The sequence below is a fragment of the Candidatus Nitrosocosmicus agrestis genome (assembly GCF_008389435.1).
GTDB lineage: Archaea > Thermoproteota > Nitrososphaeria > Nitrososphaerales > Nitrososphaeraceae > Nitrosocosmicus > Nitrosocosmicus agrestis.
Window position 1 is genome coordinate 115343 of sequence record NZ_VUYS01000008.1, and the last position, 42741, is coordinate 158083.

At 33.1% G+C, this 42741-nt stretch carries 55 protein-coding genes, 1 tRNA gene and 1 pseudogene (1 of these 57 running past the window's edge); 25 read left to right on the forward strand and 32 right to left on the reverse strand.

All coding sequences use genetic code 11. From position 1 onward, the window contains the following. From F1Z66_RS06880 to F1Z66_RS06895, 4 genes are all read right to left on the reverse strand, one after another. On the reverse strand, nucleotides 1–584 hold the 5' portion of the coding sequence (locus F1Z66_RS06880) for a phosphatase PAP2 family protein (protein ID WP_149862866.1). The gene continues 118 nt to the left of window position 1, outside the view; only the first 584 of its 702 coding nucleotides appear in the window; it begins with the start codon at nucleotides 582–584; its stop codon lies off the left edge, out of view. A gap of 81 nt (nucleotides 585–665) precedes the next feature. Continuing rightward, nucleotides 666–1094 carry a Fe-S cluster assembly sulfur transfer protein SufU gene (gene sufU, locus F1Z66_RS06885; RefSeq protein ID WP_149862867.1) on the reverse strand — a complete coding sequence of 143 codons (429 nt, stop codon included), beginning with the start codon at nucleotides 1092–1094 and terminating at the stop codon, nucleotides 666–668. Further along, nucleotides 1091–2341 (reverse strand): aminotransferase class V-fold PLP-dependent enzyme, encoded by a 1251-nt coding sequence (locus tag F1Z66_RS06890; protein WP_149862868.1) that lies wholly within the window; start codon nucleotides 2339–2341, stop codon nucleotides 1091–1093. Before F1Z66_RS06890 ends, sufU begins: the two co-directional genes overlap by 4 nt. A 115-nt stretch (nucleotides 2342–2456) precedes the next feature. Continuing rightward, on the reverse strand, nucleotides 2457–3455 hold the full coding sequence (locus tag F1Z66_RS06895; protein WP_230207479.1) for an ABC transporter ATP-binding protein: 999 nt from the start codon (nucleotides 3453–3455) through the stop codon (nucleotides 2457–2459). A gap of 186 nt (nucleotides 3456–3641) precedes the next feature. Between F1Z66_RS06895 and F1Z66_RS06900 the strand changes: the two genes are divergently transcribed. The 3 genes from F1Z66_RS06900 to aspS all read left to right on the forward strand — a co-directional run bounded on the left by F1Z66_RS06900 (nucleotide 3642) and on the right by aspS (nucleotide 5976). Continuing rightward, on the forward strand, nucleotides 3642–3905 hold the full coding sequence (locus F1Z66_RS06900; protein WP_149862869.1) for a DUF3892 domain-containing protein: 264 nt from the start codon (nucleotides 3642–3644) through the stop codon (nucleotides 3903–3905). A gap of 224 nt (nucleotides 3906–4129) precedes the next feature. Next, nucleotides 4130–4573, forward strand: a complete 444-nt coding sequence (locus F1Z66_RS06905) for a hypothetical protein (protein WP_149862870.1) — start codon at nucleotides 4130–4132, stop codon at nucleotides 4571–4573. Between the two features lie 74 nt (nucleotides 4574–4647). Continuing rightward, nucleotides 4648–5976 (forward strand): aspartate--tRNA(Asn) ligase, encoded by a 1329-nt coding sequence (aspS, locus tag F1Z66_RS06910; protein WP_149862871.1) that lies wholly within the window; start codon nucleotides 4648–4650, stop codon nucleotides 5974–5976. On the opposite strand, the gene F1Z66_RS06915 is transcribed toward aspS, so the two are convergent. Then, nucleotides 5966–6400, reverse strand: coding sequence for a M67 family metallopeptidase (locus tag F1Z66_RS06915; protein ID WP_149862872.1), 435 nt, complete (start codon nucleotides 6398–6400; stop codon nucleotides 5966–5968). The genes aspS and F1Z66_RS06915 overlap by 11 nt on opposite strands. A 109-nt stretch (nucleotides 6401–6509) precedes the next feature. Between F1Z66_RS06915 and F1Z66_RS06920 the strand changes: the two genes are divergently transcribed. Beyond that, nucleotides 6510–7304: a cupredoxin domain-containing protein gene (locus F1Z66_RS06920; protein ID WP_159357321.1), complete on the forward strand. Its 795-nt coding sequence runs from the start codon at nucleotides 6510–6512 to the stop codon at nucleotides 7302–7304. Nucleotides 7305–7403: 99 nt separating this feature from the next. Here the strand turns inward: F1Z66_RS06920 and F1Z66_RS06925 are convergent, their stop codons facing one another. Continuing rightward, nucleotides 7404–7739, reverse strand: coding sequence for an HNH endonuclease (locus tag F1Z66_RS06925; RefSeq protein ID WP_149862874.1), 336 nt, complete (start codon nucleotides 7737–7739; stop codon nucleotides 7404–7406). 39 nt (nucleotides 7740–7778) lie between these two features. Here F1Z66_RS06925 and F1Z66_RS06930 point away from each other — a divergent pair, with 39 nt between their 5' ends. After that, complete coding sequence (locus tag F1Z66_RS06930) at nucleotides 7779–7958, forward strand: hypothetical protein (protein ID WP_149862875.1); 180 nt, start codon at nucleotides 7779–7781, stop codon at nucleotides 7956–7958. Between the two features lie 164 nt (nucleotides 7959–8122). On the opposite strand, the gene F1Z66_RS15340 is transcribed toward F1Z66_RS06930, so the two are convergent. The 4 genes from F1Z66_RS15340 to F1Z66_RS15345 form a co-directional block, all read right to left on the reverse strand. Beyond that, a complete protein-coding gene (locus F1Z66_RS15340; RefSeq protein WP_154670501.1) occupies nucleotides 8123–8293 on the reverse strand; it encodes a hypothetical protein in 171 nt (56 codons plus the stop codon). 243 nt (nucleotides 8294–8536) lie between these two features. Beyond that, nucleotides 8537–8875 (reverse strand): hypothetical protein, encoded by a 339-nt coding sequence (locus F1Z66_RS06935; RefSeq protein ID WP_149862876.1) that lies wholly within the window; start codon nucleotides 8873–8875, stop codon nucleotides 8537–8539. A 785-nt stretch (nucleotides 8876–9660) separates the two neighbouring features. Continuing rightward, nucleotides 9661–11388: an outer membrane protein assembly factor BamB family protein gene (locus tag F1Z66_RS06940; RefSeq protein WP_149862877.1), complete on the reverse strand. Its 1728-nt coding sequence runs from the start codon at nucleotides 11386–11388 to the stop codon at nucleotides 9661–9663. 238 nt (nucleotides 11389–11626) lie between these two features. Then, complete coding sequence (locus tag F1Z66_RS15345; protein WP_154670502.1) at nucleotides 11627–11800, reverse strand: hypothetical protein; 174 nt, start codon at nucleotides 11798–11800, stop codon at nucleotides 11627–11629. Nucleotides 11801–12504: 704 nt separating this feature from the next. Between F1Z66_RS15345 and F1Z66_RS06945 the strand changes: the two genes are divergently transcribed. Beyond that, a complete protein-coding gene (locus F1Z66_RS06945; protein WP_149862878.1) occupies nucleotides 12505–12930 on the forward strand; it encodes a DoxX family protein in 426 nt (141 codons plus the stop codon). Between the two features lie 546 nt (nucleotides 12931–13476). Here F1Z66_RS06945 and F1Z66_RS06950 read toward each other — a convergent pair. Further along, a tRNA-Ala gene (locus tag F1Z66_RS06950) sits at nucleotides 13477–13568 on the reverse strand. A 114-nt stretch (nucleotides 13569–13682) separates the two neighbouring features. Between F1Z66_RS06950 and F1Z66_RS06955 the strand changes: the two genes are divergently transcribed. From F1Z66_RS06955 to F1Z66_RS06965, 3 genes are read left to right on the forward strand one after another with little or no spacing between them, the layout of a single operon-like run. Continuing rightward, nucleotides 13683–14531, forward strand: a complete 849-nt coding sequence (locus F1Z66_RS06955) for a sulfurtransferase (protein ID WP_149862879.1) — start codon at nucleotides 13683–13685, stop codon at nucleotides 14529–14531. Nucleotides 14532–14550: 19 nt separating this feature from the next. After that, on the forward strand, nucleotides 14551–14880 hold the full coding sequence (locus tag F1Z66_RS06960; RefSeq protein WP_230207480.1) for a hypothetical protein: 330 nt from the start codon (nucleotides 14551–14553) through the stop codon (nucleotides 14878–14880). 57 nt (nucleotides 14881–14937) lie between these two features. Then, nucleotides 14938–15972, forward strand: a complete 1035-nt coding sequence (locus F1Z66_RS06965; RefSeq protein WP_149862880.1) for a 4Fe-4S dicluster domain-containing protein — start codon at nucleotides 14938–14940, stop codon at nucleotides 15970–15972. Nucleotides 15973–15986: 14 nt separating this feature from the next. Here F1Z66_RS06965 and F1Z66_RS06970 read toward each other — a convergent pair whose 3' ends face one another. Then, entirely contained in the window at nucleotides 15987–16739 is a 753-nt protein-coding gene (locus F1Z66_RS06970; protein WP_159357319.1) for an adenylate/guanylate cyclase domain-containing protein, read from the reverse strand. Nucleotides 16740–17061: 322 nt separating this feature from the next. Continuing rightward, nucleotides 17062–17436, reverse strand: a complete 375-nt coding sequence (locus F1Z66_RS06975; protein WP_149862882.1) for a hypothetical protein — start codon at nucleotides 17434–17436, stop codon at nucleotides 17062–17064. Between the two features lie 451 nt (nucleotides 17437–17887). Here F1Z66_RS06975 and F1Z66_RS06980 point away from each other — a divergent pair, with 451 nt between their 5' ends. Next, nucleotides 17888–19165 carry a site-specific integrase gene (locus tag F1Z66_RS06980; protein ID WP_149862883.1) on the forward strand — a complete coding sequence of 426 codons (1278 nt, stop codon included), beginning with the start codon at nucleotides 17888–17890 and terminating at the stop codon, nucleotides 19163–19165. Nucleotides 19166–19182: 17 nt separating this feature from the next. On the opposite strand, the gene F1Z66_RS06985 is transcribed toward F1Z66_RS06980, so the two are convergent. Then, complete coding sequence (locus F1Z66_RS06985) at nucleotides 19183–20103, reverse strand: SDH family Clp fold serine proteinase (protein ID WP_149862884.1); 921 nt, start codon at nucleotides 20101–20103, stop codon at nucleotides 19183–19185. Nucleotides 20104–20108: 5 nt separating this feature from the next. Next, the gene (locus F1Z66_RS15350; RefSeq protein WP_154670503.1) at nucleotides 20109–20255 is read right to left on the reverse strand and encodes a hypothetical protein; all 147 of its coding nucleotides are present in this window, start codon (nucleotides 20253–20255) and stop codon (nucleotides 20109–20111) included. 134 nt (nucleotides 20256–20389) lie between these two features. On the opposite strand from F1Z66_RS15350, the gene F1Z66_RS06990 reads away from it, so the two are divergent. After that, nucleotides 20390–20884, forward strand: a complete 495-nt coding sequence (locus F1Z66_RS06990) for a DUF2321 domain-containing protein (RefSeq protein ID WP_149862885.1) — start codon at nucleotides 20390–20392, stop codon at nucleotides 20882–20884. A 44-nt stretch (nucleotides 20885–20928) separates the two neighbouring features. Here F1Z66_RS06990 and F1Z66_RS15355 read toward each other — a convergent pair whose 3' ends face one another. Further along, nucleotides 20929–21087, reverse strand: coding sequence for a hypothetical protein (locus F1Z66_RS15355; protein ID WP_154670504.1), 159 nt, complete (start codon nucleotides 21085–21087; stop codon nucleotides 20929–20931). A 23-nt stretch (nucleotides 21088–21110) separates the two neighbouring features. After that, on the reverse strand, nucleotides 21111–21263 hold the full coding sequence (locus F1Z66_RS06995) for an AbrB/MazE/SpoVT family DNA-binding domain-containing protein (protein WP_159357318.1): 153 nt from the start codon (nucleotides 21261–21263) through the stop codon (nucleotides 21111–21113). A gap of 129 nt (nucleotides 21264–21392) precedes the next feature. On the opposite strand from F1Z66_RS06995, the gene F1Z66_RS07000 reads away from it, so the two are divergent. Then, nucleotides 21393–22232, forward strand: a complete 840-nt coding sequence (locus tag F1Z66_RS07000) for a DDE-type integrase/transposase/recombinase (protein WP_149862887.1) — start codon at nucleotides 21393–21395, stop codon at nucleotides 22230–22232. A 10-nt stretch (nucleotides 22233–22242) separates the two neighbouring features. Then, entirely contained in the window at nucleotides 22243–22461 is a 219-nt protein-coding gene (locus F1Z66_RS07005) for a hypothetical protein (RefSeq protein WP_149862888.1), read from the forward strand. Here F1Z66_RS07005 and F1Z66_RS07010 read toward each other — a convergent pair. The 3 genes from F1Z66_RS07010 to F1Z66_RS15360 form a co-directional block, all read right to left on the reverse strand. Next, nucleotides 22458–22976: a hypothetical protein gene (locus F1Z66_RS07010; protein WP_149862889.1), complete on the reverse strand. Its 519-nt coding sequence runs from the start codon at nucleotides 22974–22976 to the stop codon at nucleotides 22458–22460. The two genes, F1Z66_RS07005 and F1Z66_RS07010, sit on opposite strands and share 4 nt — an antisense overlap. 1085 nt (nucleotides 22977–24061) lie before the next feature. After that, the gene (locus F1Z66_RS07015; RefSeq protein ID WP_149862890.1) at nucleotides 24062–24313 is read right to left on the reverse strand and encodes a hypothetical protein; all 252 of its coding nucleotides are present in this window, start codon (nucleotides 24311–24313) and stop codon (nucleotides 24062–24064) included. 122 nt (nucleotides 24314–24435) lie between these two features. Beyond that, complete coding sequence (locus tag F1Z66_RS15360) at nucleotides 24436–24585, reverse strand: hypothetical protein (RefSeq protein ID WP_154670505.1); 150 nt, start codon at nucleotides 24583–24585, stop codon at nucleotides 24436–24438. 356 nt (nucleotides 24586–24941) lie between these two features. On the opposite strand from F1Z66_RS15360, the gene F1Z66_RS07020 reads away from it, so the two are divergent. The 9 genes from F1Z66_RS07020 (at nucleotide 24942) to F1Z66_RS07055 (ending at nucleotide 28976) form a co-directional block, all read left to right on the forward strand. Then, the gene (locus F1Z66_RS07020; RefSeq protein WP_149862891.1) at nucleotides 24942–25145 is read left to right on the forward strand and encodes a hypothetical protein; all 204 of its coding nucleotides are present in this window, start codon (nucleotides 24942–24944) and stop codon (nucleotides 25143–25145) included. A 3-nt stretch (nucleotides 25146–25148) separates the two neighbouring features. Next, entirely contained in the window at nucleotides 25149–25400 is a 252-nt protein-coding gene (locus tag F1Z66_RS07025) for a hypothetical protein (RefSeq protein ID WP_149862892.1), read from the forward strand. A gap of 2 nt (nucleotides 25401–25402) precedes the next feature. Next, nucleotides 25403–25897, forward strand: coding sequence for a hypothetical protein (locus tag F1Z66_RS07030; protein ID WP_149862893.1), 495 nt, complete (start codon nucleotides 25403–25405; stop codon nucleotides 25895–25897). A gap of 81 nt (nucleotides 25898–25978) precedes the next feature. After that, a complete protein-coding gene (locus F1Z66_RS07035; RefSeq protein ID WP_149862894.1) occupies nucleotides 25979–26236 on the forward strand; it encodes a hypothetical protein in 258 nt (85 codons plus the stop codon). 1 nt (nucleotide 26237) lies between these two features. Continuing rightward, on the forward strand, nucleotides 26238–27260 hold the full coding sequence (locus F1Z66_RS07040; RefSeq protein WP_149862895.1) for a hypothetical protein: 1023 nt from the start codon (nucleotides 26238–26240) through the stop codon (nucleotides 27258–27260). A 259-nt stretch (nucleotides 27261–27519) separates the two neighbouring features. Continuing rightward, entirely contained in the window at nucleotides 27520–27951 is a 432-nt protein-coding gene (locus F1Z66_RS07045; RefSeq protein ID WP_149862896.1) for a hypothetical protein, read from the forward strand. Then, complete coding sequence (locus tag F1Z66_RS15365; RefSeq protein WP_154670506.1) at nucleotides 27926–28096, forward strand: hypothetical protein; 171 nt, start codon at nucleotides 27926–27928, stop codon at nucleotides 28094–28096. The genes F1Z66_RS07045 and F1Z66_RS15365 overlap by 26 nt, the downstream gene beginning before the upstream one ends. 374 nt (nucleotides 28097–28470) lie before the next feature. Then, nucleotides 28471–28782, forward strand: a complete 312-nt coding sequence (locus F1Z66_RS07050; RefSeq protein ID WP_149862897.1) for a hypothetical protein — start codon at nucleotides 28471–28473, stop codon at nucleotides 28780–28782. Continuing rightward, nucleotides 28776–28976 (forward strand): hypothetical protein, encoded by a 201-nt coding sequence (locus F1Z66_RS07055; protein ID WP_149862898.1) that lies wholly within the window; start codon nucleotides 28776–28778, stop codon nucleotides 28974–28976. The genes F1Z66_RS07050 and F1Z66_RS07055 overlap by 7 nt, the downstream gene beginning before the upstream one ends. A 15-nt stretch (nucleotides 28977–28991) precedes the next feature. On the opposite strand, the gene F1Z66_RS07060 is transcribed toward F1Z66_RS07055, so the two are convergent. The 4 genes from F1Z66_RS07060 to F1Z66_RS07075 form a co-directional block, all read right to left on the reverse strand. Next, a complete protein-coding gene (locus F1Z66_RS07060) occupies nucleotides 28992–29573 on the reverse strand; it encodes a response regulator (RefSeq protein WP_149862899.1) in 582 nt (193 codons plus the stop codon). A gap of 432 nt (nucleotides 29574–30005) precedes the next feature. Further along, nucleotides 30006–30212 carry a sporulation protein Cse60 gene (locus F1Z66_RS07065; protein ID WP_159357316.1) on the reverse strand — a complete coding sequence of 69 codons (207 nt, stop codon included), beginning with the start codon at nucleotides 30210–30212 and terminating at the stop codon, nucleotides 30006–30008. A gap of 570 nt (nucleotides 30213–30782) precedes the next feature. Then, nucleotides 30783–31967 carry a sensor histidine kinase gene (locus F1Z66_RS07070; protein ID WP_149862901.1) on the reverse strand — a complete coding sequence of 395 codons (1185 nt, stop codon included), beginning with the start codon at nucleotides 31965–31967 and terminating at the stop codon, nucleotides 30783–30785. 212 nt (nucleotides 31968–32179) lie between these two features. Continuing rightward, nucleotides 32180–32584 carry a response regulator gene (locus F1Z66_RS07075; protein ID WP_149862902.1) on the reverse strand — a complete coding sequence of 135 codons (405 nt, stop codon included), beginning with the start codon at nucleotides 32582–32584 and terminating at the stop codon, nucleotides 32180–32182. A 1104-nt stretch (nucleotides 32585–33688) separates the two neighbouring features. Here F1Z66_RS07075 and F1Z66_RS07085 point away from each other — a divergent pair. Continuing rightward, nucleotides 33689–34015, forward strand: a complete 327-nt coding sequence (locus tag F1Z66_RS07085) for a hypothetical protein (RefSeq protein ID WP_149862904.1) — start codon at nucleotides 33689–33691, stop codon at nucleotides 34013–34015. 701 nt (nucleotides 34016–34716) lie between these two features. Here the strand turns inward: F1Z66_RS07085 and F1Z66_RS07090 are convergent. From F1Z66_RS07090 to F1Z66_RS07130, 8 genes and pseudogenes are all read right to left on the reverse strand, one after another. Next, nucleotides 34717–35355, reverse strand: a complete 639-nt coding sequence (locus F1Z66_RS07090; protein ID WP_159357315.1) for an L-threonylcarbamoyladenylate synthase — start codon at nucleotides 35353–35355, stop codon at nucleotides 34717–34719. 478 nt (nucleotides 35356–35833) lie between these two features. Beyond that, nucleotides 35834–36736: pseudogene (locus F1Z66_RS07095) on the reverse strand (IS5 family transposase). 1245 nt (nucleotides 36737–37981) lie between these two features. Continuing rightward, entirely contained in the window at nucleotides 37982–38344 is a 363-nt protein-coding gene (locus F1Z66_RS07100) for a four-helix bundle copper-binding protein (protein ID WP_149862906.1), read from the reverse strand. 303 nt (nucleotides 38345–38647) lie between these two features. Further along, nucleotides 38648–38923, reverse strand: a complete 276-nt coding sequence (locus F1Z66_RS07105) for a hypothetical protein (RefSeq protein ID WP_230207481.1) — start codon at nucleotides 38921–38923, stop codon at nucleotides 38648–38650. A gap of 437 nt (nucleotides 38924–39360) precedes the next feature. After that, nucleotides 39361–39540: a hypothetical protein gene (locus F1Z66_RS07115; RefSeq protein ID WP_149862908.1), complete on the reverse strand. Its 180-nt coding sequence runs from the start codon at nucleotides 39538–39540 to the stop codon at nucleotides 39361–39363. A 753-nt stretch (nucleotides 39541–40293) separates the two neighbouring features. Beyond that, nucleotides 40294–40794, reverse strand: a complete 501-nt coding sequence (locus F1Z66_RS07120) for a DDE-type integrase/transposase/recombinase (protein ID WP_149862909.1) — start codon at nucleotides 40792–40794, stop codon at nucleotides 40294–40296. A 140-nt stretch (nucleotides 40795–40934) separates the two neighbouring features. Continuing rightward, a complete protein-coding gene (locus F1Z66_RS16420; protein WP_438502939.1) occupies nucleotides 40935–41162 on the reverse strand; it encodes a transposase family protein in 228 nt (75 codons plus the stop codon). Further along, on the reverse strand, nucleotides 41132–41371 hold the full coding sequence (locus F1Z66_RS07130) for a hypothetical protein (protein WP_149862910.1): 240 nt from the start codon (nucleotides 41369–41371) through the stop codon (nucleotides 41132–41134). The genes F1Z66_RS16420 and F1Z66_RS07130 overlap by 31 nt, the downstream gene beginning before the upstream one ends. Before the next feature lie 116 nt (nucleotides 41372–41487). On the opposite strand from F1Z66_RS07130, the gene F1Z66_RS07135 reads away from it, so the two are divergent. Further along, complete coding sequence (locus F1Z66_RS07135) at nucleotides 41488–41871, forward strand: hypothetical protein (RefSeq protein WP_149862911.1); 384 nt, start codon at nucleotides 41488–41490, stop codon at nucleotides 41869–41871. Nucleotides 41872–42034: 163 nt separating this feature from the next. Continuing rightward, entirely contained in the window at nucleotides 42035–42232 is a 198-nt protein-coding gene (locus F1Z66_RS07140; protein ID WP_149862912.1) for a hypothetical protein, read from the forward strand. The last annotated feature ends 509 nt before the right edge of the window (nucleotides 42233–42741 follow it).

The window sequence follows — 42741 nt, forward strand, 5'->3', positions numbered from 1 at the left end:
ATAAGGTATAATTTAGAAAGTCCAATAATGGCTGGAAATAAGATTAAAAAAGTAATTGAAAACTTTTTTGAATATTTAAGTGCCAGACCCCCTATAATAAAACCAAAAGCAGTAGCTGAAGCAATATGATTTGAAGGATAAGAATAGTCCATTGCAAACGGCATAAAACTATCTCTTTCCAAAGTAAACTTGTCTGGAAGTGTAATTAGCGGGGTAAAGATATGTTCTGGATGTTCGATCCCAAATAAGGGCTTAACATAAGTGACCAAAATTGTAATCGCTACTAGAGAAATCAAAAGAATCATACCGAATTTCCTGGTTCTCTTGATTATTGTTAAAATAAAACCTGCAATCATAAGATTAATTGTATCGGCGGTCGTTGTAATGACTATAAATGTTAAATCCGTTACCTTGCTTTGGTGAATAGAGAGGAAATTAGTTGTCGGAATGTCGAAAAAACTTGTTGTAATTCTAAATTCGGCCAGTATGCTAATAGCAATGAATGCCACTATCAAAATCACTATGTAGTTAATTTTTATGTTCCAATAGGGATTACTGAGATCTTTATCAGTTTCTTGGTTCATTTAGTTGTTTTGTGTTCTCAATCCTGAAAGAGATCTTAGTTAATGCTTTTTGAGCACAATAAATGTTCTGTGAATAACGCTTTAGTAAACTTTTGATTGATCTTTCATTTCGTCAGCAGATGATGGATCTTTATCTACATAGTACTTTACCATACCAAGTTTCAATACTTTGAGAGATAAAAGTGCACATTTGATTCTAGCAGGTCCAAGATTAGTTAATCCAATATTTTCTAGAATGTCATCTTTAGTAAGGTCTTTGATCGTGGTAAGTGGTTTGTTTGAAACCATTTCTGTTAACATTGATGCACTTGCCTGACTTATAGCACAACCTCTTCCATCAAATTTTATATCTTTTATTACGTCATTTTCAACCTTCAAATCAATAGAAATTTCGTCTCCACATAAGGGATTACTATCATTTATTCTTATATCGGGTTCTTCTATCTTACCTTTATTCCTCGGATTTCGATAATGATCCAAGATCATTTCTCTGTATATATCTTCACTCATGTTTTGAATATTCTCCTAGCATGATTTAAAGCATCTATCAATATATCAATTTCTTCTTTCGTATTATAGATATATAGACTTGCTCTCGAAGAAGCTACAATGTCAAGTTTCTCCATAAGTACTTGAGCACAATGGTGACCAGATCTTATGGCTACACCAAAATCATTCAATATTGTTGCACAATCATGAGGATGAATACCTTCAATATTAAATGAAACCAGTCCACCTCTATCTTCAGACCTTTTTGGGCCGTAAATTTTAATTGACTTTATTTCGGTCAATTTGCTCATCAAATATTCTGTCATTTTTACCTCATGTTCCCTGACATTTTTCATACCGATCTCGTTCAAATAATCAATTGCGGCACCAAAACCTATGACATCTGCTATATTGGGAGTCCCGCCCTCAAATTTGTATGGTATCTCATTAAAAATTGTATTTTCTTTATGAACCTCTTTAATCATATCTCCGCCGGAAATAAAAGGGTTCATTTTTTCTAAGATCTCTTTTTTAACATACAAAACTCCTACACCGGTGGGGCCAAGCATTTTGTGAGCCGAAAAAGCTAGGAAATCACAATCTGTATCTTGTACATCCGTAGGCATATGAGGTACCGATTGCGCCCCATCTAGAAGGACGGGTATTTTTTTATCATGGGCTAGCTTGATAAGCTCTTTAACCGGAAAAATGGTTCCTAAAACATTCGACATTTCACTTAAGGTAATCAATTTAGTTTTTCCTTCTCCTGTTATTGAAATTATTTTGTCAAGTTCTTCTAGACTGATGTATCCTTCGTTATCAACTTGCAAATAATTTAATTTCGCTCCTTTAGTTCTTCCAAGGACCTGCCAAGGTACGAGATTACTGTGGTGCTCGTATTCAGTTAGTATTATTTTGTTTCCTTTCTTAACATTTGAACCACCCCAAGCATAAGCTACCAAGTTTATTGATTCTGTAGTATTACGGGTGAAAATTATTTCTTCAGAATGTCTTGCGTTTATGAACTTTCTGATTTTTTCTCTTGTCTTCTCATACTCCTCGGTTGCTTCCTCTGCTATCTGGTAAACTGCCCGATGAATGTTGGCGTTGTACTCTGAGTAGTACCTACTTATAGCATCTATGACTTCCTTTGGTTTTTGAGTGGTTGCAGCGTTATCTAAGTATACTAGATTCTTCCCATCAAATAATTTCCTGCTTAATATGGGAAAGTCTTGACGAATCTTGTATACATCAAGGAGGGCTTGCATTAATACCTATACTTCTGTAATTTAAGATATAAACTTAATATTGAGATTTGTTTATGATTGACAGGATAATTAGGTCGTGAGTAGCCTATTTTGATGCTTTCGAAAGATGCTATTTTTATTGATAAAGCCAACATTTGACATAGTTTCCATTTACCTGAATAATAGGAGGGTCATTCTCACAATCTGCAAATGCTTTAGGACATCTATTCTTAAATCTGCAACCAGGAATTATGTTGGCTAAATTAGGAGGATTACCTTTAATGTAGCGAATATTTTTCTCAGATGAATTGATCCTGGGTATAGATTGTATTAATGCTTGAGTATACGGATGTAATGGGTTTTCAAAGACCGTTTTGACATCTGAAATTTCTACAGCTTGTCCAGCATACATAATAATAACTTTGTCCACAAGATTCGGAATCAGGGAAATATCGTGAGTTATTATGATTATTCGCATTTTGGTATCCTTCTTTAGCCTATTTAGCAGCTGAATTATTTGTGACTGTGTAACAACATCTAGAGCTGTAGTAGGTTCGTCAGCTATTAATAGGTCTGGTTGTGCCAATAAGGCATTTGCGATTCCGACCCGTTGCTTCATACCGCCACTCAATTCATGCGGGTATTTCTTAATGACTAGATCAGCATTTAAACCTACGTCAAGTAACGCATCTTTAATTATAGTAACAAACTTTTTCTTTGGCAAATCTTTCCGATGAGTTTTTAGAATTTCTTTCATTTGATCTTCTATAGTAAAAACTGGATCTAGACTATTCATCGATCCTTGAAACACCATGGAAAACCTCTTCCATCTAAATTTGGTATCAAATTCCTTCCGAGATATTCTTAGTATATCTTTACCGTCAAATAATATACTACCGGATTGTATTTCCCCATTTTCAGGAAGTGATCTCATAATTCCATAACCAACTGTGCTTTTTCCAGAGCCGGACTCCCCTATTATGCCGACCCCCTCTGAAATATCAACATCAAAAGACAAATTATCAACAGCAATCACTTGACCATTCGTTATCGAATAACATACACTTAAATTGTAAATTCGTATTTCAGTTTCGATTTTTTTCCTTGATTTGTCAGGGATGTTATTACCTTTCACTGTGATGTATCTATAATTTCTCCATTAATGCTTTTATGAATTTGTGTAGATGTTGATACAAACACAAGAATTGACTTCGCCTCCTAACAGTAAGATTTCAATTATCAGTTTAGTAGCATTGAATTTCTGTAAGTTCAAACTAAGAAATTTATTTGTCTAAGTAATAGTGATAATAATTTTGCCACTATGATTGCCGAGTATATCATAAATTGCATAAAAAAGGATTCTAAGGGAACCATTACACATGTAGGAGTTGATCAGGAAATAGTTGATATTCAAACAATCGCTGAAAGGATCTGGTCCAAACAAGCAATTTATTACATCAACGCTATGGGGATAAGGGTCAGGGTTCTTGCAATGAAAAGAACTGACAGCGGTGAACCATATCTTACAACAGCAGCAAACAAAAACCTACCTAATAATATGAAGTTTTTACCTAGATGTGGATAAATTAATTGAATGATTCAGATTAACTTGATTATCATTCTTTCGTTGCGGTCCTCATTAAAGAACACGATGTTTTGCATGTATTAGTTTTTCAGAGTTAAATCTTAGTTAATTAAATCAAAGATATTTAAGTCCATATACTTAATAATTAATAAGTGGTGCTAAAAACTCCTATTTGCACATTTGATGCAAAAACAGGAATTCTGTGCAATTTATGCGAAAACAAATTGGAAACAGGTCAAATTACCCAGGCCGATGTTGAGGCCGCTATCATTCTAAGCAAACTAGCTCAAAAAAATTCTGAAATAAATAAAATGACTTTATTTTCTGCTAATGTAATAGGTAATGAGCAGATATTAATTATGAAGAATTCTGACGTGAGATCAATACGTTCCAATTCTAATCTTTCAAGTGCAATAAACAAGGCATTTGGTCGAAATGTATGGATAGTCGAATCTGACTCAAATGATAGGAGATTTCTGGAGAGTCTTTTTCATCCTATCCATTTAGAGTCTGTAAATTTAGTTTGGTTACCAGATGGAAGTAAACTTACACGGGTGGTTATAGGTAAATCCGATATCGAGAGTATAAAAGAATCTAGACTCGAAACCATAAAAAAAATCTCAATGACTGTAAGACACATTGATTTGATTGTAGAAACGGATAGTTAATTATTTTTGGACAAAGTATATTAAAAATATTTCAGTTAATTTAATTAGATGGATCTTAATTCCCTTCCTATGGGATGACTGGAATAAATGAATCTATTAAATCTGTATTAAAGAGGTCTCATTTGGCAGCACAGCTATCTAAGAAAAACATAGGGCAAGAAATACGTATTATTGGCTGGGTAGAAGATTTTAGGGACATTGGTAAACTCGGATTCATTATGCTTAGAGACACTTCCGGTTTGGTTCAATGTGTTCTATTAGGTAAAATTTTACTCGATGCTCGAAATATCCCCAGACAGAGTAATGTTTCAATCTCCGGAATAGTTCAAGATACAAAGTCAAAGAACTTTGAGGTGGAACTAAAAGTTGATGGGATGACTGTACTTTCTGCGGCTACCCTTTCTCTTCCAATTGATCCTACCGGAAGAGTGGAATCTAATTTGGATACCCGACTAGATAATAGGGCACTTGACCTGCGAAATTCCAGAGTCCTTAACATTTTTTTGATGAGATCAGGTATTTTGAGGACTATTCGAGAATTCTTTTTTCAGAATGGATTTACTGAAGTAAATACACCGAAAATTATTGGCAGTGCAAGTGAAGGGGGATCAAACCTTTTTTCTTTTGAGTACTTCAAAAGAAAGGGATATCTTGCTCAGAGTCCTCAACTTTACAAGGAGCAATTAGTACTATCTTTAGAAAGAGTCTTTGAAATTGGGCCCTACTTTAGAGCCGAGAATTCTCACACTCTACGTCATTTAAATGAATTTCAGAGTGTAGATTTGGAAGCAGCATACCTGGATTATTCTGAAGTTATGGATCTGATTGAGGAGCTGGTCAAAAAAATTCTCACATTTGCAGGTCATTCGGGTAAAACAAATAATGACAATAATCATATCTATAATTCAACGATATTTGACAATCTAGTTCACCAGCCGTTTCGTCGTATAACCTATGAGGAATGTATTGATGAACTTAACAATTTGGGAGAAAGAGTTGAATTCGGAGATGATTTAACTGATCTTTCGTTAAAGAAATTAGGTGAAAAATTTGATAAATTTTACTTTATTACGGATTGGCCCCTTGCGTTGAAGCCTTTTTACATCCACGAGAATGATGATAACCCTCTTTTATCTAAATCATTTGACCTTCAGTTTGGTTACCTTGAACTTGTTTCGGGTGGAACAAGACAACATGATGTTTCAAAACTTAAGGCTAGGCTAAAGGATCAAGGTTTATCGTTAGAGGGGTTTAGTAACCATTTAAAAGCTTTTGAATGGGGTATGCCACCTCACTCTGGGTGTGGCCTCGGACTTGATAGACTCCTCATGGTGTTGATGGGTGAAAATAATATACGTGAAACCGTTCTATATCCAAGAGATACCGTGAGGATTAGTCCTTAATTTTTATTTCTAATTCTGTAAATTCGGATTTTGTATTATTTACATAATCGTTTAGAATAAAACAACGTGTTTCATTTGTTGTAGTTGATTTTATTATCCAAGGTACAGGATTTAACTCCATATAGAATTTGTCAGTCTTAGATGGAAATGCCTCCGAAGGATGAGAGTGAAAAATTCCAATTACCGGAAGATTGATACTCTCTGAATAGGTGTAGATTTGTAAGAGCTTTTCATCTTCTATGGAGAACCTGACATTCGACGAGTCTACATTTTCAACTGGTACTATTTCTTTGACAATGAACATATCGTCTAATTTTTTTCCCAATAAAAAGGCACAAGTTTCAAAAGGTTTATTTTCTTTAACTAGATTATTAAGGAAACTATTTTGAGCAGGTTCTAATTTAATGGAAGAAGGAGTAGACATGGAGTTCTAAAATAAAACTTGCTTTATAACTCATACAGATACCAATAAAAAAAGTATTAATTATGCTATCTCCACCTCTATCATATTCATGACAGACTGGGACTTGTTAATGCCTGGAGCTGGATTAACAACCGTGGGTGCGGTTGGAGTAGCCATAGCGTTGTCTGGAATTGCAAAGACTTTCATGGACGGAATGCATGCCGTGTCCATTCTTTGTATGTTTTTTGGTTTAATTTTTCTAACTGCTGGCTTGTTTAAGGATGGATTTCCAACATCAAAAAAGGCAAAGATGGCAGTTGGAATTATTCTAGTATTATTTATCTCAGCTGGGATAATTGGAGCGATTCAAGTTAGTACCAAAGTCCCATCTATTTTTTCATTTATTGCAATTGTGGCAACTATAAGCATACCGTCAATTATAATCATTATTGCTTCTTACAAGAAAATGGCACAGTTTGTAAAAATCTCTGCTGCATGTGTAGTAATTATGGTTGTTGGTTCTTCAGTGCTCATTGGCAGTATCTGGATGTCTGCTCCTGCTACTGCAAGTACTGGAGGAGAAAATAACTCGACTTCTTCATCTGGGACGGAGACCGCAATGCCAAAAGTTGTTAATACTACTATCGTCCCAGCCACAATCCCTGCTGGTGCATCTGGTCAAGGAAATCCTAGCTACGAGCCAGCCATTATAAAGGCCAAAAAGGGTGAGGCCATTGAATGGACAAATCACGATAACGTGCCTCACACCGTTACAAGTTTTGCTGATGACGGTAAATCATTTGACTCGTCATTGATAATGACAGAAAAAAAATATGTACTTGACACTTCTACTTTGACTGAAGCGAAATATGACTACTTTTGTACTGTACATCCCTTTATGAAAGGATCCTTTGAGCTGAGCTAAGCTGAGCTTGCCTGAGTTATTCTTATTTTTTTAAAAAAACTTTAATGCAGTTATATTTATCTAAGTTTATTCATTTCTAAAATGAATTAAAACAAAAAATTATGATTTTGTAAATATCTTTTTAAAAGAGGATAACATGGTTCCATTATCATTACTAGGAGCTTTATCTTCATAACACTCTGGACATAATACCCTCAAATTTTCAGGTCTGTTGTCTTTTTTAGAGCCATTAATGCGAACAAAGTTAGGGGAGATGGTTCCAGATAATTTTTTTGAGCAGTCTTGGCATCTATGCTTTGCTCTTTCAAGTACTATTTGCTTTATAGCAAGAGTCAGTTCTTTATATTTATCTCGTTTTTTACTATTATTGCCTGCTGCATTTCCGAAGAAAGACATTAGTTCAACTACTACTTTACCATAAATAAATCCTTTCACTAATTTTACATTAAATATGGCTTTAGGCTAAGGCTACTTGTGAACAATTATGAACCCAATGATACCACCGATGAAGTTAATGTTTTTTGTATATTTTGTGGTAAGATTGTAGATGAAAATCAAGCATGGTCTCATATAGATGGGGATGCAAATATGGGTGTAAAAAAAATTGAATATTTTTGTAGTGAAGAACATAAAGCAGAATATTTTCAATCGTGAATTTTTTTTCTTATACTCGTGTTGTTATCTAACTATTTTATCTGATCATTCGATGGCTCCGAGGGATAACATTTTTTAATCATCAATATCATAAAAAATTTTCTTCATTGCCATAGGTTTTTGGAATTTTTCATTATTAAACCTAATGTTAATTAGTCTCGCAATTATGAAAATTTTTCTACTAGTTCTATATGGCATTCATGGCCTCTATGTTCCTTGTCTATCATTTTTGCTTCCTCACTAGTAATAGGGAATTTCTCCTCCTCAAGATAAACTGAATCCTTTTCCAAAAGAACTATCTTGCATTTGTCGCAGATTAGTTGTTGTACTTTCATATGATCCAACTGGAGTTTTAATTTTTTAAACTTTGTTGATATCAGCAACTATAAAAGATATCATCCTTTCTCGTCATTTTTTTATGAGGTAAAATGTTTTCCAACAAAACAAATAGATTAAAATTGTAGTTAACTGCAAGTCCTTCTACTCTAATTTCGACTTGTATACATTGGCATCAACGGTTTTGATAGACTGCCGCATAATTGAACCCTTAGTTTAGTTTGATTTATCCACTAAAACTGTTAGTATGGATTTAGCAATTCAAATGGTCCCTCATATTGAATCAAACATAGGGATTTTTCTTCACAAACAAAAATATTTGAAACCGATTCATTTATGCAGTTTGCGCTATCTTGACAGTGATTGTTCTGATTGTTTAATTGTTCTAGGGATTGATTTTCGCACTTTGCGCTATCTTGACAGTGATTGTTCTGATAATTATCTTGGTTTACATCCGAGGTTTCTTGGTCCTTCATATCGTCAAAGGTATTAGCATAATTATCCTTATCCATCTTATTAGCAAAAGAGTAATTTGTATTTATACCTATAAATAATGCAACCATAGTAATTAAAGTAATCATAATAATATTTTTCATAACTAAAGTTATACAGATTTTTTGATTTATTTAAAATTCTTAAAAAATTTTCGTACTTTTAAAACCGATTGTTGTAATACAATGATCTTCTATTAAATAGTAATTAAATAATTCTTTTATAGGATATTTACACAAATGGAGTTTATTAATAAATCTGAAAAATGATTTATAGATAGTTTTAACATGCTATTACTTGTTTTTAAAAAATTGCTAACGCATATAGATAAAAAAATCTTGTTAAAATTACCTAGGGAAAAATTTTATGATAATTTATCAACAATTCAAAGTTTATCATATAAATTAACTTAATTCTTTCAAAGGCAAAGTAAGGCATCGCTTATCATCGTAAAACCTGTTGTCTTATCGAATGTCTTTCATATTATCGAAATCTGTTTTGTATTTTTTGTATATGCATCAATGAAATAGTATTAAATATAGATGACTAGGAATTATTACTTGAGGTAACTGAGGAAAAATGCCACAAGCAAAAAAGATCTGTATTGTCTGTGAAAAAAATATTGATGTGGCAAGGGGAAATGAAATTAAACGTTGTACCCACTGCAATAATACAGTTTGTAATAAGCACTTTGACATTTGTAGGATTTGCGAAAAAGTGATCTGTGACAACGAATTGAGAAGTTGTGGTTCATGTTTGAAGGACCAATGTAAGAATTGTACTATAAAAACAAGAGATCCTAAAACCAACTCTATTTCTTTGTACTGTTTACACTGTTCAGCAGAAAAGTAATTTGGATTAGTTTTCAATATAACTATTTTAATCCAAAGGCCACTATTGAACCTCCAACATCATCATCATTACCCGGCAAGTTTACTTTGTCGGTGGGAACAAATAGCATCCCATTGCCTATTGAAATACCGACTGGAGAGATGGCAGCACTAACATCATATTCCCACAATTTGGCACCTGAGGTTTTGTCAAGGGCTAAAACTATGCCTGATCTTTTGTTTCCATCAAATTCTATGTATCCTGTATAAACCACTCCATTGGATACTGTAGGTGATACTCTGGGAGGGAATTTAGTATCTATCTTCCATTTTATGTCTCCATTTTTCAGGCTGATGGCATAAATAGTGCCATTTACAAGGCCCTGTTCGATTGAATCGTGTGGAGCTTCTTTATGTCCGCTTAATCCATCAGTAAAGAAATTTAGACCCCGATTTGTAGCTGTGATGTACAAAGTATCATTATCAACCGCATGATAATTGTATACACCGTAAGACCAGGTCATTCCTGTTCCATCGGGTGAGGGAATCTTATCAATATCAATTTGTTTTCCTAACGTAGTCCACCAAATTTCTTTTCCAGTCTTTGCGTCCATAGCAATTAAATTTCCGCCTTTATCGTGACCTATCACTAATTTTCTTTGAGTTCCATTATCAAATTTCACATTGCTAACACTGCTGCCCCAAGATGTATCCCAATCATGTGTATCAGGCACTGCAATTTCCAGTACTGTCTCATGTGCAATGAATGGAGTTGACCAAATAATTTTGCCATTCTTTATGTCTATAGCAACCATATGATTTGAATACAGATTAGGTGTCATCCTTGTACTTGCATTAAAATTCGGCGATGCACTGCCTAAGGGAATATAGGCAATTCCATTATCGCTATCTATGGACCCACCAGACCAAGCAGTAGCCCCTCCATTTGGCGGATTTTTATCAGGATCAACCCAGTCACCTGAAGTGGTATCTATATTCCAGATAATTTCTCCATTGGTTCTATTCAAAGCTGTTACGTTTCCCTTTACATAGCCTTCACCTGGAGGTAATCCGCTTCCTCCGGAACCAGCCAAAACGTAATCATTCCAAATAAGAGGTGGAGAGTTAATAGCATAACCTAAACTGGTATCACCCAATTTGGGAGATTCCCATAGTATATCTCCGTTTGAAGCATCAATTGCAACTATTTTTGCCTCTGTACCCACCGTTGAGTAAATAATGCCGTCCGAGAAATACAGCCCCATTGTTGGTCCACCGTTAGTTTCAGTTTTCCATTTTAATTTACCTGTAGAAAGATCTATAGCAAATACATTGCCAAGATAGTCTTGAAAGTAGCCCTCATCGTTAATTATAAGTGGAGGCTCTTGAATTTCAACCGTATTATTAAATCTCCATTTTATAACCAGCTCATCAACATTGGATTTACCTATATCGGTTTGATTACTATTCCTTGTTCCAAAAATGTCATGATTAATAAAAATCCAATTATTCTTGTTAATTTGCTCCATCCCAGTCTCAAAAGTCTGAGGAGATCTTTGTTGATTACTTGAGGAAGTTACTGATGACTTTTTCTCGTTTGGATTGTCATTATCAACTTCAGAACCAATAGTGACGAATCCTGGGATGTGTTGCAAGTTGTTTTGAGCATATCCAGAAGAAAAAAATGATGATCCCAAGACCAAAAAGGCTGATGTCATGACAAAAAATAATATTATAGTGTTACGCGTATTATGTACAAAATACTTTTTCACTAAACTTTTAACGACCACCTTTGATAAAATTCTTATTTTTTTAATTTTGATATGTCAAAGTAATTGCTTTTCTATGTAGAATTTTTGTCGATAAATTTACTTAATTTTAATTCATACGTATTTGTAGTAGATCTATTTAGTATTCATAAAGATTTTGAGTGAAAAGGTTGCCGTTTTTACTATTGAATGCATTGGAATCTATAGATGTCCACTCGATCCATCACTGTCAATAGGTAACTTATTGATATTTGGAATTTGGAGTTAAATAATCATTATTGCGTTGCGTTTTTTTAAATACTTCAATTTCCCAAAAGCCGCCAACTAGTATTACTTCCTTTATTTTGGGAATCTTTTCATCATGGCTTTTTCTCAGATGTTTGTTTATTACACTGACTCGAAAATGAAATTTCACTTCTTAGACACCTGAGCCTCTTTTCTGGGTTAAAAATATGAGCAGATAGAATTAACTCAAGATCCAAAAATAGGATTTCTTGCAAAACCTTGAAATAATGCGGTAATCAAGTTCTCGCAATTATTTTCAGATACATGTTGTCAAGTTAATTTGAGTCAATCGAAACCATGGCCAAAGAAGATTCTAAATTGAAAATTAATTGCTGGACTATTATGACCCTAAACAAATAAAAAAACAACTGTAGAAGTATACAAACATAATATATCCATTTGATGGCTTATTTATCTAAAGTCGTCCAAATTTATATAGAGAAACTCATTACAATTCCAATTCAAAATGCGGTTGCAATATGAATTAGTGTGGCTGCCAAAACAGTATAATGTGAATACAAACCATGACCTGACCAAATATAATCCACACTGATGATAATTACCTTAGGAAATTATACTGTATTTTGTGTCAGGTAGTGTCATTAGTGCATCACCAACTATTATGACATTATAACAAAGATACTTCTCTGCGAAAGGTAAAACCCATCCTAAGTTTTTCCATGGGATTTGCCATGAGGATTTATTGATAAAAAAATTATGAATTACTTAAATAATTAGCTAATAGAATGGAAAAACAAACAAAAAGTATTGGCCAATGTTGGAATTCTTCCTTCAAAGGCCGATCTATAAAAAGGATGATTTTCCTTTTTTATTATGCAGATCGAAAAGATTTCAGCTTTCTCACCATTACCTATAAGAATAATGGCAGGAGTGGCCTTCATACTTCATGGTATGCCAAAATTTAATGATTTATTGGGAACTCAGGGTTTTTTTGCCTCTGTTGGCATCCCGGCTGATTTGGCACTTTTAATAGGATTATTAGAAGTAATCGGTGGAATTTTGCTAATAGTTGGTTTAGTTACTAGGGTAGTGGCAATATTGTTCGCAGTTGAAATGATGTGCGCTATCTTGATAGTAAAAGCAGGGAATAGCTTTATGGGACAAGGGGGTTTTGAAGTTGATTTGTTGTTAATGTCCATTTCGATTAGTCTTGCGATCTCCGGGCCTGGGAGATTATCGATAGAAAAGGAGATAATCAAGCGGGAAATATTTCCTAAAATTTCGTATAAAAAAAGATAATATATAGCACATAAAGAATCGTTAACAAAATGTTCAGCGAAAAAAATCGCGATAATTCATCAGCCTTTTGACAACTTAATATCCTCCCAAAAAAGAGATAAAATAAAGTAAATGATACGGCCGGAAAAAACCATCTATCTATTTTTTCTTTCTAAAGTATTAGTGGTTTTTTCAAATTTATTTGTCAGATCTTGAGTAGTTGTTAAAATGTCTATCGTATTTGCTGTGAGCAAAATAAAAATCTGTATTTTTCCACACGACTATATCATTTTTTGGTATCGATCTAGAGGTGTGAATCATAATTCTGCAAAGCAAAATGGTGTTTATTTATGTCTGATTAATAGGGCATAATGCTCGATGGAATACATCTGTAATGACTTTTACATATCTCCTCAAAAATGGAACTCAGCGTCGATTTTTTGGTTCTCCAACTATGATTACACTTCGTTCAGCGAAAGAACTGTGAACTTGTTTATCTAATGATGAACTCTGAAATTCTGATATCATTGTAACAGAGAGGGAACTGAAAATCAAAAAGAAATAAGGTGGACCGGGTGGGATTTGAACCCACGACCACCTACGTTTCCTCTGCCTTTAGCATGCAAGGCAGGTATTCTACCAGTCTAAACTACCGGCCCATCTATAATGATTTATTCAAGAGTGTTATTGGTTCTATTTTATTGTTTTTATAATATGGAGAATTGATCTAGCTTTTCCAAATCTATTAAATATTCAAACGCTGTAAATAAAGTATGGGTAAAGATTATGCCAACAAGGACGTACTTTGCGAGACTGATTGGGTTAACGATAATCTGAATAATCCAGACATAAAAATATTGGAAGTGGATTACGATGTTGAAAATGCCTATAAAGAGGGTCATATTCCGAACGCATACATGGTTTGGTGGAGAAAAGATATCAATGATGATTCCACTAGAGATATTATAAATAAGCAACAATTTGAGCAACTCATGTCCCGTTTGGGTGTTAAGAAAAGTGATGAGTTATTACTTTATGGTGATTTTAACAATTGGTTTGCTGCCTTTGCTTTTTGGGTATTCAAATATTTTGGTCATGAGAAAATCAAAATAATTAACGGTGGGAGAAAAAAGTGGGAAAGTGAAAATAGACCGTACACAAAAGATGAACCACCTCAAAATCAAAGTGTTTACAAGGCGTCTGCACCAGACGAGGGTGTTCGCGCATATTTGGAGGATGTAAAACGCGCGCTTCGAAAACAGGAAGTCGGGTTAGTAGACGTGAGATCCCCAAAGGAATTCAAAGGTGAGATTACTGCACCTCCTGAATATCCAATGGAACATGCCCAACGAGGGGGTCATATCCCAGGAGCGAAAAACATACCTTGGGTTCAAGCGTTAAACGATGATGGCACTTTTAAATCTGCTGAAGAACTTGAAAAATTATACCAAGGACATGAATTAAACCCTGATCAGCATATAATAACATATTGCAGAATAGGAGAACGTTCCTCACATACTTGGTTTGTATTAAAGTATTTGCTGGGATATCCCTCTGTAAAAAATTATGATGGTTCATGGACGGAATGGGGAAATATGATTGGCAATCCAATAGAAAAATAGGATTGATTATAGACTAAAAATGAGTGACAACTCCAGCACTTCATTTTCAATGGATGATCCTATTAGAAAAGGAAGGTTCTATTTTATATTCGAAGACAATCACTCTTATATTTTGTATGATAAAACAAAAAGAGGCCTGGAAATAAAAGATACTTTTACTGAAGAGCAGACAGGAATCACGTTAGAAAAAGGTATTATTTATGATATGGATGGAAGGGGTCATAAGGTACCCATAAGGTGGCTATATCCAAAGTCAAAATATGATCTTGATCATGTCTTAGAAGCTGCCGAAAGAATGGAAAAAAAATATCGTGAAATAAGGGAATTGACATGTCCTGATAGCGACTAGAGAACTTTTTTAAAACAAATAACTTTTAATATCCTTATTGGGGAGTACTGGTATTCAATGTCTCTGTTGCTATCAGACAAGGTCTGGGTAATGCTATCTGAAGTTGCAAAAAGAGGTATTTATCCAACTCACGGGGCAAAATTAGGAATTTACCGTTTGCCTGTTGATCTTTATGGACAGTCGGAAATGAGTGGGATTATGAATGAACTCAAATCTTTTGGATATACTTTGGACACATTCGCAGATCGAGTTTTTGTCACAAAAAAGTGGGTAGAAAAAGAATTCGATATCTTTACAAATCAAGAGCAATCTGCAGAACTCTATGTAACCGTTGAAATTGTTACTGGAGAAGTCTTGGATTTAATATATCAAATTAGACCGATAGAGGCATTTGGAGACTTTTACTGGGTTAAGAATTATAGGCAAAAAGCCGATATTAATGCTAAAATTATAATCGATAATATCTTGAGAAATACAAAAATTGGCCAGAAACTGATTGGATATTATCAAAAGATTCAGAAATTATCTCAAGAAGAAGCCATTAAAAAATTGGAACAAATTACACCCCTGGCCAATTCATCGAAGAATCTTGCAGATGATAAAAAACCTTTGACTGCATCGTCACCTCCTCCTCAAAATGCATCGCAAAAGCTGGAAACACCTGTCGCAGAAGTGTCGCCTCCTCAACCACAAGCGGAAACTCCAGTAACCGTTCCTTTATCGGAAAATACGACGCTTCAATTGACCGGTACTGGAACTAATCATACCGCCGCTGAAGGTCCTATAGATGTAGGGTTTAAATCCTCCAGACAGCCTGCCGGAAAGTTTCAGGGAATTCAAGTATGGGGACCGTACGATGCTCCGGGTCAGTTAGGTATTTGGGGAACAGATGTTTGTGTAGATTTTGATATTTGTGTATCAGATGGTGCTTGTATTGACGCATGTCCTGTTAACGTATATGAATGGTTGGATACGCCAGGTCATCCTGCATCAGAAAGAAAGCCATTTATGATTAGAGAAAAAGACTGCATATTTTGTCTGGCTTGTGAAAACGTGTGCCCTCCTCAGGCAATAAAAATATTTAAAAAGTAAAATCACATCTGGAATTAATTATTTTTTTTATTTTGCTCTTTTGTGTATTTGTAGATGCGATATGAAAGGTTGTTATTAAATTTCATAGTCGATGTCCACTTTGAATTGTTATCATAAAGTGTAACTAAAGATTTCTTTAATGAACTGTCTATGTTATTATAGGCGTTTTCACCCACTACTATTTCGTTTGGGTAGGCCACCGAGGTTATTTTAGCTGCGATACTGATGCTAAACCCGATCAAATCTATATGTGCATGGTTGATGTTCTTACCATATAGTATAACCAAGGCTGAACCATATTCGATGCCTATTTTTATGGCAATTTCACCTAAAGAATGCTGGCGAAAGATGGGATTAACTCCTTTAGTTATTGTTTCCTGTATGTGCGTTGCGCATTCCAATGAATGTTGGATTGCTTGGTTGGGATTGAAATCCGAAGGAAACAAAGCAATTACTGCATCGCCAACAAATTTTAATACATATCCGCCAAACTTAACTACCGCAAGACTAATCTCTTGGGAAAAAATCTGAATTATTAAAGATAGGTTCGCCGGTGATATGTCCCGTGACATTTGAGTGGAACCTGCAATATCTACATACATTACGACTATATTAGCGTTAGAGTTTACTTTTCGTTGTAAAAATTTTCTACAAGAGTCTGTAGATAAATCGATGAACAAACCATTATTTTCAATGCTAAGTGCAACCCTTTGCTGTATGCCTTTCAAAAAGGTAGAATCATCATCTTCTTGGTTTGGCAATTGCAATACAAATTATTGTGTCAAGTGATTTATAGTTTGATGTATCTTGATTAACCATACTGTTCGCTTTGATAAAAAGTTGGTTATGTACCGCAATCAAAAGTTATTTTCATTTCGCCATGTTTATATCAATCCAGAATTTGAATTAACAGGAAAGTTTGTTAATTTAAACATTATGAAATATTTGCTACATGACAAGAGGAATATTTGTTCCAAAATACCATATAATTATCAAATTTTGGAAAAAGTAAAGTAGTTGCCTAGCCTCATTTAGTATCGATGATTGTTTTAACGCTATTTCTCTGACTTAGGCCATAAATAGGGGATACTACCAAGGAGCCTTTCCATTATTTAGTAAATAGGTGTTAAAATATTTAGCTTTGATATTTACATCGTAAGCTTGCCAGATCCAAAATATTAGATAAACGATTCCAAATGGTATGAAAAAAAATGTCAATGCAACAAATATCCACCCTATAATGAGTAGCGAAACTCCTCTTGCTAGCCTCCCTATATATAAATGTCCTATGCCATTAAAACCTATTATCCCCGCAATCAAAGCAATTGCCACTGCTGCCTTGGTACTTTTGGTTCTGGTCGCAATAGCAACGGCATTGGCATTGTTTTGAGGTTTTCCACATGAGGGACAAAATGAGGCATTTTCTGAGGGAAGATCTCCACCGCAGTTTCTGCAGAAAACCATTGTCTTATTTTAATTATATCAATATAAAGAGATTATTGACAAATCCTTGTTACAATACAAGTGTAAAAGAAAAAAGACTAGTGGGGGTTTAGAAACATGTCATATTGCAGAGATTATATAGTTTTTATCAATATTTTTTTAATCCCTTATTCAGGTATGAACTAAGGCGTGATGAAAAAAAACGATGGATTTACGATCTGGTTTAATAGGGTTATATTTGCCCTGTGCCCTGCAGCATTACCGTTCTGCTACAACTATATACATCTTTTTTTGAAATTTTTCTCTGTTACAGGATCGAGTTGTATATTTTGTTATTTTTTACTCTCAAAAGAATTGATGGGCTGTTTTACTTGTTTAAATCAACTGAAAAATGGAATTTGTCGATATATTAAACATATATCCAAAACAATAGGAATTATTTTAACTATATAGTATATTTAATAGCTAGCAATTGCCATATAATCCAGTAAGGATGGCAAAAAAACATATCAATAATGGCGTGACCGTATCGGATAGTGAACAAAATGATTTTTCTTTAAATCAGGGGCAAGAGCCTAAAGAGCTAGAACAATATGAAAGATATTTACAAAAATACCTCAGACATCCTGCTTATAGAAATTTCATAGGTTCGCTAAAATCATACTCCACCAAAAATAACTATTCATTTAATCTAGCCAAATACCTAAACACAGAAGTAAACAGAAATCTTTCTCTTGATGATATTATATCAAAAAATCCTAAAGTTATTGAATCTGAAATAATACAAGAGATAATAAAACAACAAGAAGGCGATAAACTTGGTTATTCATCATCTCACATATTCTTATCATCTTTGACACATTTCTTTGCGATAAATGATATTGTAATAAATAGACGAAAAATAAAAAAATTCCTTGGAGAAAATACACTAAAATTTGAATATAGATCTTACACCATGGAAGAAATTTCCAGAATTTTGGAAATCTGTGATAAAAGAGATCGAGTTGTTGTTTTAATTCTTGCATCTACAGGTATGAGGGTTGGCGGACTGGCCGAAATAAAACTACAAAATCTTAAAAAATGGATCATAGATACAAAGGGAACTCATGTTTACCAAATTACAGTATATGCAAATTCTCAAAAATCCAAATATCAAACATTCTGTACACCCGAAACAGCAAAAGCAATAGATGAATATCTTGAATTGAGGAAAAGATGTGGTGAAAACTTGAAACAAGATCCCAATACTGGTAATTGGATACCGAGAGAAACTCATCTTATAATAAAGCAATTTGATAAAACAGGCTATATTCACTCTACTGAACCTATCACACCTCTAAATATTAATATTAAAATCATGCTTCCCAAACTCCATCAGCTCGGTATTAGGAAAAAAACACTAATGACTGAATCATCAATTCCATTACAAAGGGGAAAAACTGCCAGAATTAGACATGAATTGCATCCCTGTCATTCTCTGCGCATTTTCGCAATAACTCAGATGCAGAGAGCCAATCTTGATAAAACGATACGAGAGATGTTGGTAGGGCATGACACAGGCTTAGATAAAGTCTATTACAAGCCGCAGGATGAGGAAATACTGCAAGAATATCTAAAAGCTGTAGATTTGCTAACAATCTCAAACGAAAACAGACTACAAAAACAGGTAGACTATTACAAAGAAAGGGAAAGCGATCTATCTAGAATGAGTCTTGAATTAGCAGAGATAAGGGAGAAGTTGGGAATATGAATTAACATTTTAGTATTTTATTTTCTCTTAGTCCCAATTGAAGCTATATTAACAGACATTCCAAGGGAATTAGTTTTGCTTTCAAATAACTTTGCATTATTTGTAACCTGTGCATGATAGATTGTTCTTAAAAATACCTCCCAAATCTTTTGCCAAAGATCCGAATCTTTATCTAATTCATCAACATTGAGTTTTAATTTTTCTTTTGCTTCTTTGAAATCAATAGGTTTTCCATGTGATCGATAAGTTGTACCATCAGAAAGCCAGTTTGCCACCAGTTTGGCTTGTTCGGGATTATCATTTAGCATATATTCTTCAAGCCATTTTTGTGCCGTAATTCGGGATTCATCGATTGCTGTGCGACAAATTGCAAGATATTGTGGTTTAAGTTGCTGAAGCATACCATAATACAGATTTATTGGGTCTCCTTCCTCCTTTACCTTTTTTCTTATGTCATTTAATCCATCTAAATACGCTCTTGCAGGAATGAATCCCTCGCCTCCAATTAATTGTATTTGTGGATCAATTGAGCCTAATTCTGAACCATATCCCATACAAATTTTATCTGAGCCTAAACACATGAGAGTCGCGGCGGATTTGGCGTAAAATGGAACAATTATTTGAAAACTATCAGGAAATCTTTTTCTAAACATTTGCATCAACTTTTCGGCTGCGTTAGGATCTCCTCCAGATGAAGTTAACATTAAAACACCTTTTTTCTGGTCTGAAACGGTTCTAAGAATATCTTCCATGAGAATGGCATCTTGCAACATTATTCCTGATCCTGGTTGGCCTACATTTGCAGTATATGTAATTACAGCACTTTCAAGTGTTTCTTTAATCTCACTAATTAGATGTTGTCTTTTTGTTGCATCATTTGGATCAATTATATTGCGAAAAATTGGGCTATTTTTGTTATTTATATCCAGATTTTCCAATTGATCTAACTCGCGTTATTATATGAAACTACATAAATCTCATCGTCATTTGGAGTTAAGTCGAGAATTTGCTCAAGCTCTTTGATTGCATTCATATCGTTGTTTGATTTTACACTCGAGAAAAGTTCAAGAAATTCCTTAATCTCTGTCATTCATACTTATTTCAGGTGATTAAGGGTTCTGTAAACTTGTCGTCAGATCAAACATCTTTATAGAACTGTAAAAAACTTTCAGATGAAAGAAAATAAGAATTATAAAATAACTGATTTCATAATAACAGATTTAATTGATTAGAATTGGTGAAAATACTTATTATCATGCCATAATTTGTCTTAATGGGCATATTATATCCGATTCTATAGAATCTTTTGAAACTAAAATGGGGTTTTGTAAAGATTGTGGTAAACCTACAATTAATAAATGTCAAAATTGTAAAAATCCAATTCATGGAGACATGTATATTCCAAATTTTGTTAACGCGATACAAATGGAGTCACCATCATTTTGTTATGGATGTGGCAATCCTTATCCTTGGACTAAATCAAAAATTAATGCATTAGAAGAATTGATTGATTTTGAAGAAAAACTTTCTGAAACTAATAAAGAAGATCTTAAGAAAAACATTAACGACATTATTAATGAAACTCCACGAACAAAAATTGCTACAATTAAATTCAAACACTTGTTAACAAAGATGGGAAAAGAAACTGGAATAATGGCAAAAAATCTTGCAGTTGAAATGGCTAGTGAAACCGCTAAAAAATACTTCTTGGAGAAATAACATAAATGGATAAAGCTAAGTAGAACAATACTATATTGTGGAAGCTACTTTCGTAGCAACCACAATACAAAAGATAACCCAAGAGCAGCTCCTGCAAAAATACCCGCTTGAATCCATAGTCTTTCAACTACTTTCCAAGGGTCAGAATACAAGTCTGGATTGTTCTTTTGATACTCATTTATGTTAGAAAACACAGAAAGCATTTAATTTGAGTATCATTAACAATTTATTCTTTTTTTCTTAAAATAATATAATCTTCTTTATCTTCCAATTCAATTTCATCACCCTCTTTCAAATCAAAAGTGTCTCTTAGTGGTTTTGGTAAGTTTAATCCAACGGAGTTACCCCATTTACTTAACTTAGTCTTAAATTTTGCCATTCTTATTTTATTAAACATCTAAAATATTTAAGTATATACATTGTCTAAACGCTTAAATATTAGTCTATATAATGTATAGACATGAGCAAACAATAACTATCCAATCACAGAGAAGAATCGGGTAAATTTTTGCAAAACAATGTAAAAAGAATTGATGAAATTAACTATGAAATTAAATCCTCAAATGGTAAAGACGTTTACTCTATACTTTCTACCGAATTGGGTTGGATTTGCTCATGTCCTGACCACATGTTCAGAGGGGTTAAATGCAAGCACGTTTATGCTGTCGAGTTTAGCCTTGAAATTCGCAAATCAGTAGTAATTGAAATTCAGAAAATTGAACCCATCAATATAAGTGGTTGTAAATACTGCAAGTCCAATTCAGTAGTTAAATGCGGTTTGAGAAAGAACAAGCATGGACAGTTACAAAAGTTTCAATGTAAGGATTGTAACAAATGTTTTACCATAAACTTAGGTTTTGAAAGAATGAAACATAATCCACAGGGAATTACCACAGCAATACAACTTTACTTTTCAGGAGAATCTTTGAGGAATACCTCACGTTCTCTTGAACTGTTGGGAGTAGAAGTAAGCCATCAGACAATTTACAACTGGATTGACAAATATACTTCCTTAATGGAGAAATATCTTGAAAAGATTACTCCGAAGGTATCAACTGCATGGAGAACCGATGAGCTGTATTTCAAGGTAAAAGGAAACAAGAAATACCTTTATGCTCTCATGGACGATGAGACAAGATTCTGGATAGCCCAACAGGTAGCCGAGACAAAGTATGATGCTGACATAAGACCACTATTTCATAAAGGAAAAGAAATTGCAGATAAAAAACCAAATACCCTAATTAGTGACGGAGCACCAAACTTTCATATCGCATATAATAAGGAGTTTTATACTGCGAGAAAACCAAGGACTAGACACATTAGACATATCTTTTTACAGAGATCATAACAATAACAAAATGGAGAGATTAAACGGTGAAATCCGAGACAGAGAGAAGACTATGAGGGGATTAAAGAAGATGGATACACCTATCTTGAAGGGTTATCAGATTTATCATAACTTCATAAGAGAACATGAAGCCTTGAAAGGACAGACACCCGCTGAGAGATGCGGGATTATAGTAGAAGGCAAGAACAAGTGGAAAACGTTGATTGAAAATGCAAGTAAAGAAAATTAAAAGAAAATAAATTTTTTAGGACAACATTTTACCTTAGTTTTGTATTTATGTCTATAGATATCATCCATAATATTATTTAATTTATCTTCAATGCCTTTAGATTTGTTTTCTATTTGTATATAACTTTTATAAATATCTGAAAACATTGAAAAAAAGTCATTTGAATAAGGAATTTCCTTCACCACTCTTACTATTTTATTTTTCAATGATTCATCACCTTTACCTATCAAAAAATTGCCTATTAGGATATTGCCATATTTATTAATCGTAATTGCAGGTCTAAAACTATCTTTCAATGGACCGATATCTCTGTTATTATATAAACAATCTCCTATGCCGTTTAATTGTATATCTAATAACATTCTATAATCATCGTTAAAATAAAATCCTAAATTAGGTTTTGTTGCTATTGGTATATTTTCTTTGCTAAATTCCTTTTCAACAAATAACTTAATTTGATTTCTGAAATTTTGTATTTTATCATAATGTGTACCAATGTCATAGTTCGAAGTCAATTTTTCTGACCGAGAATAAGGTTCTCCATGCATATTATTTTAGATATTTCTATCGCAATTATAATTGATTGCCAAAGTAATAGTATTGTTAGGTGTTTGGTTCGACTCCACCTGATGTGGTATGATGAATCAAAACTTGAAATATGTTGTCTTTCATTTTATGATTCATCCCGCATTTTTCTCTACTTTTAAAATAAGAAATGAAAATCTAGATCAACGATAAATAATATTTTTACTATATTATGATTTACCATAAACTCCAGGGTATCCATCAAAGTCTTAAGCAGCTTGAAACGCAAATAGAAAAGTAGAACAAAAGTAAAGGCTACATTCATATGATAAGTATCGTTACAAAAAGTGATCCACTCCTGTAATATCAGTCATTCAGACGATCGCTTGTTCATCTAATATACTACTACCTCATTTGAAAGCACGGTGATGACGGTTGCACAAAGGTAAGGAAAAAATTAGAAGGAATTCATATCCACACATGTCCATCTATTCATTCGCTCATACCTTCATTTGATCCTACCATTACCAAATGAGAAATGTCCTTGCGTTGAGAAGCGCAATAAGAATACAAAAGCATGAGAAAGTTCCCCGTGTGAACTTCTAATTGATGCCTTTACAATTCTCCTTCCCTCTCTGATCTACTTATTACTTTAAGGATTCTAAAAATCCTTTTTTTTAATTATCATCACAACTTTTCTGTTTTCCAGATTTCTAGATTTTGAACAAAAAACTTTAATAGTTCATAACGTAGCTTACCCTGCAACTTTTAAAAAAAGAAGGGAAGTTGCCAGTGTCATAAAATGTCCAATGTTGTGGGATGGACCTAAAAACCTTCATCCTTTACCGTAGGCTCATATACAATAGGTTCATCCCACATATTTACTATAATATATGATCTGATAATTGGGAAAAAACTTTAATTGATGATATTCATTATTTATCCTCTGAATATTCAACCATTCGGTTTCTACGGACACAGGATAGATTATACCAATACCTTCATGTGGTGGTGGATCCATCAGTATAATCTATCCTGTGTATATGTATAATACATACATAAGCACATCTCAAAATTACCTCAACTTCCCCGCTCTCTTTAATTTCTCTACTTCATCTAATGAATGAACAAATTCTATGTGTTTACATCCAAAACCCATGACCTCATCATGGTCGCAGTGAAGTGATCCACCTTTGACAAATATCTCGATATCTTTTTTCAAAAGATTATCCCTTATCAATAAAACATTATCATAGTGATCTTTGAGGTAGTAGTCTGCATCTTTTTTGCTATTGTCAACGGATTTTACGGATTTTGATTTACTCATTTAGTTCTATCTTTCTCAATCCCCTCCAATTTTAACTTGGCTAGTCTGGACTACCTGCCATCTCTGTATAGTAAATTTTTTTCTTCCAGCCTTTGTTTTGACCTTTTTAGATCAAGTTTTATTTATTCGGGTAATGCCGCTGTAAATTTTACTTGCAGACATTCTATTGGCCCAGCCTGTTCGCAAAATATCTCAATCCCTTCATCATATCTAAAACCTTGATAATTTCTTGTTTCATTGTGATTGTTTTGTTTTGTTTTGTTTTTAATCAAGCAAAAATAACGTGTTGTTAGCTACTATTCTAAGGAAAGATAAAAGGCAGAAACTCAAAAATCCATCTTGCTTGCATTCGCTAAAAGCGAATAATATAATCCTACATCAACTTTCCCTTTTCTTTTGTATTATTTTACTTTATAATGAATCGATTATATCTATGATTCCGCAATCCTTTCTATCAAATTATCATAATACCAACTATAGATGCATTTAGAAACTATTTAACACTTTGGAGTGTGAAAAAATTATGTGGAAATTATGTGAGAATTATGCAGAAAATATGTAGAAATTATGTAATATATTGAACCTTTCAATAATAAAAATATAAATATTTGATAATTAGATAAATTGTATGTTGAAATTAGACCAACATGCCAAAAAAAACATAACACTATCGCCAGACAAGCGTGCGAGTGTAATGATAACTCATAAAGTCAACACGAAACTGAAAACTTTAGCAGATTATTATGAATTGCCAAAGAAATATGTCATAAAGATGCTAATAGAAGAGAAAATAGCCGCATTACATCAATGTAATAAGGAGGTTGCAAACTAGAAAATGAGTTATTCTACGCCTACCTATCAAGTAACAAAGAATAACCTGTCCAATGCTAACGAGTATGCAACCTCCCCAGATGCTAATACTTACACCAAAATACTTAGGACTTTCGTTTATGAAGAAATAATCAAGACCGCCAAGAAAAGAAGTAAAAATGATGTTCCCCAGTTTGACATAGATTCTAAGGATCTTTTAAAAACTGCAATCAGTCTTGCAGATGCAGAATTTACCAAAAAGAGGTGTTTAATCTAAAAATGTCTGCTTATTTGACCAAAATTGCTCCATGGGGAGAAGAAATTCGGGTAAGAGAATGCAAAAACGAAGGATGTAATACAGTAGCGTACTTCGATAATATCGCAAACAGATTCAAAGAATTGAACACAGGACAGGTTCACAGTTGTAAGTTCTACAACAAACGTCCTGGTTCACCACAACAACAAGGAAACAATAATCAATCACAATATAATAACTCTTACTCGCCACAATCGAGTAACAGCAGTAACGGAGCGGTTCATCAAGGACAAACAGCAACAACAGCAATAGAAGTATTACTTAAAGGACAATTAGAGAAGCTAAGAAGAACAGTAGATCACCTCTCAAGAATAGCCATGTTTGCTGAAAATCTTGATTTTCGTGTCAAAAAAATTGAGGAACGTATAACCTGTTCTAAAGTCCCCGAACGTCCTATTCTGTCAGAATCAACAGAATCTGACGAGGAAATAATTGGAGGTGTCCAAGAAGTACAATGAATTTTGAGGAAGAAATAGAATTCCCCAGGCTCAAAAGATTGTCAATAGAATATTCCAATATAGGAGGTGTTAGAGACTAGAATGTCAGTTTCCAAATATACAAACATTCAAAAAGAAATGGAAGAATGTAAACAAAACCTCCAAAAAATTCGAATCGAAATTCAAGATAAAGACGAACAAATGTCGAGGTTACTGATAGATTGTATCCGAATTCAAAGAAAAATGGGATCTTCTAAATCCGAAATATATTCTTGGATGAAACGTGTTCTCAGGGGTAAATCTGTCTATAATGCTGATGAATTTATCATACCATTGTTTGAAATGGAGGAATTGATCTAACATGTCCGAAACTTCAGACAGAGTTAGTAATGAGAACAGTAAGAAAATACAGGAAAATACAAAGAAACACTCTGACAAATTTGAGCTCAATAATGAATACGCTGAAATTATTGATAACATAGGTAAGAGTCATGAAACTTTCTCAGATAGTCATAAAGACGAAATCTTGAGAATGGCCCAGATATTGGATCAGGTAGGTGATACAAAGAAAGAAAAGATATGTGCCAAGGTTTGTAAGGATTTAGAGCCTCATGGCATCAAAGAACGATATGTGAGAAAGATACTTCCTGATGAATACAAGAGAGAATACAATTTACAAAACGGCCCTAGGGCCGAATTAGAAAAGAGAGAACAAAAAGCTTCCCCTATACCTATGACAACTGACGGACAGATAGTTCATGATGATAATCCATTGGATGATATCCATGAAGGCAAAACATTCGAACAGATGAAACGTGAAAACGAGATAACCGCAGCCGCAACAACAAGACAGAGAGCAAAAGAGGAATTACAAGAGGATAAAGAAGATACTTTAGAAAATCCTCAAAATCTGATACCTGATAACCTCCCTATTTCTTCCTCACAACCAATACTCCTTCTCTCCGACCAATCTCCAGAAGTCAGAGACATGAAAGCAAGATTAGATGAAGCAAATAAAATCATAGAGGAGCAGAACAAAAGAATAACAAAAAAAGACCAAGACTTTTTCAACCTGAAGAGATCCTACATACAATCCAGAGGAGAAGCAAAGGATCAGGAAATAACTCAGCTAAAAAATAAAGTAACTACCCTTGAGACTCAGCTTTTACAGATAGACAGAGAAAGTATAGCAAAGGAAGGTTACAAAGAAGTAGAAGTCTTCAAACTACAACAAGGCACAATCAGAATGTTGCAGGAAGTATCAGGCAAATCAGAAAGAACGTTCTTTTTGTTGGTCCATCCTAAAACAATGCAAATTAGAGCAGCAAAAACGGATAAAGAAATGCATCAGATTCAGGCCAAAAGAGCAGCAGGGGTTTTATAGGTAAACTAAAATGTACTAATGATTTAGCTGTAGTCCAGGCTAGATTAGATTACAAGGACATATTCGCTCTATTTTCTTTAAATATGAGTAGCTTCCAATCCTGCAAGAGATGTTAGGGATAGAAAAAAACAGGCATTGATGACTTTATACAATTAATAGATTTAAATAATGATAAACAACAATTCAATAAACCAGAACTAGAATTAGGAACATTCATGGAATTATAAAGATCAAAAGAAGGAGATGAATAATAATTAAAATGAGCGAGTTTTATGATGCTAATTCACCTCTAGGCAGCACAACTAGAGAGGATAAGTCTGGATATGACCCTGAAACAGAAGTAGCATTCTACGATAATTGTGAGAACATAATACTACAAGAGATAAAGAATGGAAACAAACTACAATGTCCTAAATGTGGAAATATATGCAATCCCCACTATGAATTAATCCAGGTCCAAGACCGTGAAACAACAATAGATGAATTATCTAGCGAAGCGGTCCTAAGCACAAAATCAGATGAGGTAAAAATCCGAACCACATTAAACAGAGAAAAGGGAAACAAACATGAGAATCTAAAGTATGTAAAGAAAGAATTTGAAAGATATAAAGAGATAGAGATAATAGATAAGGATACGATTTCAACAAAGACAAGGAGGTCAAAGATTGCCCAGAAAATATTTTATTGGTGAAACTGAACAGGATGTAAAAAGTCAAATAAATGAATTTCTATTTGCATTTAATGTGAATTTGATAAGTACGACCATTAAGGAGTTAGCTCATAGTTGGGAGGGTTGTATAGATTATGAAGATCCTTATGGAGAATTTACAAATTAAATCTCAAACTTGTCTACTTATTTACCAACATGCAGATTATATAGACTCTTTTTGTATAAACGTATGTCATAAATACATAGGGCTTATGCAAGAGATAATGTTAAATTCCTTAATGAAGTAAAATACTATGTTAAGGAGAATTTGAAATGAGTATAGATTTCGAGAATGCCTATTTTCTTAAAAATACTACAGAAAGTAGACCGATTTGGCTTGTTAAGCAAATTTATAATTTGATAATAAATGGAGTTTGGGAGAAGAGATTGTTTAGATTCCAAATTAGTATTCTTAAAAAAGTAGAGAATTTGAAATAATATAAAGAGATAGAGATAATAGACAATACAAATAAGAATCTTAAAAGTGATAGGGATAATAGTATGGATAATCTTGTCTATTACGATGATGATAATGAAGAAAAAGTAATTTACAAGGTCTATTCTAGCGGTGTTAATTATAATAGAAAATCCATAACTATTACTAGATACAAGATTGAACAATTACGCTGGCTTAAAACTTATACAAATTATACTCATATACCAAAAGATCAACCAATATTAACCAGAGATTTAATTGACCTGTATCTTAAAGACTATCTTCATGAATATAGAAGTACGGTGAATCATGATAGAAAGACAATAAGGATATTTGGATTGAAACAATATGGTTTTGGTAGTGTGTCAATATGGTAAACCTTGATGATTTTATAACTAGAGATGAACTCATACCACCTAACACTCACAAGTTTAAACATAAAATTCTAATAGGTCCAGATCCTAAAGATACAAAAAAAGTATTAACTGGAATTCCATTAATCCAAAATGTAACTAATCAGTTAGTAGCCTGGGTAGAAATAAGAAAAGAGAAAGACAAATACTTGCCATAGGAATTAGTAGATAACCTATGTTACCAATTCATTTACTTTCTCTTTCAAAAATGACATTCTTATAGGTTTTTGGATTATGAGATTGATTCTTGCGACTTCAAATTCTGGTTGTAACTTAATTACCGATATATCGTAAGCAGTAATCATAATGATTTTAACCATATTATTTATTTGTCTAATAGTAGTATCTAAAATAAGACCGTTCATTGACGGCATCCTCCAATCTAATATGACGAGAGAATAAGCATTTGGAGAAACTGATCTAAAAAATTCAATTGCTCGTAGAGGATCTTCAAAGGCAATACATTCAAATCCCATCTTTTTACTCAAGAAATTTTTCAAAAGTATTATAAAATCAATGTTATCGTCAACTGTGTATTCTGAAATCCTTTTTCTTTTTGAGAATACCTTTCTTGGATGGTATTTCTGAATCCACTTCCATACTGCAACATGACTTCTCTTTACCTTGCGTAGACAAAATATTGCTTTAGAAACACTTCTGGTTGATAAACCAAGAAAGTACAAATACAAAGCATGCTCAATGTCTAACGAAGATGTTCTTTGTTTCTTTTGATAACGATAATCGAGATAGAACATCTTCAAGCTATAACATTTTCTTAAGTTAACAGAGCCTAACCAAGAATAAAATTTTATTAAATAATTTTATTATCTGTTTCAGGGATAAAATTCAAAGCGGGATCTAAGAAAAATAGATGAAAAAAGAAAATAAAAGATTGTGAGTTTCAATAATCATTAGTATTGAATTACAAAGTATGTCCAAGTATTGAGAAATTTATTTGGAATCAATATGCCTGAAATTGTAAAAATACTAAGTCTATTTTACATCTCATTTTATAAATATCGTGAAAATAAAAAAACAGGAATATTTATATCAGACTGAGGAATGAGCGATTACTTGTAATTGGACCAAATCTTTGTAGCCACAGATAAGCGATTTCATAAATTGATAAAAATGCGATTAAAGATCTAAACTAACAGAAATTAAATAACTGAAATTCTACTATTATTCTATTCATACATTTGGGGATCTTCCTTTCCTATATTCAGGTCTTCTTGATAGATAATCAGTGTACTGAATTTGTCCACGCCATCCCTACTAAATGCAGTATACTTGATATCAATTAACTGTTTTACTTCTTTCTTTTTTAGAAAATCGTTTATATTGTTTTCCAGTTCGGAGAGTTGTTGATTATCGTAGATTTTTACTTTTGTCATAATTAGTTTAGTCTCCCTGTTCATATATCCTTTTTTAATCCGAATATTAGTCATAAGACGTTGAAGAATTGTCTTACCTAATCCAATTCCACCTAACCTATTTCATATACTACCTGATAGTTCTGTAATTTTGTATTGGATCAGATTAAATATGAAAAATAATTGGACGGCAAGCTGGGATTATTATCTTGATCACTTACATAATTATGCTATTCATTTAACTTTCACGTCTGTTTTACGGATTTGTTATATTCGAGGAATTTCTGAAAATGAATGATAAGTTATTATACACTAATAATTTGAGATTGTAGTTATCCTAAAAAGCCCTACTAACACAAATAAAGCAACCCTGATTACAGAATCAAATTTGGAAGCCTGTCCTAGTTTACTATCTCAGTTGATCCATCATAATCAATTTTTTGACCTGCTGATCTCAGCTATTCTGTTGTTTCAAAACTATCCGATTATGATTCACTCTATATTGTCTTCATGTTGTAAACAAGAGATTCATCCTTAATCACAAAATATTGTATATAATCAAAGATAAATTCAATGAGGTGGACTCTATTATCAGTTACTAATTAGAGGTAGCGTAATGGAGAATGTCGCCCCTCCAACCCCGTGTTCATCGTTATAGTTGTTTTCTGCAGATATTTTGCCACCATGTGCTTCTATAATATTTTTGGAAATGTACAATCCTAATCCCGTTCCACTAGAATTTGATGCAGAAACAAATTTTGAAAATATATGAGGAAGAACTTCGGAGTCTATTCCCTTGCCCGAATTTATAACTTTGATTAAAAGCTCACTCTCAACCTGGCTTTTGTCTTTGTTCAGTGATTGAGAATTCTTATTTAAAATGTTCTTTTCTAAAGTGATAGTAATTTTTCCCCTGTTATTTGTATGCATAATAGCATTTTGAAGTAAATTAGTAATTACTTGTATTATTCTACTTCTATCGGCATAGATCACTTGTGATTCCTTTTTTTTATTTCTGTTTGAGTATTGGGCCTCGTATTTAATTCTCTCTTTGTGCTCGTAAATATGGTTTTCAAAAAAGATTGGAATTTTCTTTTCATTGTTAATACGGCTACGGGAAAAATCCTCTACAATTTGCTCTAGTAGTTTAACTATGTCAAAATTTTCCTTTTTTAGGATTAGCGTCTTATTGTCTATCCTAGAAGTGTCAAGTATATTAGAAACTAAAACATTTAATATTTCCGCATTCCTTATGATTAGATTTTGATATCTTTTGCTGTTCTCCGATCCTAAATTAAGAAGCTCCACATATCCTGTAATAGCTTGAGTTGGAGTTCGAATCTCATGTGCTGCTATATTTATGAATTCATTCTGCAATTCGTATTTCTCTTTCAGACTTTTTAGGGATTCAATTAGCTCATCATTAATGCGTTGAAGTTCCTTGATTGATTCTAAAAGTGCAGGATTTAATTCGACTTTATTTGAGTAGTCGTTACCTTTTGCATTGTCAACATCATCATATTCTTTTACGTTGTTCTTTAAGTTAGCCATTTCAACATCTGTTTTACTCTTAATTTTATCATTTGAATCTAGCGTGGTTTGATTTTCTTTTTTTGACGATGATATGAATATACCTGTATTAATTAAGTTATCTATTACAGAATGAACTGTAAGAGATCTTGTTGTTAATAGATCTATTTGTCTTGATAGAGGAGATATATACGTAGTATCATTTGTTTTGACATTATTTTTTTCTTTTTCTACATTATGTCCCACTTTACCAATGTGCCTCCTCTATCCTTGACATTTAATTAACAAACGTTATAAGATACTTCAATGTAGGAGTTGCTCCATATTACCAATAATAATAGTGATAATAATATGAAAGTCAAATTTCAGCTGTAAAAAAACAATAGAAAGATAATTACTAAGTTAAATTCATAAATCCATATTTTAAGTCAATTCCACAATTTTTTTACCTGATTATATTACATGGCTTCTGCGGGTTTTTTCATCAGCAAAGCAGTTGACTTCTCCACCGCGGTGGTGGGACTAATAGGTTTTGTTGCAAATTCATCTGCTCCGTAATCTAAAACTCTAGTCTTGTTATTTTCGTCGTCAGCAATCGCAAATACCTTGATACTTGAATTTAAATTTTTGATATTGACAATCAACATTGCACCCCTGTCGGAAGCAATTTTACCATTCATTAACACTATGTCAATTTTATTATCAAATTCTTTTAATTTGTCCATACAGTCCGTCGCAGATCGGGTTTTAATAACTCTGTATTTAGCTAGAGAAAAGTACCCAGCCAAAAGATTAGATACATCAATGTCGTCTTCGACTAAAAGTATTGAATGGCGGTATTCGCTATCTGATTCACTAGGCATTCTATGTTCTACAAGAACAAATTTATTTGCCTAATTTAAGCATATTTTATCGACATTAACATATTTTATGTAATCAAGTTATAGTCATGAAAGTGGTTTTTGACTTCATTGCCACCTACTAAAAATGAACCTTTTTGACCTATTCTTAACATATTTACAATGATTATACAAACTAATTGTTGGATCTTGCTTCGAATATCTCGAACAACTCCGACGTAATACCTGTACAAGGTATATCTGCGAATGGTAACTTTAGTTGTACTTAGGCGTTGTGACTAAAATGTTGAGTGATAAAAATAAAGCACTAGAGTTATGACTCTTCGTTTAACTCAAATCCCATCGCATCTACTTGCACTTAGAATTTGTTTTCTTTGTATTGTTACGAATTATTTATATATTCTAAAAGGTCAATTTGACTTAATCTATAATAATAAATTCAACCATTTAAGCTGTCATTAAATTTAAATTAGTATTTTATCAATGTTTACAGATTATAATTAGCAGTTAAATATAATGCTCATATTTGGAATTAGATGTTATCTTAAATTACAAAAAATCACGTTGCAAATATTAGCCTCTATTAACTAATGGATAAGTTTCCTCATATATGATTAAATGCAATAGATTTAACGAGTTCAGTGCCCATATAGTTTACAACTTTCTTTTTTGTATGGAAAGTACTTGAAATGATACAGTAATTCTCTTCTGACTGTACTTCTTTCTAGACTTTAAATTGATTGTAATGGCAGGAGTCATTCTCTTAATATTCTAATACCTTATCTCTTGTTCACTTTTTAATCTAGCAATAACAGATCTTTTTGCCCTGGCACTTCGTTTTCTAAGTCTACCGCGGCAGCAGTAGCACCTAAATTCATCAGTATTAAAAGCAATCTCGCAGGAAGTACACTTTGAGTTTAGTCCTAAAATATATGCAGCATTGATATTTTTTTCATTCAAACACAACCCATTACAATAATTCATTGCAGGATAATCGCCCTCTGGTAATTTCAATCGCCAATATATAAAATTAATTTAACTTGTTTGTGATTTTTGATTGTTTAATTACTATTTGAATTTATATATTCCAAGAAGCTGGAAAAACTGATGAGCTCATCATACAAATTATTCGGCATATTTGCAATCCATAGTCCAGAGTCCTGTCCTCTAAATAACACCAAAAGCAAAGAAATCTTTAAGGAGATATACAATAAGCTACAATCACATTCTGATAAATATGGAGTCCAAGAAATTAATGGATTCTACATGTCTGTTTTGGAACATGAATGGATAATTTTGGTAAAAGCAAATAGTGCTCATGACATAGAACAGCTTTGTATCGAATCTGGAATATCTTCATATAATACTGTAAAGATTGTGCCTTTAACAGACTATCAGGATGTATTAAACAGGATCAACAATCAGAACCAGTGATAATAAGATATAACCTTTTTTCTTAGGTTATTATTTCATTAAAGAGGAACACTAAACTATAATGATTTATTATTGTCTTCTGGATTTAGTTTTACACTATGACCACATACTTTGCATTTAGAAATGATATAGCCATTAGGTAGTTCTTTATCCATAAAGAGATTAAGGCCATCTAGACCGCATTTAGTAAATTTGAATTCCATAAAATAAAGGGAGATTGATAATAGAGCAATAGGACTTCTATATCATCTTTTCAATCTATTCAGTATCTTCTAATTTGTTCACTGTTTACTTTGGCAACACTAGATCTATTTGCTCTTGTGTTTCGTTTTCGCAGTCTAGTTCTACAACAATAACATCTATACTCATTTGTGTTTAATGCGATCTCACATGATGTGCACTTAGAATTTAGTTCCAATTTGTAAGCAGCATTGATATTTTTTTCTCTAATACATAATCCCTTACAAGGACTCAAACACGATACCTACCTTTTGAGATTTTTGTTTGCGGATATATAAAATTAAGTTCGTCTTATCGTAGTTTTTGTTTGCTTAATTATGATTCAAGTTTATATATTAACACTATTCAACAACTTGTCAACAATCGCTTAAGTACTGATAAACTTGTTTTTGAACTATTTCATCAAGCCTAGCGAATCTATGAGTAGTTGCAAAAAAATTAAAATCCATAACCTGCACCTACTAATTCAGGTTGAGCACCTTAACAATTTTATCTTTTGATAAAGATCCTAGCCGAATTATTTGAGGATTGGTTTCATTTGATATATCAACTATTGTCGATTCCCCCTTAGATTCCATTAACGTCTCTTTGGTTAAAACTGCATCACATTTTGTAAACAATTTAGGGTCAATTTCTATAAATCGCCTAGACGAAGGGCTATTAGAAAAATTGGCGCTTGTGCCTATTAGTAATTTAGATCTAGTCATTTTTATTAACTCTTGTATACACATATCATCTGGAATTCTTATTGCAACAGAGTTATTTGCCAAATTGAGCGTGTATTTAGATAATCTTGACAATGCTTTAACCTTCAAAACAATCGTTAATTGGCCAGGCCAAAATAATTTGAAAAGCTCTTTAGCTAGGGGAGTGATAATCGCTATTTTATCAACTTCTTCTACCGAGTGTGTCAATATGGGTAGCGATTTATTTAATGGCCTGTTTTTTATTTGGTACAAGCGAATAATGGAGTTTTCATTGGTGGCATCACATCCTATTCCATAGACTGTGTCAGTGGGATAAATGACAACTCCACCATCATCCACTATTTTTGCAAAACTTCTTAGGCTTTCTAAACATTCGCACTGGTAGGAATCCACCACCAGAATTGAAAATATGGTTCCTAATTTAACTTGTACATACTCAATATATAATCAACCTATTTTTTTTTGACACTTATTTATTTAGATCTCAAATGATTAATAGATTTTCCATTGTTGTACTCCTTTCCTTGATGTCAGCGGACATGGTTTTAATGTCTATTGAAGGTTAGCCTACTTGACAGCATGCATGTTACTGATAATCAATCTATATCAAATCTTTTTGTAATAGTACATATTCTAGATAGGTACGGATGCAGTGATTCCTTTGTATCAAGTCTAAAAGATCTATTTATCATCTATTCATATTGTTGTATAGCATAAATTCTTAATTCTTGGGTTGTTATTTTGATTATAAGATTTTTTTTGTTATACAAAACCTAGATATTTGAAATTAATTTTATCATTCTTTGAGAAAAGTTTTTTTGAGCTTTGTTGCATAATTCCTTATTCTGTGGGTATTATCATGTCCATGATATCATATTATTCTAAACAGGTTATACAATGACACTTTAATCATCATCTCCTTTACCATGTTTTGAAATCTACTGGCTGATGTATATTCACCGAACATTCTCTTTATTGTTGAAAAGGCTGTTTCAGCCATCCATCTATGTCCGTAATTTCTTTTCTTCTTCCATTTCAGTCGGTCATCTTCTATTGTTTGCAATCTTACCTCCTTGTTCCTTAACCTGCTATTTCTAATCGAAACAATGGAATTCCTTCTTACCTTTATTACGGGAATGACCTTTTTATCTTCGAGATATTTGAAGTTGGTATTTGAGTCATAGGCCCCATCAGCCAAAACGGATTTTATTTTCTTTTTATCTTGGTTGTCCAAAACATTGTTGACCAGTTTCTTTAACATCTTGCTGTCATGTACTTTCTCGTCTGTTATTTCTAAAGCAAGGACTTCCTTTGTTTTTATATCCACTGCTACGTGGATTTTAAGATAGCCTTTTCTATTTTGTTTATTCCATTTTTCAGACATCCATTGACCTCTATTGGTTACCTTTATTCCTGTACTAACTATTGATATCATTAGGTCATCACCATCACCCGTCCCGTCTCTTTTGATATCGATGCTTAGTTTGTTTATTCTTTTACAGATATGGCCGTAACTGGGTGAATTTGACGGTAACCTTTTCCCAGTGGCTTTGATTATTCCTTCTGTCTGTCTGTAAGGTAGGTGAAATGAATAACGGATGTAACCAATGGCCAGTATGAAAGAATTGGGAAATATAAAGGGTTTACCCTTCTTGCCTTTATTCATCCTCTATCTAGTTCATAACCCCAATTATCAAGGAAATCATGCGAGAAGAGGATATATCTCACCACTTCTAACCAATGAACGATTATAGGAAGGCCAACAGTCAATCACAAATACCTATTATGAACAATTCGAGCTAAATAGTTTGAGTTAGGCGACAAAGCAAAATTCAAGAATAGAATACGAGGAAATTGATCCTATTTTCATTTATGAAACTGAATCATTCTTATTCCAAACTCATAGCGCTTTGGATATAATTGCTCAAATTATTGCGTTATCGATTAAAGAACCTAAATTGGATCAATAGGATGCCAATCTAGAGGAGAAAATAACAAAATCTTTGATACTTTTAGAAAACTTAGGAAGCGATTTAACACAAATTGTAAATAAGAATTTAGTTGGTACTGAATTTAATAGTATTGGTAATTTGATTACACATTGGGGAAATTTGTTGAACTTTAAATCACTTATCTATCATACTAACATGACTCAAAATAAAGCAAGGATAAGTTATCCAAAAATGCCCAATAATATGACTGTCGTGAATTACATGAAGTTTACGTGGAATACACTCAAAACACTCATACATAACATTTATTTGGTGACAATAAGAATCCCAAACAGTCCTTAAACAAGATACAATATGAGCTTTGAATTAATCGACTAGTTGGCTATTATTCAGATTAGAGGCTTCAAGTGTGATGTTTGTGACCATGAATGGGTATCCAGAAAATGGCATTCCTATTCAGTTAACGAATTACCATAGCCTGTGCCAAATGTAAAAGTCCTTACTGGAACAAAAACGCTAGAAAGAAGTCAATAGAAGAAGATGAGAAGAAAAAGCAAAAGTAAAATTCTCTAAATATTTACCGTATAAAAATATGGGATGAATCAAATGAGCCAGATGACCCAAAGGATACTTGCTACAAGATTTTGGTCGTTGATTTGTTCATCCCACATGAAATGAAGACAATCCTTGTTGCATTATTGAATAGTCAACATAATAATTAATTATTTTTGTAATACAGACACCTAAAATATAGGCCAAGAATTATTATGGAAGAATATGAGCAAGAATATTAAAAAACAATGTCCATCCATATTCGCGGCTATCGTTGCATTTTTTACATTCTTTTTTTGGCTTATTCCTTCTATTATCTGGAATACCTAAAGATACTCAAAAAGATTGGTGTGATTGGTATTTTTGTGCAGTTAGCTGATTAGGACTGTTTATCAGCATATCGTCTCTATATCATTTATGCCAAAGTTTTTGATCATCACGATATAATATATTGAGTAAGAATATGATGAATGAATTTTGAAAAGAAAATAGAAAATTTATCTAATTTATCTAATTTATCTACTCATTTTTCTGCATTCTTCAGCACACTGTCTACAAGCTTGAGCACACTGTTGACAATGGTCCATATTAGTATGACTTTCACATTCTTTAGCACAAGCATCACATACTTTTGCACAAGTTTCACAGATTGCTTGAGCATAATGACTATCTTTAGACATGTACTTGGAAGAAATTCTGCACACATCCGCACAGTATTCACAAAGTTCAATACATTTTAGGAGCATTTTCACATCTTCTTCTCGGGAACATAATGTAGCACAATACTCGCATGCATTAGCACAATGATTACATGCTTCAATACATTCTACGTATTTTGGATTATGCAAAGTGGCCGTGGGATTTGATGTTGATGACATATTTTTATCATTATCTAGTAAAGAACATAATATTTAATGAAAGACTATAATCTTTAGACTAATGGAAAGAATACATGCGTGGGTAATGGAGACAGACCCAAACTATGAAAATTATTTAAATAATATCCTATACCATTGATATAGATTAGCAAAAATGGATTTTAGTAATTGGATAAAAAGCATCTGCAACAAATTGAAAAAGGAGAATAAAAATAAAAATAACAACTCAACATCTTCTACAACTACGACAAACTCATACTCAACATCGAAATCTAGTTGAAAATTATCAAATAAACTATATTACTAATATCTTTTAACAGTCAACTCTCTTCTTTCTGTTCTCATTTTCCAACCTCTAAAGGATCTTGTCCTTAGTTTGTAGTTACAGCACGGACAGTACGGATTTTCATCCCATTTGATAAATATCTCACATATACTACAGCGTTTCTGTCCTTCCTTGTACCTGGATGGAATATCGCTGTTTCTCTTAGCTTTGTACCTTACACATATTCCGTTGCAACTCAATTCATAAATCGAAGCAATTACTTTGGATAACGAAATAAATATTTTTGCGGGCATTTTTTAGTTCAAGATTTATTCTAAACTTTTAAACTCCTTACAATCGTACAGTGTTTTTATACTAAAAGTTTTATAGAACATTTACCATAGAAGAATGATCCCTTTGCTTAAACTTTTCTCCCTATCTACAAGTGGTAGATATGTAGCAACTATTACAAAGACATCCAATGAGTCTACTTTAAAACCTCAGGATGATAAGAAAAGTGCAATGGCTCTCGCGCTCCAGTGCACTAATTCCTCATCCTGTAATAATAGAGTTATTTGCAGATGCAGTATCTGTTCGGAATTATTATGTTACGAACATGCAACCCTACATGGACATCAGATGATACATTTTGAAATTCTGAAATAACCCATAAAAAAATGATCAGGGATTAAATATTATATTGCATAATGGTTACCACCTTATTTGGCAGACTAATTGTCAATAATTAGCACTAAACAAGGTGTAATAAGGCTACAGCCATGTCATAAGATACCATCATCTGGTAATCCAGAATGGCTATCATTGAAAATATGATAGTTTGATGGTGAAAATCAAAAACATGGGGGGTCTGAGGCATATGAAATATAGATGCCAAGTCTACTGTTACAAGAAACAAGACCTTTGTTGACACCTTATTACTTTTGAAATAGTTTCAATGTTTCCAATAAATCATAATCTGGAAATCTGATATAAAAAAAACGACATTAAAAGATATAGAGTATTAGTAGTAAAGGAGGAAAGGTCATAATAGGAAGGACAGCACCAAGAACACAACCCTATCTTGCCAAAACTACAACTACCTATTCCTCATTGTTGGTATATGCTCATTTGTAATACCTAAATACAGCATTATTCCGAATTTGTCTGTAGGACAGTATTTTATCCCTGTTTATTTTTTGTGTCATTTTCTGTGTGGAAAGCACAATGAGGAGCAAGTTTCTCCCTTACACTTCACATTGTATTGGAGTTGAAATAACATTGACGAATCTTTCTTAGATCCTAATTGAGATAAATTAATCGGTATTTTTTTCCATGATTATCAATATTGAAAGTTAATAAGTTTGTAATTTCAAAGTGTGTATATCAAATAGAAATTAAATGAGGAGATAATAGAGTAGGCATCAATAGGCGTCTCGTAACCCCTTACGCTTTTGTATAAACACAACTGGATCAGGTACATAATGACTAAGAAGAGTGGTGTTAATGGAGCATTATTAACGCACTTTAATGACCCTAGCAGATGGTAGCGGTCTAGTTGATGAGGATGATGACGATGCTTATGGCATAAGTGTAGCCTACTCCCTCATACTCCATATAGTATATCTCCTCATATTGTAATGATTGCAGCTTGTTGTCGCAGTACTTTCAGTTGGGCTCTGTTAACTTAAGCGTTAATCATCTCTGCGTTATGATGATCCACAAACAGATTCAACCAATTTCTTACATGATTTAGTTTACAATTCTTTTTTCTACAGGGAAAGTAATCATCGAAACTTTCTGTTCTGTCCTTGATGTATTGCATTGTTCTTTCAAAGATACTTTTCTCCAATGAGGAATGGATGTGATGTTTTAGTTTAAGAAATTGACAAGCCATTGGGTACCATGTACCTCCATCCGTAGAAACTGGATGATTTCCATGAGCCTTTATTAGCTCAGCCATAAATTTTTCAGCAACAAGTATGTTTCTTTCTTTAGTTATATTTTGTGCGAGAATCATCCTGTTTTCTGGCTCAATTGCAATCCAAAGCCATATTAATTCTGGACCAACTTTTAGAATAGTCTCGTCTACAATGTATTCTGATATCTTATTTTTCCTTGTTGATAATTTCCCTTCGTGATGACATTTTTGAATCCCTTTCCAGATTGCAACATGGCTTCTCAACATTATTTAAGAATAACAATGCTTTAGAAACACTTCTGGTTGATAAACCAAGAAAGTACAAATACAAAGCATGCTCAATGTCTAACGAAGATGTTCTGTTTCTTTTGATAACCATAATTGAAATAGGGCATCTTCAAGCTATATCATTTTCTTAAGTTAACAGGACCCATAAAACCAGGGAAGTACTTTTCTACCTCCTCTTTTGTCTTTAATCTCTTGGTCACCTTGTACAGTTTTTGAGGGATTGGTAAACAACACCTTATCAACCATTCAATCTTTTGGATGCCTCTACATATGTTACTCTGGTTCAAACCAAAGAGGTATTCCATCAGAGTATAGGTTATGTACAGACGATAGTACACCAATACCACGATGACTCTATCCTTGACAAGGAGCTTAAAGTGCCTGCCAGCTCCAACTGCTCTTTCTCTTTTTCTATCTTTTCTGAAAGACGTTTTATCTCATACTTTGCATACCTTGATTCTATGATTTGAAAAAGGCTGTCAAACTGTTGTACAGAAAGACCTGTGTATGACTTGAAAAGTGATGGTTTTTTGGATAACCTGTCATAGGATAACAAAAGGAAAGGACATGTTTACATGAAACAGGTGGAAATAAAGCTGTTATGGCTAATTATGCAAGAGATCTTATGATTACATGTATTGGGTATGTTCGTTATCTATCAATACTTACAGAATGACACCTAAACATACGGGGATTAACACAAGTCCAAACAAACACAGAAAAGCACAGCTAACAAAACTTATTGAAGAACTACCTCTTAGCAAGAGATCCCTTCACAATATACGACTTAGATTTAGGGTAGAAGGATTATGGGAGCTATTCCACAAATTTGTGGCTGATGGTATCTCTAATACTACACTTCCTGTAGAAACAACCTCACTTAATTCAATGAAAATCCCTACATTTAGGATCAACAAGAAGAGCAAGGACATCACGTTGGCTACAAGCGAGATCAATAATCTGCTAATTGGGGTGACAGTACATAAAACGGATACTATATCTGTAACAGTTGTATGTTCTCAATCTTGTTGTGATGGATACAAAAGGTCTGTTTAATCTTGCATGTGCTCTGACCAGAGTCAAAGAGAGGTTAAGAATCTTGATAAAAGATGCTAGTAAATGTCATCATCATAATCTGCCTAAAATCCAGAGAGAGCAATCCCTTGTTAGACTATCACAGTTCCGTCCTATGAAACACGGATAGTTACAATGTGTTATCTTGGCAGGGATTCTAAGATTGAATATTCTGGAGAGATTTTCCTTCAGCACAATAGATGCTTTGGATGTGTTGGTTAGGGTCTACGCCAAAGAGATGGATGATGGTAGAATCCAGATACGACTTGAAAAACAGGAATACTTGAATAAGACACTCGCAGGGGCCATAAGTGAAAGACTATTAGTAGTAGTAAAAGTATGAAGCGCTTTGATTCTTGTTGGTTAAGTGAATCAAAAACCTACTTTTTTTATATAGTCTTTATATAAATAATTTGATAATCAATAATTTATAATTTATACAAGTTTGATTTCATATTAAGGCTTTATTAAACATACAAGATTGAATTCTCTTTTGTATTATCAACGTGTAGAACAAGGTCATATTCTATATGAGTGCACAAAAGATCAATTGATTTGCTGTTTGAACATTCAATTCCTAGAGCGTTCAATAATAAAATATATGAAAGTGAATCAACATTAATGAAAGCATGTTAATTATATAATATAATATCTAGTGTGACATTCCTTATTAAGTCCTTAGATCAACGTTCAAGTACTAATATTTGACTTGCTCTATTGATCCAATATTGTTTTATCCAGTGTAAAAAGGGGTAAGACTACCTATAATACAAATTAAAGGCGTCAGGGTTATTCTTTGGCCCATTACAATGAATTTTATAAAACCGTATTTTTTATAGATCTACAAAATTC

What these genes read in the sequence shown, in the direction of transcription:
- F1Z66_RS06900 (WP_149862869.1), top strand. Translation starts at nt 3,642, where the DNA reads ATGATTGCCGAGTATATCATAAATTGCATAAAAAAGGATTCTAAGGGA.
- F1Z66_RS06935 (WP_149862876.1), bottom strand. Translation starts at nt 8,875, where the DNA reads ATGATTACTTTAATTACTATGGTTGCATTATTTATAGGTATAAATACA.
- F1Z66_RS07005 (WP_149862888.1), top strand. Translation starts at nt 22,243, where the DNA reads ATGGAGAGATTAAACGGTGAAATCCGAGACAGAGAGAAGACTATGAGG.
- F1Z66_RS07045 (WP_149862896.1), top strand. Translation starts at nt 27,520, where the DNA reads ATGAGCGAGTTTTATGATGCTAATTCACCTCTAGGCAGCACAACTAGA.
- F1Z66_RS07020 (WP_149862891.1), top strand. Translation starts at nt 24,942, where the DNA reads ATGTTGAAATTAGACCAACATGCCAAAAAAAACATAACACTATCGCCA.
- F1Z66_RS07120 (WP_149862909.1), bottom strand. Translation starts at nt 40,794, where the DNA reads ATGTTGAGAAGCCATGTTGCAATCTGGAAAGGGATTCAAAAATGTCAT.
- F1Z66_RS07040 (WP_149862895.1), top strand. Translation starts at nt 26,238, where the DNA reads ATGTCCGAAACTTCAGACAGAGTTAGTAATGAGAACAGTAAGAAAATA.
- F1Z66_RS06965 (WP_149862880.1), top strand. Translation starts at nt 14,938, where the DNA reads ATGTCTCTGTTGCTATCAGACAAGGTCTGGGTAATGCTATCTGAAGTT.
- F1Z66_RS15355 (WP_154670504.1), bottom strand. Translation starts at nt 21,087, where the DNA reads ATGCTTTCTGTGTTTTCTAACATAAATGAGTATCAAAAGAACAATCCA.
- F1Z66_RS06975 (WP_149862882.1), bottom strand. Translation starts at nt 17,436, where the DNA reads ATGGTTTTCTGCAGAAACTGCGGTGGAGATCTTCCCTCAGAAAATGCC.
- F1Z66_RS07025 (WP_149862892.1), top strand. Translation starts at nt 25,149, where the DNA reads ATGAGTTATTCTACGCCTACCTATCAAGTAACAAAGAATAACCTGTCC.
- aspS (WP_149862871.1), top strand. Translation starts at nt 4,648, where the DNA reads ATGACTGGAATAAATGAATCTATTAAATCTGTATTAAAGAGGTCTCAT.
- F1Z66_RS07065 (WP_159357316.1), bottom strand. Translation starts at nt 30,212, where the DNA reads ATGACAAAAGTAAAAATCTACGATAATCAACAACTCTCCGAACTGGAA.
- F1Z66_RS07135 (WP_149862911.1), top strand. Translation starts at nt 41,488, where the DNA reads ATGACACCTAAACATACGGGGATTAACACAAGTCCAAACAAACACAGA.
- F1Z66_RS07075 (WP_149862902.1), bottom strand. Translation starts at nt 32,584, where the DNA reads ATGCCTAGTGAATCAGATAGCGAATACCGCCATTCAATACTTTTAGTC.
- F1Z66_RS06920 (WP_159357321.1), top strand. Translation starts at nt 6,510, where the DNA reads ATGCCTGGAGCTGGATTAACAACCGTGGGTGCGGTTGGAGTAGCCATA.
- F1Z66_RS06945 (WP_149862878.1), top strand. Translation starts at nt 12,505, where the DNA reads ATGCAGATCGAAAAGATTTCAGCTTTCTCACCATTACCTATAAGAATA.
- sufU (WP_149862867.1), bottom strand. Translation starts at nt 1,094, where the DNA reads ATGAGTGAAGATATATACAGAGAAATGATCTTGGATCATTATCGAAAT.
- F1Z66_RS07085 (WP_149862904.1), top strand. Translation starts at nt 33,689, where the DNA reads ATGAGCTCATCATACAAATTATTCGGCATATTTGCAATCCATAGTCCA.
- F1Z66_RS06960 (WP_230207480.1), top strand. Translation starts at nt 14,551, where the DNA reads ATGAGTGACAACTCCAGCACTTCATTTTCAATGGATGATCCTATTAGA.
- F1Z66_RS15350 (WP_154670503.1), bottom strand. Translation starts at nt 20,255, where the DNA reads ATGACAGAGATTAAGGAATTTCTTGAACTTTTCTCGAGTGTAAAATCA.
- F1Z66_RS07015 (WP_149862890.1), bottom strand. Translation starts at nt 24,313, where the DNA reads ATGAGTAAATCAAAATCCGTAAAATCCGTTGACAATAGCAAAAAAGAT.
- F1Z66_RS07100 (WP_149862906.1), bottom strand. Translation starts at nt 38,344, where the DNA reads ATGTCATCAACATCAAATCCCACGGCCACTTTGCATAATCCAAAATAC.
- F1Z66_RS06955 (WP_149862879.1), top strand. Translation starts at nt 13,683, where the DNA reads ATGGGTAAAGATTATGCCAACAAGGACGTACTTTGCGAGACTGATTGG.
- F1Z66_RS06995 (WP_159357318.1), bottom strand. Translation starts at nt 21,263, where the DNA reads ATGGCAAAATTTAAGACTAAGTTAAGTAAATGGGGTAACTCCGTTGGA.
- F1Z66_RS15340 (WP_154670501.1), bottom strand. Translation starts at nt 8,293, where the DNA reads ATGAAAGTACAACAACTAATCTGCGACAAATGCAAGATAGTTCTTTTG.
- F1Z66_RS07030 (WP_149862893.1), top strand. Translation starts at nt 25,403, where the DNA reads ATGTCTGCTTATTTGACCAAAATTGCTCCATGGGGAGAAGAAATTCGG.
- F1Z66_RS06890 (WP_149862868.1), bottom strand. Translation starts at nt 2,341, where the DNA reads ATGCAAGCCCTCCTTGATGTATACAAGATTCGTCAAGACTTTCCCATA.
- F1Z66_RS07055 (WP_149862898.1), top strand. Translation starts at nt 28,776, where the DNA reads ATGGTAAACCTTGATGATTTTATAACTAGAGATGAACTCATACCACCT.
- F1Z66_RS07050 (WP_149862897.1), top strand. Translation starts at nt 28,471, where the DNA reads ATGGATAATCTTGTCTATTACGATGATGATAATGAAGAAAAAGTAATT.
- F1Z66_RS07060 (WP_149862899.1), bottom strand. Translation starts at nt 29,573, where the DNA reads ATGTTCTATCTCGATTATCGTTATCAAAAGAAACAAAGAACATCTTCG.
- F1Z66_RS07035 (WP_149862894.1), top strand. Translation starts at nt 25,979, where the DNA reads ATGTCAGTTTCCAAATATACAAACATTCAAAAAGAAATGGAAGAATGT.
- F1Z66_RS07105 (WP_230207481.1), bottom strand. Translation starts at nt 38,923, where the DNA reads ATGCCCGCAAAAATATTTATTTCGTTATCCAAAGTAATTGCTTCGATT.
- F1Z66_RS06915 (WP_149862872.1), bottom strand. Translation starts at nt 6,400, where the DNA reads ATGTCTACTCCTTCTTCCATTAAATTAGAACCTGCTCAAAATAGTTTC.